This window comes from Citrobacter sp. Igbk 17 (assembly GCF_028069775.1).
GTDB lineage: Bacteria > Pseudomonadota > Gammaproteobacteria > Enterobacterales > Enterobacteriaceae > Citrobacter.
In genome coordinates, this window is record NZ_JANEWI010000038.1 from 1 (window position 1) to 41,557 (window position 41,557).

Annotated in this window: 45 protein-coding genes, 1 pseudogene and 1 other annotated feature; of the genes and pseudogenes, 15 read left to right on the top strand and 31 right to left on the bottom strand. The window is 51.5% G+C overall.

The features are described 5' to 3' along the window. Positions 1-134: 134 nt before the first annotated feature. Together gndA and ugd are read left to right on the top strand one after the other, a co-directional pair. Positions 135-1,541: an NADP-dependent phosphogluconate dehydrogenase gene (gene gndA, locus NNO08_RS18915; RefSeq protein WP_271457320.1), complete on the top strand. Its 1,407-nt coding sequence runs from the start codon at positions 135-137 to the stop codon at positions 1,539-1,541. 234 nt (positions 1,542-1,775) lie between these two features. Further along, positions 1,776-2,942 (top strand): UDP-glucose 6-dehydrogenase, encoded by a 1,167-nt coding sequence (ugd, locus tag NNO08_RS18920; protein ID WP_271457321.1) that lies wholly within the window; start codon positions 1,776-1,778, stop codon positions 2,940-2,942. Between the two features lie 46 nt (positions 2,943-2,988). Here ugd and hisIE read toward each other — a convergent pair whose 3' ends face one another. The 9 genes from hisIE to hisL form a co-directional block, all read right to left on the bottom strand. Next, positions 2,989-3,600 carry a bifunctional phosphoribosyl-AMP cyclohydrolase/phosphoribosyl-ATP diphosphatase HisIE gene (gene hisIE / locus NNO08_RS18925; RefSeq protein ID WP_271455549.1) on the bottom strand — a complete coding sequence of 204 codons (612 nt, stop codon included), beginning with the start codon at positions 3,598-3,600 and terminating at the stop codon, positions 2,989-2,991. Further along, a complete protein-coding gene (gene hisF / locus NNO08_RS18930) occupies positions 3,594-4,370 on the bottom strand; it encodes an imidazole glycerol phosphate synthase subunit HisF (RefSeq protein WP_040231909.1) in 777 nt (258 codons plus the stop codon). The genes hisIE and hisF overlap by 7 nt, the downstream gene beginning before the upstream one ends. Next, on the bottom strand, positions 4,352-5,089 hold the full coding sequence (hisA, locus tag NNO08_RS18935) for a 1-(5-phosphoribosyl)-5-[(5-phosphoribosylamino)methylideneamino]imidazole-4-carboxamide isomerase (protein ID WP_271457322.1): 738 nt from the start codon (positions 5,087-5,089) through the stop codon (positions 4,352-4,354). Before hisA ends, hisF begins: the two co-directional genes overlap by 19 nt. Then, complete coding sequence (hisH, locus tag NNO08_RS18940) at positions 5,089-5,679, bottom strand: imidazole glycerol phosphate synthase subunit HisH (RefSeq protein WP_005128083.1); 591 nt, start codon at positions 5,677-5,679, stop codon at positions 5,089-5,091. The genes hisA and hisH overlap by 1 nt, the downstream gene beginning before the upstream one ends. Further along, a complete protein-coding gene (gene hisB, locus NNO08_RS18945) occupies positions 5,679-6,746 on the bottom strand; it encodes a bifunctional histidinol-phosphatase/imidazoleglycerol-phosphate dehydratase HisB (RefSeq protein WP_271457323.1) in 1,068 nt (355 codons plus the stop codon). The genes hisH and hisB overlap by 1 nt, the downstream gene beginning before the upstream one ends. Further along, positions 6,743-7,822, bottom strand: coding sequence for a histidinol-phosphate transaminase (gene hisC / locus NNO08_RS18950; protein WP_271457324.1), 1,080 nt, complete (start codon positions 7,820-7,822; stop codon positions 6,743-6,745). The genes hisB and hisC overlap by 4 nt, the downstream gene beginning before the upstream one ends. After that, positions 7,819-9,123, bottom strand: a complete 1,305-nt coding sequence (gene hisD / locus NNO08_RS18955) for a histidinol dehydrogenase (protein WP_271457325.1) — start codon at positions 9,121-9,123, stop codon at positions 7,819-7,821. Before hisD ends, hisC begins: the two co-directional genes overlap by 4 nt. A 98-nt stretch (positions 9,124-9,221) precedes the next feature. Next, positions 9,222-10,121 (bottom strand): ATP phosphoribosyltransferase, encoded by a 900-nt coding sequence (gene hisG / locus NNO08_RS18960; RefSeq protein WP_202038942.1) that lies wholly within the window; start codon positions 10,119-10,121, stop codon positions 9,222-9,224. 45 nt (positions 10,122-10,166) lie between these two features. Then, positions 10,167-10,289: a sequence feature (His leader region), on the bottom strand. Beyond that, on the bottom strand, positions 10,265-10,312 hold the full coding sequence (hisL, locus tag NNO08_RS18965) for a his operon leader peptide (RefSeq protein WP_101741515.1): 48 nt from the start codon (positions 10,310-10,312) through the stop codon (positions 10,265-10,267). Its footprint overlaps the feature before it by 25 nt. Positions 10,313-10,486: 174 nt before the next feature. Between hisL and NNO08_RS18970 the strand changes: the two genes are divergently transcribed. From NNO08_RS18970 to tsuB, 6 genes and pseudogenes are all read left to right on the top strand, one after another. After that, on the top strand, positions 10,487-11,311 hold the full coding sequence (locus NNO08_RS18970; protein WP_040231914.1) for an SDR family oxidoreductase: 825 nt from the start codon (positions 10,487-10,489) through the stop codon (positions 11,309-11,311). Between the two features lie 41 nt (positions 11,312-11,352). Then, positions 11,353-12,337, top strand: a pseudogene (locus tag NNO08_RS18975) (LysR substrate-binding domain-containing protein). Positions 12,338-12,499: 162 nt separating this feature from the next. Then, positions 12,500-12,562: a membrane protein YoeI gene (gene yoeI / locus NNO08_RS23235; RefSeq protein WP_101741514.1), complete on the top strand. Its 63-nt coding sequence runs from the start codon at positions 12,500-12,502 to the stop codon at positions 12,560-12,562. Then, positions 12,552-13,913: a putrescine/proton symporter PlaP gene (plaP, locus tag NNO08_RS18980; RefSeq protein ID WP_048218046.1), complete on the top strand. Its 1,362-nt coding sequence runs from the start codon at positions 12,552-12,554 to the stop codon at positions 13,911-13,913. The genes yoeI and plaP overlap by 11 nt, the downstream gene beginning before the upstream one ends. A 177-nt stretch (positions 13,914-14,090) precedes the next feature. Then, positions 14,091-15,149 carry a thiosulfate utilization transporter TsuA/YeeE gene (tsuA, locus tag NNO08_RS18985; protein WP_137382963.1) on the top strand — a complete coding sequence of 353 codons (1,059 nt, stop codon included), beginning with the start codon at positions 14,091-14,093 and terminating at the stop codon, positions 15,147-15,149. A gap of 16 nt (positions 15,150-15,165) precedes the next feature. Beyond that, on the top strand, positions 15,166-15,393 hold the full coding sequence (gene tsuB / locus NNO08_RS18990; protein WP_137383002.1) for a thiosulfate utilization sulfurtransferase TsuB/YeeD: 228 nt from the start codon (positions 15,166-15,168) through the stop codon (positions 15,391-15,393). A gap of 39 nt (positions 15,394-15,432) precedes the next feature. Here tsuB and sbcB read toward each other — a convergent pair whose 3' ends face one another. After that, positions 15,433-16,857: an exodeoxyribonuclease I gene (gene sbcB, locus NNO08_RS18995; protein ID WP_271457326.1), complete on the bottom strand. Its 1,425-nt coding sequence runs from the start codon at positions 16,855-16,857 to the stop codon at positions 15,433-15,435. Positions 16,858-17,254: 397 nt separating this feature from the next. On the opposite strand from sbcB, the gene phsA reads away from it, so the two are divergent. The 7 genes from phsA (at position 17,255) to NNO08_RS19030 (ending at position 24,541) form a co-directional block, all read left to right on the top strand. Then, positions 17,255-19,528, top strand: coding sequence for a thiosulfate reductase PhsA (phsA, locus tag NNO08_RS19000; protein WP_271457327.1), 2,274 nt, complete (start codon positions 17,255-17,257; stop codon positions 19,526-19,528). 14 nt (positions 19,529-19,542) lie between these two features. Beyond that, entirely contained in the window at positions 19,543-20,121 is a 579-nt protein-coding gene (phsB, locus tag NNO08_RS19005) for a thiosulfate reductase electron transport protein PhsB (protein ID WP_271455310.1), read from the top strand. Further along, entirely contained in the window at positions 20,118-20,885 is a 768-nt protein-coding gene (gene phsC, locus NNO08_RS19010; protein WP_271448979.1) for a thiosulfate reductase cytochrome B subunit, read from the top strand. The genes phsB and phsC overlap by 4 nt, the downstream gene beginning before the upstream one ends. A gap of 151 nt (positions 20,886-21,036) precedes the next feature. Next, positions 21,037-22,209 (top strand): serine-type D-Ala-D-Ala carboxypeptidase DacD, encoded by a 1,173-nt coding sequence (dacD, locus tag NNO08_RS19015; protein WP_271457328.1) that lies wholly within the window; start codon positions 21,037-21,039, stop codon positions 22,207-22,209. Positions 22,210-22,333: 124 nt separating this feature from the next. Then, entirely contained in the window at positions 22,334-22,801 is a 468-nt protein-coding gene (gene sbmC / locus NNO08_RS19020; protein WP_005128054.1) for a DNA gyrase inhibitor SbmC, read from the top strand. Between the two features lie 107 nt (positions 22,802-22,908). Then, positions 22,909-23,967 (top strand): FUSC family protein, encoded by a 1,059-nt coding sequence (locus tag NNO08_RS19025; protein ID WP_271457329.1) that lies wholly within the window; start codon positions 22,909-22,911, stop codon positions 23,965-23,967. Between the two features lie 238 nt (positions 23,968-24,205). Beyond that, a complete protein-coding gene (locus NNO08_RS19030) occupies positions 24,206-24,541 on the top strand; it encodes a DUF496 family protein (RefSeq protein WP_005128046.1) in 336 nt (111 codons plus the stop codon). A gap of 39 nt (positions 24,542-24,580) precedes the next feature. On the opposite strand, the gene NNO08_RS19035 is transcribed toward NNO08_RS19030, so the two are convergent. From NNO08_RS19035 to pduA, 21 genes are all read right to left on the bottom strand, one after another. Next, positions 24,581-25,447 carry an L-threonine kinase gene (locus NNO08_RS19035; protein ID WP_137346225.1) on the bottom strand — a complete coding sequence of 289 codons (867 nt, stop codon included), beginning with the start codon at positions 25,445-25,447 and terminating at the stop codon, positions 24,581-24,583. 92 nt (positions 25,448-25,539) lie between these two features. After that, positions 25,540-26,754, bottom strand: coding sequence for an acetate/propionate family kinase (locus NNO08_RS19040; protein ID WP_271457330.1), 1,215 nt, complete (start codon positions 26,752-26,754; stop codon positions 25,540-25,542). Continuing rightward, complete coding sequence (gene pduV / locus NNO08_RS19045; protein ID WP_271457331.1) at positions 26,739-27,191, bottom strand: propanediol utilization protein PduV; 453 nt, start codon at positions 27,189-27,191, stop codon at positions 26,739-26,741. Before pduV ends, NNO08_RS19040 begins: the two co-directional genes overlap by 16 nt. Before the next feature lie 4 nt (positions 27,192-27,195). Then, a complete protein-coding gene (gene pduU, locus NNO08_RS19050) occupies positions 27,196-27,546 on the bottom strand; it encodes a propanediol utilization microcompartment protein PduU (protein WP_048212006.1) in 351 nt (116 codons plus the stop codon). Then, positions 27,546-28,100 (bottom strand): propanediol utilization microcompartment protein PduT, encoded by a 555-nt coding sequence (gene pduT / locus NNO08_RS19055; protein ID WP_040231922.1) that lies wholly within the window; start codon positions 28,098-28,100, stop codon positions 27,546-27,548. Before pduT ends, pduU begins: the two co-directional genes overlap by 1 nt. Before the next feature lie 2 nt (positions 28,101-28,102). Beyond that, complete coding sequence (pduS, locus tag NNO08_RS19060; protein WP_271457332.1) at positions 28,103-29,458, bottom strand: cobalamin reductase PduS; 1,356 nt, start codon at positions 29,456-29,458, stop codon at positions 28,103-28,105. After that, positions 29,455-30,567, bottom strand: a complete 1,113-nt coding sequence (locus NNO08_RS19065) for a 1-propanol dehydrogenase PduQ (RefSeq protein ID WP_271457333.1) — start codon at positions 30,565-30,567, stop codon at positions 29,455-29,457. The genes pduS and NNO08_RS19065 overlap by 4 nt, the downstream gene beginning before the upstream one ends. 10 nt (positions 30,568-30,577) lie before the next feature. Continuing rightward, on the bottom strand, positions 30,578-31,963 hold the full coding sequence (pduP, locus tag NNO08_RS19070; protein ID WP_271457334.1) for a CoA-acylating propionaldehyde dehydrogenase PduP: 1,386 nt from the start codon (positions 31,961-31,963) through the stop codon (positions 30,578-30,580). Beyond that, positions 31,960-32,967 carry a two-domain cob(I)yrinic acid a,c-diamide adenosyltransferase PduO gene (gene pduO / locus NNO08_RS19075; protein WP_271457335.1) on the bottom strand — a complete coding sequence of 336 codons (1,008 nt, stop codon included), beginning with the start codon at positions 32,965-32,967 and terminating at the stop codon, positions 31,960-31,962. Before pduO ends, pduP begins: the two co-directional genes overlap by 4 nt. An 8-nt stretch (positions 32,968-32,975) precedes the next feature. Then, entirely contained in the window at positions 32,976-33,251 is a 276-nt protein-coding gene (locus tag NNO08_RS19080) for a EutN/CcmL family microcompartment protein (protein WP_271442441.1), read from the bottom strand. A 3-nt stretch (positions 33,252-33,254) separates the two neighbouring features. After that, on the bottom strand, positions 33,255-33,746 hold the full coding sequence (gene pduM / locus NNO08_RS19085) for a microcompartment protein PduM (RefSeq protein ID WP_271457336.1): 492 nt from the start codon (positions 33,744-33,746) through the stop codon (positions 33,255-33,257). Next, positions 33,743-34,375 carry a phosphate propanoyltransferase gene (locus NNO08_RS19090; protein WP_271448971.1) on the bottom strand — a complete coding sequence of 211 codons (633 nt, stop codon included), beginning with the start codon at positions 34,373-34,375 and terminating at the stop codon, positions 33,743-33,745. The genes pduM and NNO08_RS19090 overlap by 4 nt, the downstream gene beginning before the upstream one ends. Next, the gene (locus NNO08_RS19095) at positions 34,375-34,845 is read right to left on the bottom strand and encodes a BMC domain-containing protein (protein ID WP_271457337.1); all 471 of its coding nucleotides are present in this window, start codon (positions 34,843-34,845) and stop codon (positions 34,375-34,377) included. Before NNO08_RS19095 ends, NNO08_RS19090 begins: the two co-directional genes overlap by 1 nt. 24 nt (positions 34,846-34,869) lie before the next feature. Beyond that, positions 34,870-35,145, bottom strand: a complete 276-nt coding sequence (gene pduJ, locus NNO08_RS19100; RefSeq protein WP_001057752.1) for a propanediol utilization microcompartment protein PduJ — start codon at positions 35,143-35,145, stop codon at positions 34,870-34,872. Between the two features lie 19 nt (positions 35,146-35,164). Next, on the bottom strand, positions 35,165-35,515 hold the full coding sequence (locus tag NNO08_RS19105; protein WP_271457338.1) for a glycerol dehydratase reactivase beta/small subunit family protein: 351 nt from the start codon (positions 35,513-35,515) through the stop codon (positions 35,165-35,167). After that, positions 35,505-37,337, bottom strand: coding sequence for a diol dehydratase reactivase subunit alpha (locus NNO08_RS19110; protein ID WP_271457339.1), 1,833 nt, complete (start codon positions 37,335-37,337; stop codon positions 35,505-35,507). The genes NNO08_RS19105 and NNO08_RS19110 overlap by 11 nt, the downstream gene beginning before the upstream one ends. 15 nt (positions 37,338-37,352) lie before the next feature. Beyond that, complete coding sequence (gene pduE / locus NNO08_RS19115; protein WP_271448967.1) at positions 37,353-37,871, bottom strand: propanediol dehydratase small subunit PduE; 519 nt, start codon at positions 37,869-37,871, stop codon at positions 37,353-37,355. 14 nt (positions 37,872-37,885) lie between these two features. Then, the gene (gene pduD / locus NNO08_RS19120; protein ID WP_271457340.1) at positions 37,886-38,560 is read right to left on the bottom strand and encodes a propanediol dehydratase medium subunit PduD; all 675 of its coding nucleotides are present in this window, start codon (positions 38,558-38,560) and stop codon (positions 37,886-37,888) included. 10 nt (positions 38,561-38,570) lie between these two features. Beyond that, on the bottom strand, positions 38,571-40,235 hold the full coding sequence (pduC, locus tag NNO08_RS19125; RefSeq protein ID WP_271442449.1) for a propanediol dehydratase large subunit PduC: 1,665 nt from the start codon (positions 40,233-40,235) through the stop codon (positions 38,571-38,573). A gap of 18 nt (positions 40,236-40,253) precedes the next feature. Next, positions 40,254-41,066, bottom strand: coding sequence for a propanediol utilization microcompartment protein PduB (gene pduB, locus NNO08_RS19130; RefSeq protein WP_271457341.1), 813 nt, complete (start codon positions 41,064-41,066; stop codon positions 40,254-40,256). Next, a complete protein-coding gene (pduA, locus tag NNO08_RS19135) occupies positions 41,066-41,347 on the bottom strand; it encodes a propanediol utilization microcompartment protein PduA (protein ID WP_271457342.1) in 282 nt (93 codons plus the stop codon). The genes pduB and pduA overlap by 1 nt, the downstream gene beginning before the upstream one ends. Between the last annotated feature and the right edge of the window lie 210 nt (positions 41,348-41,557).

Here is a 41,557-nt window from a genome sequence, read left to right on the forward strand (position 1 = left end):
ATATAGTATATAATTGTTAGTAGACACGGTTTAGAATTTACTCGTTTGAATTGTAGTCAAGTTTTCGATTAGCAAACTTTGAGAGTATGATCGTCAATTAAAATGATAATGCTCTTAACACCCAGGAGTACATAATGTCTAAGCAACAAATCGGCGTCGTTGGTATGGCTGTGATGGGGCGCAACCTGGCGCTCAACATCGAAAGCCGCGGTTACACCGTGTCCGTTTTCAACCGCTCACGTGAAAAAACGGAAGAGGTTATCGCCGAGAATCCGGGGAAAAAACTGGTTCCTTACTATGCGGTAAAAGAGTTTGTTGAATCCCTTGAAACACCTCGTCGTATCCTGTTAATGGTGAAAGCGGGTGCTGGCACTGATGCAGCTATCGACTCCCTGAAACCTTATCTGGATAAAGGTGACATCATCATTGATGGCGGTAATACGTTCTTCCAGGACACTATCCGTCGTAACCGTGAGCTCTCCGCTGAAGGTTTTAACTTTATCGGAACTGGCGTATCTGGTGGTGAAGAAGGTGCGCTGAAAGGCCCATCCATCATGCCAGGTGGTCAGAAAGAAGCTTACGAACTGGTCGCGCCAATCCTGACCAAAATCGCAGCGGTTGCGGAAGATGGTGAGCCGTGTGTGACGTATATTGGTGCCGACGGTGCAGGCCACTACGTGAAGATGGTGCACAACGGCATTGAATACGGTGACATGCAGCTGATTGCCGAAGCCTATTCATTGTTGAAAGGTGGTCTGAACCTGAGCAACGAAGAACTGGCCAGCACCTTTACCGAGTGGAATAACGGCGAGCTGAGCAGCTATCTGATCGACATCACCAAAGATATCTTCACCAAAAAAGATGAAGATGGTAAATATTTGGTGGATTTCATTCTGGATGAAGCGGCGAACAAAGGTACCGGTAAATGGACCAGCCAAAGCTCTCTGGATCTTGGTGAACCGCTGTCTCTGATCACTGAATCTGTATTTGCACGTTACATCTCTTCGCTGAAAGATCAGCGTGTCGCTGCCTCTAAAGTCCTGTCTGGACCTAAAGCTCAGCTTGCGGGTGATAAGGCAGAATTTATTGAGAAAGTACGTCGTGCACTGTACCTCGGTAAGATCGTTTCTTATGCTCAGGGTTTCTCACAGCTGCGTGCCGCATCCGACGAGCATAACTGGGATCTGAATTACGGCGAGATTGCAAAAATCTTCCGTGCGGGCTGTATTATTCGCGCGCAGTTCCTGCAGAAAATCACCGATGCCTACGCTAAAAATCCGGGTATCGCGAACCTGCTGCTCGACCCGTACTTCAAGAACATTGCCGATGAATACCAACAGGCACTGCGTGATGTCGTAGCGTATGCCGTGCAGAATGGTATCCCGGTTCCGACATTCTCTGCTGCTGTCGCTTATTACGACAGCTATCGTGCAGAAGTATTGCCCGCTAACCTGATTCAGGCCCAGCGTGACTACTTCGGCGCGCATACTTACAAACGTACTGATAAAGAAGGTGTTTTCCATACTGAATGGATGGAATAAGTCTTCTGATAGTCACTGGCCCGGTTCTCTAACCGGGCTTTATTTATCTTAAATCTGATTGATTTACGTTGATTGCTTAATCTTTGCTTAATATTTCTGGCGTACCCTGATAAAGAAAATCTGAATTGTTTTAACCTTCGTTGACACAATATTCAACAAAACGTTAAAACATTATTCTCTTATCAGGATGTACGACATCATGATTAAATATTAAGTTAATACTGAGAGCATGAAATGAAAATTACCATTTCTGGTACCGGATATGTTGGCCTGTCAAATGGTCTTCTTATCGCCCAACATCATCAGGTCATTGCTCTGGACATTGTCCCTTCACGTGTCGAGATGCTAAATAATCGGATATCTCCGATAGTCGATAAAGAAATTGAACAGTATCTACAATCAAGCGATATAAATTTCAAAGCCACGCTGGACAAGTACGACGCCTACCAGAATGCAGATTTTGTTATTATTGCAACGCCTACAGATTACGACCCGAAAACAAACTATTTTGATACCTCCAGCGTTGAATCAGTTATCAGGGATGTGATTGCAATAAATCCTGATGCGCTCATGGTGATTAAATCAACAGTGCCTGTTGGTTTTACTCAGACTATGCGACAGAAGTTTAACTCGGATAATATTATCTTTTCTCCTGAGTTCCTGCGCGAAGGAAAGGCACTGTATGACAACTTATACCCATCACGAATTGTTATCGGTGAACGGTCTGCTCGTGCTGAGCGTTTTGCTGCCTTGTTACAGGAAGGGGCAATAAAGCAGGATATCTCAGTGCTGTTCACTGATTCTACTGAAGCTGAAGCCATTAAGCTTTTTGCAAATACCTATCTGGCAATGCGTGTAGCCTATTTTAACGAACTTGATAGCTATGCAGAAAGCCTGGGGCTTAATGCACGACAGATCATCGAAGGGGTCTGTCTGGACCCGCGCATTGGTAACCATTACAACAACCCTTCATTCGGTTATGGTGGATACTGTCTGCCAAAAGACACGAAGCAATTACTCGCCAACTATCAATCTGTGCCTAATAATATTATTTCAGCCATCGTTGATGCTAACCGTACACGAAAAGATTTTATTGCTGATGCTATTCTTTCGCGTAAACCCAAAGTTGTCGGTATCTATCGCCTGATTATGAAAAGCGGCTCGGATAATTTTAGAGCCTCGTCTATTCAGGGCATCATGAAACGCATTAAAGCGAAAGGTATCCCGGTCATAATTTATGAGCCGGTAATGGCAGAAGAGAGTTTTTTCCATTCACGGGTTGAACGTGATTTGGCTAAATTCAAAAGTGAGGCCGATGTTATTATCTCAAATCGGATGGCTGAAGAACTGTTGGATGTCGCTGATAAAGTGTATACCCGCGATTTATTCGGTAACGATTAAAGGTCCTGCAAAATAAATATACCGGCATGATGCCGGTATCAGTCTATTATTGATGGCGTTTGCGTAAATTCTCAATCACCGTCGTTAGATCGAGATCCTGGTCTTGCAGCAGAACCAGCAGGTGATACATCAGGTCCGATGCCTCATTGGTCAACTCGAAACGGTCATGCACGGTCGCGGCCAGTGCTGTCTCAACACCTTCCTCTCCAACTTTCTGGGCAATTCGCTTCGTACCGCTGGCGTACAATTTTGCGGTATAGGAGCTGGCGGGATCTGCCGTTTTGCGCTCAGCCAGGAGTTGCTCCAGTTGATACAGGAACAACCATTGGTGGCTGGAATCACCAAAACAGCTGCTAGTGCCTTTGTGACAGGTTGGCCCAATCGGGTTAACCAGCGCCAGCAGGGTGTCGTTGTCGCAATCAGCGGAAATGCTGACGACATTAAGAAAATTGCCAGAGGTTTCACCTTTGGTCCACAGGCGCTGTTTAGTACGCGAGAAAAAGGTTACTTTCCCGCTTTCGATCGTTTTATCCAGCGCTTCCGGGTTCATATACCCGAGCATCAACACTTCACCGGAAACCGCATGTTGTACGACGACCGGCATCATTCCATCGGTTTTTTCCCAGTCCAGCTCGCGGCATTGTTGCTTCGTTAACATATCCTGATCTCCACGCCCTGTGTTGCCAGGTACGCTTTTAATTCGCCAATATTGATAATTTGCTTATGGAAAACGGAGGCGGCAAGCGCGCCATCGACATCCGCATCCCTGAAGGCTTCGAGAAAGTGCTCCATCGTTCCGGCACCGCCTGAGGCGATCAGCGGTACGTGGCAAACTTCGCGCACTTTTTTCAATTGCTCAAGATCGTAGCCGTTACGCACGCCGTCCTGGTTCATCATATTAAGAACGATTTCACCGGCGCCCAGTTTTTGCACCTCTGTTACCCAGTCGATCGTTTCCCACTGTGTAACGCGCGTACGGTTTTCATCTCCGGTGTACTGATTGACGTGATACTTCCCGGTTTGTGCATCATGCCAGGTGTCGATACCCACTACGATGCATTGCACGCCAAAGCGATCCGCAAGGCGGGTGATCAACGTTGGGTCAGCCAGAGCAGGGGAGTTGATAGAAATTTTATCTGCGCCGAAAGACAGTATCTTTGCGGCATCCTCGGGTGATTTAATTCCACCGGCGACACAGAACGGAATGTCGATCACTTCTGCCACGCGTGATACCCAGCTTTTGTCCACCACGCGACCATCGCTCGATGCGGTGATATCGTAAAAAACCAGCTCATCTGCGCCTTCATCGGCATAGCGTTTTGCCAGCGGAACGATATCGCCAATAATCTCGTGATTGCGGAACTGAACACCTTTGACAACCTGCCCGTCACGAACATCAAGGCAAGGGATTATGCGTTTTGCCAGCATTGGATGGCCTCCTCAACGGTGAATTTACCTTCCAGCAAAGCACGTCCCACAATGACGCCGCCAACGCCGGTTCCGCGCAGGGCGGCGACATCTTCAATCCCACCAATCCCGCCGGATGACTGAAATGCCACCTGGGGGTATTTCGCACACACTTCTTCGTACAGTGCAACGTTTGAGCCAGCCAGCGTGCCGTCACGGGAGATATCGGTGCACAGCACGTGCTTCAGACCGACGGGTAAATAGGCCTCAACCAGTTCTTCCAGTGAAACGCCGGAGTCTTCCTGCCAGCCGCTGACCGCAACCTGTTTATTCCCGAGCTCGTCAATCCGCACATCCAGCGCCAGCACCAGCGCGTCAGCGCCAAAACGCGTGAACCAGGTTTTAACACGTTCGGGCGATTTTACCGCCGTCGAGCCGATAACCACACGTGCAACGCCCGCATCCAGCAGCGCGGCGACGTCTTCTGCAGTACGTACGCCGCCCCCTACCTGCACCGGTACGTTTACGCCAGCCACCAGTGTTTTAATCAGCGGTATTTGCCGTTTCTGCGGATCTTTTGCACCGGTCAGGTCCACCAGGTGCAGCACCTTTGCGCCTTGTGCGGCATAGCTTTGTAAACGGGGCAGGGGATCGTTACCGTAATCACGCTGCGTTGCGTAATCGCCCTGATGAAGACGCACAACCGTGCCGTCGATTAAATCTAATGCCGGAATTATCATTACATCTCCAGAAAGTTTTTCAGCAACTTCGCGCCAGCGGCACCTGAACGCTCCGGGTGGAACTGCACGCCAAAGAAATTATCCTTTTGTACCGCTGCGGTGAAGGGCTCACCGTAGTTGCATTGCGCGATGGTCCATGGGTTCACCGGCATCGCGTAGCTGTGTACAAAATAGAAATACGCCCCATCCTCAATGCCCTGGAAAAGGCGGTTTCCGGCCTGTGGATAGACACGGTTCCAGCCCATATGTGGCAACGGCAGACCAAAATCGGTCATTTTGGGTACGTCTTGATCAATAATCCCCAGCAGGGAGACTCCGTTGCTTTCTTCACTGCGCCGACCAAGCAGCTGCATACCTAAGCAAATCCCCAGTACAGGTTGTGTGCAGGCTTTAATCAGTTCAATCAGCTCACGCTCGTGTAGCTGATCCATTGCCGCCTGTGCGGTACCAACACCAGGCAGAAACAGTTTATCGGCACGCAGCACAACATCCGCATCGCGGCTAACCACCGGATCATAGCCGTGGCGTGCGACGGCAGATTTCACCGAGTTCAGGTTGGCGCAGCCGGTGTCGAGGATCACCACGTTCATCACAGCACCCCTTTTGAAGAAGGAAGCGTGTTGCCTTCTACGCGAATAGCCTGGCGCAGCGTGCGGCCAAAGGCTTTGAACAGACTTTCCACGCGGTGGTGGTCATTTTTACCTTTGGTTTTAAGGTGTAACGTGACCCCCATGGTGTAAGAGAGCGAACGGAAGAAGTGTTCGATCATCTCCGTACTCAGATCGCCGACGCGCTGATAGGTAAACTCAGCCCGGTACTCCAGGTGTGGACGCCCGGAGATATCCAGGGCGCAGCGTGCGAGGCACTCGTCCATCGGCAGCACAAAACCAAAACGGTTGATGCCTCGTTTATCGCCCAACGCCAGTTTTAAGGCTTCGCCCAGAGCCAGCCCGGTATCCTCAACGGTGTGGTGATCGTCAATATACAGATCGCCTTTGACGGCTATCTCCATGCGAAAACCACCGTGGGTCGAGATTTGATCCAGCATGTGGTCAAAGAAGCCGACCCCGGTATTAATTTTGCTGCGGCCTTCGCGGTCCAGCCAGACTTTAACGTCAATCTGCGTTTCTTTTGTATTACGTTCAACGTGGGCGTAGCGATCCCGTTTGGTTAGCTGCTCACCGATCATTGCCCAGTTCAGCGTGTCGCGGTGATAGCGTAACCCGGTGATGCCCATGTTTTCCGCCAGTTGAATGTCGGTTGCGCGATCGCCGATCACGTAGCTGTTCTCGGTATCCAGCACCTGTTCAATCAGGTATTGCTCGACCAGCTTCACTTTGGGTTTACGACAATCACACGCGTCTGCCGGCAGGTGCGGGCAGATCAGTACTTCATCAAATATAACGCCCTGTGAAGTGAAAATTTGCATCATCAGGTTGTGCGGACCGTCAAAATCCGCCTGCGGGAAGCTCTGTGTTCCCAGTCCATCCTGGTTGGTGATCATCACCAGCTTAAAACCTGCTTTTTGCAGTTTTAGCAAGACCGGGACCACCTCCGGCTCAAAGGCAAGCTTGTCGAAGCGATCAACCTGAAAGTCACTGGGCGGCTCGGAAATCAGGGTTCCATCACGGTCAATAAAAAGATACTTCTGGCTCATACTTGCTCCGCACGTAAGGCGTCAATGACGCGCTGGCTCTCTTCACGGGTTCCGACAGTAATACGCAGGCAGCCGCTCAATGAAGGTTGTTTGTTCTGGTCTCGTAAGATAATGCCCTGATCCCACAAAGATTTAAATACGCTGCTTGATGCGGTGAAGCGCGCCAGAACATAATTGGTTTCAGAGTCGAAAACTTGTTCGACACAGCGGAGGGTTTTCAGGTTATCAACCAGGTACTGACGCTCTTGCAGAATCTGCGCCACGCGCTCGCGCATAGCGGAAATGCCTTGCGGCGTTAGCGCCTGAGCGGCGATATCTGCCACCGGTGTAGAGAGCGGGTAAGGCGCGATCACTTTCAACAACAGGTTGATAACGTCTTCATTAGCTAGCGTAAATCCGCAGCGCAAACCGGCAAGGGCAAACGCCTTAGACAGGGTGCGCAGTACCACCAGGTTTGGGTATTCCGATAGCCAGCCTGCCAGTGTGGCCTGCGGGCAAAACTCGATATACGCTTCATCGGCAACCACGATAGCTTTACCCTGCGTCATGTCGAGCAGTGAACGCAGATCCTGCGGGTTAATTAACTGGCCCGTCGGGTTATTGGGACTGCAAACGTAAACCACTTTCACGCCATCAAGCTTGTCAGCGATACCCTGTAAATCCAGTTGCCAGTCGGCAAGAGTCGGGACGGTGCGACATTCAACGCCAATGGTTTCAGCACTGACGCTATACATGCCATAGGTCGGCGGGCAGTAGAGAATCGCATCTTTACCCGGTTCGCAAAAAGCACGGACCAGCAACTCGATACCTTCATCAGCACCACGGCTGACCAATACCTGCTCTGGCTTAACGCCCGCATACTGCGCGTAGTTCTCGATCACTGCCTTCGGCTGACACTCCGGATAACGGTTCAGTGTTTGCTGAGTCAGTTGGAACTCAACGGCGGTGGGGAACTCATTGGCATTGAGCCAGACGTCGCCATTTCCGCCCAGACGGCGGGCAGACTGATACGGTGTTAGATCACGGACATTTTTACGGGCTAAATCAGTAACGCTGAGAATGTTGTCAGTGCTCATGCTTGCTCCTTCAGGGCGTTAACGCGCAGGGTAACGGCATTTTTGTGGGCTGTCAGTCGTTCAGCGGCGGCCAGCGTTTCGATGGTTGCGGCCAGGGCAGAGAAACCTTGCGGCGATAATTCCTGTACGGTCATCCGCTTCTGGAAATCGGCCAGTCCCAGACTTGAGCAGGTTGCGGTATAGCCGTAGGTAGGTAGCACGTGGTTAGTCCCAGAGGCATAGTCACCGGCAGACTCCGGTGACCAGTCACCGAGAAAGACAGAGCCCGCACTGGTGATGTCATCGACCAGTTCGCGAGCATTGCGGGTCTGAATGATCAGGTGCTCCGGGCCGTACGCATTAGAAATCACTACGCATTGCGCGAGAGAACGGGTGACAATCAGACGACTGGCACTTAACGCCTGCCGCGCGGTTTCAGCGCGTGGCAGCGCGGCAAGCTGGCGTTCGACTGCTTCAGCAACCTGGCTGGCCATACCGGCATCCGGCGTTAGCAGGATCACTTGAGAATCGGGGCCGTGCTCGGCCTGAGAGAGTAAGTCAGAGGCAACGAAATCCGGCGTGGCGCCGCTGTCGGCAATCACCAGCACTTCAGACGGGCCTGCTGGCATGTCGATGGCAGCACCGTCCAGACGCTGACTAACCTGACGCTTGGCTTCGGTCACAAAGGCATTACCGGGACCGAAAATTTTGTCCACTTTCGGCACGGATTCGCTGCCAAATGCCAGCGCGGCAATCGCTTGTGCGCCCCCAACGTTAAACACGTCCTGTACGCCGCAGAGCTGCGCGGCATACAGAATTTCATCGGCGATAGGTGGCGGAGAGCACAACACCACTTTTTTACAGCCGGCAATGCGGGCCGGGGTGGCGAGCATTAACACTGTTGAGAAGAGTGGCGCGGAGCCCCCGGGAATGTACAGTCCAACAGAATTTACCGGGCGGGTAACCTGCTGGCAGCGTACACCGGGCTGCGTTTCAATATCGACGACCGGCAGTTGTTGCGCGTTATGAAACGTCTCAATGTTTTTCACGGCGACAGCCATGGCCTGTTTAAGGTCATTGCCAAGACGTGCGCCGGCGGCGGCGATCTCTTCGGCACTGACTTTCAGCGCATTCACGTTAGTTTTATCAAACTTTGCGCTGTATTCACGTAGTGCTGCGTCACCGCGCGACTTTACGTTATACAGAATTTCGCTCACGGTACGGGTGATGCTATCTGACGCCGAGATTGCCGGGCGCATCAGTAATTCACTTTGCTGCTCTTCAGTACAGCTATTCCAGTCGATGATGGTATTAAAGCTCATAATCGTCTTCCTTTTTTTGCCGGATGGCACGTTGTTTATCCGGCCTACGGGTCTTGTAGGCCCGGCAAGCGAAGCGCCACCGGGCAGCATAAGTGGAATTACTCCATCATCTTCTCAATAGGCAGCACCAGGATGGAACTGGCACCAAGCGCTTTCAGTTTTTCCATCGTTTCCCAGAACAGGGTTTCGCTGCTAACCATGTGCATTGCCACGCGCTGCTGATCGCCGGCCAGTGGCAAAATCGTTGGGCGTTCAGCGCCTGGCAGCAAGGCGATAACGTCGTCCAGACGTTCACTTGGCGCGTGCATCATGATGTATTTAGATTCGCGAGCCTGAATAACCCCCTGAATACGGGTCAGCAGCTTATCAATTAGTTGTTGTTTAGCTGCCGGCATTTCTCCGTCACGCTGAATCAGGCAGGCTTTGGAACGGTAAATGACTTCCACTTCACGCAGGCCGTTGGCTTCAAGCGTTGCACCGGTGGAGACCAGATCGCAGATTGCATCTGCAAGTCCCGCACGGGGAGCAACTTCGACAGACCCATTTAACAAACAAGATTTGAACGAAACCCCTTTCTGGTCGAGATAGCGTTTGAGCAGGTGCGGATAAGAGGTGGCGATACGTTTGCCGTTCAGTGCAGACGGACCGTCCCAGGCTTCGTCAACCGGGGTCGCCAGCGAAAGACGACAGCCGCCGAAGTCCAGACGACGTAACGTAAAGTAACGAGGATCTTCACCCTGTGCCCGGCGATTGAGCAGTTCTTCTTCCAGCACGTTTTCACCGATGATGCCGAGATCAACGACGCCATCCATGACCAGACCCGGGATATCGTCATCGCGTACGCGGAGAATATCGATAGGCATATTCTCTGCCATCGCAATCAGGCGCTGGGTGTGAAGATTAATTTTAATGCCACAGCGGGCCAGCAATTCGCGTGAGTCATCGCTTAAACGGCCTGATTTCTGCATAGCTATGCGTAAGCGGGTGTTGTCTAACATTCTTTATTCCTCGTTATCCTGTCTGAATCGGTTTGGGTCACGCACAAAAAAAAGCCCCCGGAAGAAATCTTCCGGGGGCTTTCTCATACGCTCATGCACCGCTGGAAGATTTAAATGTCTCCCAGCACACATCGCCTGAAAGACTAGTCAGGATGATGGTGATGATGGTGATTAAATTGAGCGCGTGTCATAAATTTTCTCGATGAATGCTTATTCATTTGATGTCTTTTAACCTAAACCACTTTAGCCACGGAAAGCAAGGGCTTTTTTTGATCATTAATTCATTTCATATTGATACTATGAATTGTCAGCCACCGTGGGCTGGCGTAGCCTTGGGTTATAGGCCAAAAGTCAGGAGAAAAGGCATGAAAAAGGTCGCAATTGTCGGATTAGGTTGGTTAGGCATGCCGTTAGCCATGTCTCTGGCAGCCAGGGGCTGGCAGGTTACCGGCAGCAAAACCACATTGGATGGGGTGGAAGCGGCCCGAATGAGCGGTATTGAAAGCTACTCGCTGCGCCTGGAGCCTGAATTGGTCTGTGAACCTGACGATCTCGATGCGCTAATGGATGCGGATGCGCTGGTCATCACCCTACCTGCACGCCGTAGTGGCCCGGGTGAGACGTTTTATTTGCAGGCAATGCAGGAACTGGTCGACAGTGCGCTGGCGTATCGCATTCCACGGATTATTTTTACCAGCTCCACCTCGGTTTATGGTGATGTGCAGGGGACGGTGAAAGAGGGCACACCACGTAATCCGGTCACGGCAAGTGGTCGTGTCCTGAAAGAACTCGAAGACTGGCTGCACAATCTGCCGGGAACGTCGGTGGATATTCTGCGCCTGGCAGGCCTGGTGGGACCGGGCAGACATCCCGGTCGCTTTTTTGCGGGTAAAACTGCACCTGATGGGCAGCATGGCGTCAATCTGGTGCATCTGGATGACGTGGTTTCTGCTATCACGTTGCTGCTACAAGCGCCTAAAGGGGGACACATCTATAATATATGTGCGCCTATGCATCCGGCGCGCAATGTGTTCTACCCTCAGATGGCTCGTCTGTTGGGGATGGAGCCACCGGATTTCCGGGACGGAGTGGATAACGGTAAAGGTAAAGTCATTGATGGCAACCGAATTTGTAATGAGCTTGGGTTTGAGTACCAGTATCCCGATCCGCTGGTGATGCCGATGGAGTGACAGATCAGCAGAGTGTCGCTGTATACCGCCAGGGGGCGAGTATGAAACCACTGCTGGATGTTTTGATCATTCTTGATGCGTTAGAGAAAGAGGGGAGTTTCGCGGCGGCGTCCGCAAAATTGTTTAAGACGCCGTCAGCGCTGAGTTATACCGTCCACAAACTGGAAAGCGATCTCAATATTCAGTTGTTGGATCGCAGTGGACACCGGGCCAAATTTACCCGAACCGGACAGATGCTGCTGGAAAAGGGACGCGAGGTACTACATACCGTGCGCGAACTTGAAAAGCAGGCTATCAAACTGCATGAAGGCTGGGAGAATGAACTGGTTATCGGCGTAGACGATACCTTTCCCTTTTCGCTTCTTGCCCCGCTCATCGAATCTTTCTATCAACACCACAGCGTAACGCGTCTTAAATTTATCAATGTTGTACTGGGCGGCTCCTGGGATGCCCTGATTCAGGGCCGGGCCGATATCATTGTGGGTGCCATGCGTGATCCACCAACAGCGAGTGACTTTGGTTTTGCGCGCCTGGGTGTGCTTGAACAGGCTTTTGTTGTTGCCCCTCATCATCCATTGGCGCAGGAGCCGGAACCGTTGAGTCGCCGGACGATCAAACGTTTTCGCGCCATTGTGGTCGGCGATAATGCGCATCCCGCGAACGTATCGGCTTCTCAGCTTCTCGACGATCAGGAAGCCATCACCGTTTTTGACTTCAAAACCAAACTGGAACTGCAGATAAGTGGTCTGGGATGTGGTTATATTCCGCGCTATCTGGCACAACGATTTCTGGACAGCGGGGCACTGATTGAGAAGAAAGTTGTCGCGCAAATTCTGTTTGAACCCGTGTGGATTGGCTGGAACGAGCAGACCGCGGGATTAGCCAGTGCATGGTGGCGGGATGAAATTTTAGCAAATAGTGCTATCGCGGGGGTCTATGTAAAAACGGTTGTCGATAAATCAATCGGTTAGGAAAAAATATTTTTTGACAAGGCTCTCATTCTCTTGTCATTTCGCCCTAATTTAGTGCACAATGCGCCGCTTGCAAAAAATGAGATTAACCGACGTTTTAATACGCGTCGGTTATTTTTTTGCATCAAACCAATCATTCATAAAAGAGGCCGGGCTTCGTACCGGATAGATACTTACTTAAAAATCGACAGTTGTTGTCGCTGAGGATTAACAAAAAATGGGGCAATTTTTTGCTTACGCGACGGTTTCCGCCGTAATGGAGGATAACCATGTCGCATAACGCTACTCCAAACACCTCTCGCGTGGAATTACGTAAAACGCTTACGCTGGTTCCGGTTGTCATGATGGGCCTTGCCTATATGCAGCCGATGACGCTGTTCGATACATTCGGTATCGTATCAGGAATGACCGATGGTCACGTCCCGACAGCTTACGCCTTTGCACTGATCGCCATCCTTTTTACCGCACTGAGCTACGGTAAACTGGTGCGTCGCTATCCGTCTGCAGGCTCTGCCTACACTTACGCCCAGAAATCCATTAGCCCGACCGTTGGCTTTATGGTGGGTTGGTCATCACTGCTGGACTACCTGTTCGCACCGATGATCAACATTCTGTTGGCGAAAATCTATTTTGAAGCCCTGGTGCCGTCGATACCGTCATGGATGTTCGTGGTAGCACTGGTGGCCTTTATGACAGCTTTTAACCTGCGCAGCCTCAAATCTGTCGCGAACTTCAACACCGTGATCGTGCTGTTGCAGGTTGTGTTGATTGCGGTGATCCTCGGCATGGTCGTTTATGGCGTGTTCGAAGGGGAAGGTGCGGGTACGCTGGTGAGCAGCCGTCCGTTCTGGTCAGGTGACGCGCACGTGATTCCAATGATCACGGGTGCTACTATCCTGTGCTTCTCGTTCACCGGTTTCGACGGTATCAGCAACCTCTCTGAAGAGACCAAGGATGCTGAGCGTGTGATCCCGCGCGCAATTTTCCTGACCGCACTGATTGGTGGCCTGATCTTTATTGTTTCTACCTATCTGTTGCAGCTGTACTTCCCGGATATCTCTCGCTTCAAGGATCCGGATGCTTCACAGCCTGAAATCATGCTGTACGTAGCCGGTAAGTTCTTCCAGGTCGGCGCGCTGATTTTCTCCACCATTACCGTATTGGCATCCGGGATGGCGGCGCATGCAGGCGTAGCGCGTCTGATGTACGTGATGGGGCGCGATGGTGTATTCCCGAAAAGTTTCTTCGGTTATGTGCACCCGAAATGGCGTACTCCGTCCATGAACATCATCCTGGTTGGCGCGATTGCCCTGCTGGCAATCAACTTCGACCTGGTAATGGCGACGGCGCTGATTAACTTTGGTGCGCTGGTGGCGTTTACCTTCGTTAACCTGTCGGTAATCTCCCAGTTCTGGATCCGTGAGAAGCGTAACAAGACGCTGAAAGACCACTTCCAGTATCTGTTCCTGCCAATGTGCGGTGCGCTGACCGTGGGTGCGCTGTGGGTGAACCTGGAAGAGAGCTCTATGGTTCTGGGACTGATCTGGGCTGGTATTGGCCTGATCTACCTGGCTTGTGTGACCAAGAGTTTCCGCAACCCGGTACCGCAGTACGATGAAGATATCGCGTAATCACCTAATCTGATATCGAAAAAACCGGAGACATGTTCTCCGGTTTTTTTATTCCTGTGCTTTATTTCCAGCCAGTATTAATAACCGTTAGTTCTAAATTAGAGAATTTGGTTATTGGTTCTGAACCAGTTAGTCATGAATAATTTCCTGACTAATATACTTCTGGCTAATTAATTTATGTTTTCAATGATCTTAAGCGGGCTCATCTGTGGCGCGCTGCTTGGCTTTGTCATGCAACGTGGGCGATTCTGTCTGACGGGCGGCTTTCGCGATATGTATATTGCGAAAAACAATCGTATGTTCTATGCGCTACTGATAGCCATTTCTGTGCAAAGCGTGGGTGTCTTTGCGCTGATCCAGGCGGGTGTACTCAGCTATGATGCCGGCACCTTCCCATGGCTGGGAACCGTTGTTGGTGGCTATGTCTTTGGTATCGGAATTGTTTATGCGGGCGGGTGTGCTACTGGAACCTGGTATCGTGCAGGAGAAGGGCTTATCGGTAGCTGGATTGCGCTGTTTACCTATATGGTGATGAGTGCGGTGATGCGCTCTACGCATGCGAGTGGGCTGAATCAGGCGCTGAAAACCTACAGTACTGAGCATAACTCCATTGCCGATACGTTGAACCTGTCCGTATGGCCACTGATCGCTATTCTGCTGGCGGTTACATTGTGGGTGGTGGCGAAAGAGCTGAGAAAACCAAAATTGAAAGTCGCTACGCTACCGCCTCGTCGTACCGGCCTTGCGCATATTTTGTTTGAGAAGCGCTGGCATCCATTTGTTACTGCGGTTCTGATCGGGCTGATTGCGCTGTTGGCATGGCCGTTGAGCGAAGCAACCGGACGAATGTTTGGCCTGGGTATCACGTCACCAACCGCCAATATTTTGCAATTCCTTGTCGCAGGCGACAGTAAGTTTATTAACTGGGGAGTGTTCCTGGTGCTGGGCATTTTTCTCGGCTCATTTATTGCAGCGAAAGCCAGTCGCGAATTTCGCGTTCGTGCGGCCGACGCACCCACCACGCTGCGTAGCGGTTTTGGCGGTCTGTTAATGGGCTTTGGTGCCAGCATCGCGGGGGGCTGTTCGATTGGCAACGGTCTGGTTATGACGGCGATGATGACCTGGCAGGGATGGGTTGGCCTGGTCTTTATGATTCTCGGCGTCTGGACTGCGTCATGGATTGTGTATATCAGACCGCAGCGTAAGGCAAAACTAACCGCTGCTGCGGCAAATTAAGCGTAAGGATTTGATGATGGCAATTAAAAAACTGGATGTGGTCACGCAGGTTTGTCCGTTTCCACTGATTGAAGCAAAAGCGGCACTGGCAGAAATGGCAAGTGGTGATGAACTGGTGATCGAGTTTGACTGTACCCAGGCAACTGAGGCAATTCCGCAATGGGCCGCCGAAGAGGGGCACGTGATTACTGATTATCAACAGGTGGGTGACGCCGCCTGGAGCATTACGGTGCAGAAAGCGTAAACACGATCCCTCCGCCGTCTGGCGGAGGGCATTTCATCTTCAGACTATCTCTTGCGCATACTGCCAGAGCGATTTCAGTAGTATCAGCTTCTCTTTGTTGTCAGCGTATTGCTGGCTCAACATCTGCAATTCATTCGCGTAATTTTGCAAAAACTCCGGTGTAAATACCTGACGACGATGATCCAGCCAGCGTTGCTGCTCCCCCTCATCCAGTGTTCCGGGGAAATTGCGTGCGCGATAATTAAACAGCAGTTTTTCAATGCGCTTATCGACGAAAGTGATGTCCAGTGCGGGTAAATTGCGAGGTTCGGTTTCCAGAACGATCTTCATTGCGGCACGGTCAGCATCGCTGAAAAAACCGTTGTATAACTGCGCATCTACGTTGTCCGATGGCGCAAAGGGTTCTGCTTCGGCAAAAATAGCCACCACTTTATCGCGCACCTGCGGGTTTTCACGCAGGACTTTAAGATTATCCAGGCAATGCTGGCGGTTAATACCGAGACGTTCGGCATCTTCCGGACGTAATGTATTAGCCTGTGCCAGAACCGGACATTTGTTGATATGCACCAGTTTAACTGGCACTGCTGCGTTATCTCCCAGATCGGCTTTGGCGGTGTAAAGACGCTCGCGCAGGGTGTCGCTATCCAGTTCAAGCAAGGGAGAGATATCACCGGCTAAGTCGACCATAATAACTGCATTACGATTATCCGGATGCCAGGCGAGCGGGGCAACCCAACTGGTGTTACTTCGCCATGCACCGAACATACCAGATACATGCACTAAGGGCTTCATTTGTGGGACATCAATCAATGCTGCCAGCTTGTGTTTATTACGGTGGCTGTAGAGATAGTCAAACAGACGAGGTTGACGTGACTTTACGAGTTGCGCCATGGCAATCGTGGCATACACGTCTGCCATTGCATCGTGGGCATTAGCATGCTCAATTCCGTTGGCGCGGGTCAGATGCTCAAGGCGAAAACTGGGTAGCCCGTCGTCGTTTTCTGGCCAGTTGATCCCTTCCGGTCGTAGCGCATAGCAGGCGCGCATTACATCCAGCAAATCCCAGCGAGAATTGTCGTTCTGCCAGCTCCAGGCGTAGGGATCATAAAAATTGCGATACAGGATATTACGTGTCACTTCATCATCGAAGCGCACATTGTTATACCCGAGGATACACGTTTTCGGCACGGTAAACAGCGCATGGATGCGGGCAGCAAATGCGGCTTCGTTCTCACCCTTATCACGTGCTTCTTGCGGCGTAATACCGGTTATCAGCACCGCTTCAGGTTGTGGCAGATAGTCGTCGGCGGGCTTGCAGTAAAAGACTTCGGGATCGCCAATGATATTGAAATCGCTATCTGTGCGGATGGCCGCAAACTGCGCGGGTCTGTCCAGTGCCGGATGGGTACCAAAGGTCTCGTAATCGTGGAAGAGAAAACCAGGTTGCTGCTTGCCGTCATTCATTGTTCAGTTATGTCCGGGATCAATTTAGCGCTTATCTAAGAATACCAAAAAATAGCGCGGTAATCAGCAACGGGATTATCAATGCTCGGCGGTGGCCGCAATAAAATTGCGGTAAACGTGATTAAAATAAAACGAATTAATAGATTTGGAGTTTTAATGATATTTCATGAAATAAGGTCACGTTATCGTGTAAGTTTATAAATAAGCTGATTGATAACTATTATTGTTATTTTTACGTTTGCCAGTGCGTTCTGGAAACTTTAAAACTCTTTTATAAACAATAGGTTCTATTCTTGCCGGTTAACGAAATTTCATTGTAATGAAATGTGAGTAAGGTTAAAAATTAATAATTTAAAGGCCATATAATCATTGGATATATCTAATAACAGGAGGTTATATGGGCATTAGTCGGCGTAATTTTTTGCGGGGCGTGGGTATTGGCTGCTCGGCCTGTGCAATAGGCAGTTTCCCACCTGGCGCACTGGCGCGAAATTCGCCAGCGAGTATTAAAGGGAAAACATCCCTGACGCCAAGTCTGTGTGAAATGTGTTCCTTTCGCTGTCCAATTCAGGCTCAGGTGATTAATAATAAAACAGTTTTTATCCAGGGAAACCCTAATGCCCCTCAGCAAGGCACGCGCGTTTGTGCTCGCGGGGGCAGCGGTGTTAGCCTGGTAAACGACCCGCACCGGATTGTGAAACCGATGAAACGCACCGGGCCGCGTGGCAGTGGCGAATGGCAGGTCATTAGCTGGCAACAGGCGTATCAAGAAATTGCCGAAAAGATGACAGCAATAAAAAATCAATACGGGCCGCAGGGCGTTGTCTTCTCCTCTAAATCCGGTTCGCTTTCCAGCCATTTATTTCATTTGGCGACGGCTTTTGGCTCACCAAATACCTTCACGCACGCTTCAACTTGCCCAGCAGGTAAAGCCATTGCCGCCAAAGTGATGATGGGTGGGGATTTAGCAATGGATATCGCCAATACCCGCTACATGGTCTCTTTTGGACATAACCTCTATGAAGGGATTGAGGTTGCCGATACACATGAACTGATGACCGCACAAGAGAAGGGCGCGAAGATGGTCAGCTTCGACCCCCGACTGTCGGTATTTTCCAGTAAGGCGGATGAATGGCATGCGATTAAACCGGGGGGAGACTTACCGGTGCTGATGGCGATGTGCCACGTCATGATTACTGAAAAATTGTATGACGCGGGATTCGTTGAACGCTATACAACAGGTTTTGACCAACTGGCAGAGGCGGTACAAGAGGCCACGCCGGAATGGGCACAAAAGTTGGCCGACGTGCCTGCAGATGTTATTACCCGGGTGACTCGTGAAATGGCGGCCTGCGCACCCCATGCTATTGTCAGTCCTGGTCACCGTGCGACCTTTTCGCAGGAAGAGATCGACATGCGGCGCATGATTTTCACCCTCAACGTGCTGCTGGGAAATATTGAGCGCGAAGGCGGCATGTACCAGAAAAAAGCCGCTGCAACCTACAATAAGCTGGCGGGAGAGAAGGTGGCTCCGGTGCTGGCGAAACCGGATGCCAAACTCCCTAAGCCAACGGCGCAGCGTATTGACCTGGTCGCGCCACAATTCAAATACATCGCTGCGGGTGGTGGGGTGGTGCAGAGCATTATCGATGCTGTGTCAAACCAGACGCCTTATCCGGTGAAAGGATGGATTATGTCCCGGCATAACCCTTTTCAAACTGTGACCTGTCGGCCGGATCTGGTCAAAACCGTTGAGCAGTTGGATCTGGTGGTAAGCTGCGATGTCTATTTAAGCGAAAGCGCGGCCTATGCCGATTACTTGCTACCTGAATGCACCTACCTCGAACGCGATGAAGAAGTCTCTGATATGTCGGGGCTGAATCCGGCCTATGCGCTGCGCCAGCAGGTTGTCGAGCCTATTGGTGATGCGCGCCCAAGCTGGCAAATCTGGAAAGAGCTGGGCGAGCAACTGGGTCTTGGGCAGTACTATCCGTGGCAAGATATGCAAGTACGCCAGCTGTATCAGCTCAATGGTGACCATGCGTTATCTGCTGAACTGCGCCAGAAAGGGTATCGGGAGTGGGGCGTTCCACTGTTGCTGCGCGAACCTGAATCGGTACGCCAGTTTACTGCGCAGTATCCGGGAGCAGTGGCCGTTGACAATGACGGTACGTATGGCGAACAACTGCGCTTCAAATCCCCATCCGGAAAAATCGAACTTTATTCTGAAGAACTGGAAACACTCCTGCCGGGCTATGGTATTCCTCGTGCACGCAATTTTGCGCTCAAGGCCGACAATGAACTCTATTTCATTCAAGGCAAAGTCGCGGTTCACACCAATGGCGCGACGCAATATGTTCCATTACTCAGCGAGCTGATGTGGGATAACGCGGTGTGGATCCACCCGAAAACGGCTGGAGAAAAAGGGATTAAAAGCGGCGATGACATCTGGCTTGAAAATGCGACGGGTAAGGAGAAAGGCAAAGCGCTGGTCACTGCTGGTATTCGACCCGATACGCTGTTCGTCTATATGGGATTCGGCGCCAAGGCCGGCGCAAAAACCGCAGCGACAACGCATGGGATCCACTGTGGCAACTTGCTTCCACATGTGACCAGTCCGGTATCCGGCACGGTGGTCCACACCGCTGGCGTTACGCTTCGTCGGGCATGAGAAAGGAGAACATCATGAATCAGTCAACAAATCCGTATGTCATGCTGCATGACGAGAAACGCTGTATTGGTTGTCAGGCGTGCACGGTTGCCTGCAAAGTCCTGAATGACGTGCCAGAAGGTTTTAGCCGGCTGCAGGTGCAGATCCGCTCACCGGAAAATGAACCTGAGGTGCTGTCTCACTTCCAGTTTGTCCGCGTCTCCTGCCAGCACTGTGAAGATGCGCCTTGTGTCAGCGTCTGCCCGACTGGCGCTTCGTTTCGGGACGAAAACGGCATTGTGCAGGTGGACAAGTCACGCTGTATTGGCTGTGATTATTGCGTTGCCGCCTGTCCGTTCCATGTGCGCTACCTGAACCCACAAACAGGAATTGCAGATAAATGTAACTTTTGCGCGGATACCCGTCTGGACGCTGGACAATCGCCTGCCTGTGTTTCCGTATGCCCTACGGATGCGCTGAGGTTTGGTCGCCGTGATGACCCTGAAATTCAGCACTGGATTCACCAAAAAGAGGTTTACCGTCAGCAGGATACGCGTAGCGGTGCAGTAAGCATTTTCCGGCGTAAAGAGATTCATCAGGAGGGAAAAGTATGAATTCTATCTGGGGAGCAGAGCTTAACTATGCGCCAGACTACTGGCCGCTGTGGCTCATTTATGCAGGTGTAGTCATTCTGTTGATGATTGCCGGTTTGGTGATACATGCACTGCTGCGTCGAATGCTGGCACCCAAAACGGCTGCTGGAGAAGAGCACCGTGACTACCTTTACTCATTGGCTGTCCGCCGTTGGCACTGGGGAAATGCGCTGCTTTTTATTCTGCTTCTGCTAAGCGGTTTGTTCGGCCATTTTTCTATCGGACCGGTAGCTCTGATGGTGCAGGTGCACACCTGGTGTGGATTCGCATTACTGGCTTTCTGGATTGGCTTCGTCATGATCAATGCCACCAGCGGCAACGGTTGCCACTATCGTGTGCAATTCAGCGGGCTGATAAAGCGTTGTCTGCTGCAAACGCGTTTTTATCTGTATGGGATAATGAAAGGTGAGGCACATCCGTTTGCGGCAACAGCGGAGAATAAATTTAACCCCCTGCAACAGTTAGCCTATCTGGCCATCATGTATGCGTTGGTTCCGCTGTTAATCATTACCGGGTTGCTCTGTCTTTACCCGCAGATTATCGGCGCCGGGCCGGTGGTACTGGTGCTGCATATGGTGTTGGCGATTGTTGGCATTCTGTTCATTTGTGCACATATTTACCTGTGCACATTGGGTGACACGCCGGGGCAAATCTTTCGCAGCATGATTGACGGCTATCACCGTCATCGCAGCCATCATGCAGAAACCGCATCACATAAAGGCTAATCCTGCGCGTATTTTGCAGGGGAAGCCCGTCTGACATTCTTTCTTTAACAGCAAGAAAATGTGCCTTATGTCACATTTTCTTGCAATTTATCCATGTTTGTTCGGCAGAACTTCCGTAAAAAGAACGGCTATTTCTCCTGGTTATGAGGACATGCTGTTGAAACGCCGTTTGTTTATTGCCGCTTCGCTATTCGCGATAAGTTTTTCGTCCGCTCATGCGACTGATGTCGCCAGTTTTGCACCCCGGCCTCCTGCCATCAATGCTGGCGCGTGGGTGCTTATGGACTACACCACGGGCCAAATCCTGACTGCCGGTAATGAACACCAGCAACGCAACCCCGCCAGCCTGACCAAGTTAATGACCGGCTATGTTGTCGATCGTGCGATTGATAGCCATCGCATTAGCCCAACGGATATCGTCACTGTCGGACGTGACGCATGGGCGAAAGATAATCCGGTGTTTGTCGGCTCATCATTAATGTTCCTGAAAGAAGGCGATCGCGTTTCAGTACGTGATTTAAGCCGTGGCTTAATTGTTGATTCCGGCAATGATGCATGCGTGGCGCTGGCTGATTACATCGCGGGTGGACAGCCACAGTTTGTCGCGATGATGAACAGTTATGTTGAGAAGCTGAAGCTTAAAGATACACATTTCGAAACGGTGCATGGGCTGGACGCGCCAGGCCAGCATAGCTCGGCCTACGATCTGGCCGTGTTGTCCCGGGCGATTATTCACGGGGAACCTGAGTTCTATCACATGTACAGTGAGAAGAGTCTTACCTGGAACGGTATCACGCAGCAAAACCGTAACGGACTGCTGTGGGATAAAACGATGAACATCGATGGCCTGAAGACCGGGCACACATCCGGGGCAGGATTTAACCTGATTGCCTCCGCAGTTGATGGACAGCGTCGCTTGATTGCCGTGGTCATGGGCGCCGAGAGCGCGAAAGGACGCGAGGATCAGGCACGCAAACTGCTGCAGTGGGGGCAACAAAATTTTGATACGGTGCAGGTGTTGCGTAGCGGTAAGCAAGTCGGCGTCGAACGAATCTGGTATGGCGATAAAGAAAACATTAGCCTCGGCACCGAGCAGGATTTCTGGATGGCGCTACCTAAGGCTGAAGTCCAGAATATCAAAGCAAAATATGTTCTTGATAAGAAAGAACTGGTAGCGCCTATTGCCGCGCATCAACGCGTGGGGGAAATTGAACTCTATGACAGGGATAAGCTGGTGGCGCATTGGCCACTGGTCACCCTGGAATCGGTCAGTAAAGGCGGCGTATTTTCGCGTCTGAGCGATTACTTCCACCATAAGGTGTAATTTTTCACCCATGCTACTGACTGGCAAGAGTGCGAAACTGCTCACATAATAATCACTATTTCCTTGTGGCCGTAATACACAAAAATTACACTGTATATAAATACAGTGTAATGACGGAGGTTATATGGAGTACGAGATAAAGCAGGTCGATAAACGCAGGATTGCCGGTTTTCACATGGTTGGACCGTGGGAGCAAACGGTAAAGCAGGGTTTTGAGCAGTTAGTCATGTGGGTGGATGACAAGCAGATAGTGCCGCTGGAATGGATCGCCGTTTATTACGACAACCCGGATGTTGTGCCTGCTGACAAACTGCGCTGCGATACTGTGGTTTCCGTCGCAGAGAATTTCGAGATCCCAGAGAACAGCGAAGGAGTGATACTGACTGAACTGGCCGGTGGTGAGTATGCTATTGCTGTTGCTCGTGTTGAAAATCATGACTTTGCGACGCCATGGTATCAATTTTTTAATCTTCTGCTGCAGGACGCAACATACCAGATAGCAGCCAAACCCTGTTTTGAGATTTATATGAATAATGGCATGGAAGACGGTTACTGGGACATCGAAATGTATGTGCCAGTACAGCCGAAGTAGCTGTTTTTTGCGTAAATCAGGGTGAAAGTCCTGCTGATAACGGTGATGTTTTCACTAAAAAAGCAGGTACAATTCTGTTCTTTGCTATTCCCTGACGGAGTGGATGAGTGCGTGCCGATAAGTCGCTGAGTCCTTTTGAAATTCGTTTGTATCGTCATTATCGCGTGGTGCACGGTATTCGCATTGCGCTGGCGTTTCTTCTTACTTTTCTGTTGGTTCGCCTGCTGGATATTCCTGAAGGTACATGGCCTCTGATCACGCTGGTGGTGATTATGGGGCCCATTTCATTCTGGGGTAACGTCGTCCCAAGAGCGCTTGAACGCATTGGCGGGACGATTCTGGGCTCAGTACTTGGGCTGGTTGCTCTGCGTCTCGAACTCCTGTCACTTCCGCTTATGCTGATATGGTGCGCAGTGGCGATGTTTCTCTGCGGCTGGCTGGCATTAGGTAAAAAACCCTATCAGGCATTGCTGATTGGCATAACGCTTGCCGTCGTCGTCGGGGCTCCCGCGGGTGACATGAATACAGCGTTGTGGCGCGGTGGCGACGTGATTTTGGGATCGTTACTGGCGATGCTGTTTACCGGTATCTGGCCGCAGCGGGCATTTATTCACTGGCGTATTCAACTGGCGCATTGTGTCACGGGGTATAACCGGGTGTATCAGGCTGCGTTGTCACCTAACTTGCTCGAACAGCCCCGACTGGAGAAGCATTTACAACAACTACTGAGTGACGTTGTCAAAATGCGTGGACTAATTGTTCCTGCCAGTAAAGAGACCCACATCCAAAAATCAATCTTTGAAGCTATTCAGACGGTTAACCGCAATCTGGTGTGCATGCTTGAGCTGCAGATCAACGCGCTGTGGGCGACGCGTACCAGCCACTTTGTGATGCTGAACGCGCATACCCTGCGTGAAACTCAGCTCAGAACGCAACAGGCGCTACTGACGATCGCTCATGCGCTTTATGAAGGCAATCCACAGCCGATACTCGCCAATACGGAAAAACTCAACGACACCGTGGAGGAGTTGCGCCAACTCATCGCTGAGCATAAAGGCGATAATGTTGCTGAAACACCTATTCACGGCTATGTCTGGTTGAATATGGAGATGGCACGGCAACTGGAATTGCTCTCACATTTAATTTGTCGCGCGCTGCGCAAATAAAGAGCAGATGAGGGGATTGGTTCTACTGCTGCTTCGATTCAGCAAAGATTAAGGGTATGATATTGAAAAAGGCTAAAACCATTGGTAACTGCAATGGCTTTACCCTCGATAATTCAGGTTTCAGCCATGCATTATCAATGCAGATGCAACTTGAAGTATGGCGGGCATGAAAGTAATGTTGACCCACTTTAGCCGTTGTTTTAACGAATCCGAATCTCACATTATCAGGGGTGTAAAAATGGAAACTACCAAGCCTTCTTTCCAGGACGTGCTGGAATTTGTTCGTCTGTTCCGTCGTAAAAACAAACTGCAACGTGAAATCCAGGACGTTGAGAAAAAGATCCGTGACAACCAGAAACGCGTCCTGCTGCTGGACAACCTGAGCGACTACATCAAGCCGGGCATGAGCGTTGATGCTATCCAGGGCATCATCGCCAGCATGAAAAGCGACTATGAAGATCGTGTAGATGATTACATCATCAAAAATGCAGAGATCTCTAAAGAGCGTCGTGATATCTCTAAAAAGCTGAAAGCCATGGGTGAAGTGAAAAACGGCGAAGCGAAAGCAGAGTAACGTTTTATGGCAGTAGGGGGCACTGCTAAGCAGTGGCCCCTACTGTAGTTTTACCCCACCTGTTACCATCCGCAGTAAATGCTGCTCAGGCCAGTGAGTTGTCAGTTTTTTCTGTGCCAGCATCCATTTGATGTAATCAACATCATGACGTTTTCTGTCCAGCATCAGACCCACCACGCTGCCGCTGTGCGCAACATTCACCCCGTATAAATCACATTCTTCTACCAGCGCCAATAGCGAATCGAAATCTGGTTTTGGCAACAACATTTGGCTGGCGATTGCGCTAAGCGTGGCCGCCTCTCCCATTCGATAGGGATTTTGACTAATACAGGCTTCCTGTACTTTTTCCCATGCGCGTTTAAGCGCGGGAGCACCTGCCTGTAGCCCGGGCTGGCGGGGAATGCGGTGATAATCCGCGGTACGTAGTGTTTCCGGGCTTTCCAGAACCAACAGGTCAAGCTGGGGCTGCGCTTCACAGGGAATTTGCGTAGAGGCGTCGTTATGATCGAAAAGGGTTAACTGATGGAAAACGGTGCTGTCGGTAGGTTCAAGAGAAACGCAAAGCTGCGCCAGTGTAGGTTCATCTAGCTGATGACCCAGAAAATGAGCGGTGGCAAGCGCGGTGGCGGCAATATCCGCGGTGCTACTGGCCATTCCTTTCGCAATGGGAATCGTTGACTGGATATCTATTCGAATATCCTGACTGATATGCGCCGGGTAGTGCCAGTGCTGCAATAACCGGTCAACCATCGCTCGCGACAGTGGCCGTTCATCCACCTGTGGTGAACCAGAGCTGACCTCGACGGTGCTATACCATTCAACCGGGCAGGAGACTAGTTTCTCACTGCCCAGAATCCAGCCCTGGATAAGTTCTCCGCACGATGCGGGACATTGCGCAACAGCCACGTCTTCACCTTTGTGATCAGCAATCCTCGGCGCATAGTGTCATGGCGATCGCGCTATTACCATGATTTGCCGCAATTTGCGGTGCGGCAGGATTAAGCAGGAATGCCCAATGTCACAGTTTCTGATATCGCTATACGCATAACATCCTGCGCGATCATCAACTCTTCATTGGTATTTATAACGGCCACTTTGACCAGCGCAGTTTCAGTTTGAATAAAGGTTGCGTTGCGCTGATTTTTTTCATCATCAACGGCCAGACCTAAGAAATTCAGATTGTGGCAAATCGCAGCGCGTGCTCGGGCTGAGTTTTCACCAATTCCACCCGTAAATACCAAAGCATCTAGGCCGCCCATCTGCATAATATAACTGCCTATTGTGGCGCGAATTCGTTCTGCAAACAGCGTAAGTGCGAGTGCAGCCTGTGAGTTGCCTTCATCTGCGGCGCGTTCAACATCACGATAGTCTGATGAGATACCGGAAACCCCAAGTAATCCCGACTCATTGTTAAGGAGTTGGTTAAGTTGCTGCGGTGTTTTGCCTTCACGCAGGGCAATCCACGGCAAAATAGACGGGTCAATATCTCCGCTGCGCGTACCCATCATCACGCCAGACTGTGGTGTAAAACCCATCGAGGTATTCACCGATTTTCCACCCTTGATGGCACAGATGCTGCTGCCATTACCAAGATGACAACATACGACGCGCAGTGCGCTGAGCGGGACACCCAGCTTTTCAGCCAACGCGGTACTGACGTATTTGTGGCTGGTACCATGAAAACCGTAACGCCGAATTCCTAGCTCTGAGTAATAGCGCCAGGGCAGAGGATAAATAAAAGAAGGCTCAGTCAGCGTCTGATGAAAAGCAGTGTCAAAAACTGCAACGGCAGGGGCTTCGGGTAATAACTGACGAAAAACGGCGATCCCCAGCGCATTAACCGGGTTATGCAGTGGCGCCAGTTCTGCAAGGCGTTCTATTTCGGCCAGTGTTTCATCGTTGACGAGGGCGGAGTCTTTAAAAGACTCACCACCATGTGCGACGCGATGACCGACGCCATCGATCTCTTCCAGACTCTTGATGATGTTCAGGCTAAGCAGTTTTTCCAGTAACAGCGTTACTGCTTCACGGTGATCGGCAACGGGTAACGTCTCCTGCCATTTCTGTACGGGTGTTTTAAGCGTGACCTGCGCGTCAGACATCCCGATACGTTCAATCAGTCCCTGGCAGATCATTTCACCCTGCGGCATCGCCAGTAACTGAAACTTAAGTGAAGAGCTACCCGCGTTTATGGCCATTATTTTATGAGACATGACGGTTCCTTTGCATTCAGAAAAATGAACATCTCATCGACCCCGGTATTTTCCAGCGCGCTGGTGATAAACACGTTCTGCGCTCCTGCCTGCACCAACCAGCTTTCTACGAGTGAAATCCTCTGAGGGTTAGCTAAATCGGCTTTGGTAACGAGGCCGATAACAGGTCTGTTCATTGGGCCAGTAAAGCCGGGAGAAAAAGGTGACCATGGGGCGTCGGCATTCAGTACCAGAGCGATAATGTCGGCTTCGCAGGCGCTGGCCAGTAACGCACTGTACAGGCAGCGGTTCTCAAGATATTCACCCGGCGTGTCTATTGTCGTTGGCGACCAGACAATCGCCTGAGTTTTCTGGTAATGAAGTGCTTCTCCGCGCAGGCATTGTGTGAGCGAGGTTTTACCGCACTGGCTGGGGCCAATTAGCATGATGCGTTTCATGTGGTTACGTCCGGGTAATAGGGCACGCAGTAAAACGCATCATTTCGCCAAGCGTTCTGGTTACCTGTTTCAGCGCGTACTCAACGGCTGAAACATCACCCGTCAGTACGACTGCACCGGTAAAACGATCGAGAAATCCGATCTCTACCGCACCAGATTTCGTGGCAATATCACAGGCGATAATTGAGGCTTCACTGGGCGTAATGGTTAAAATACCAATGGCCGAGACTGAATCCTGCAACCCCAACTTTTTGAATAAATCCTTACCTGGATTAGCAATAAGGTGCGCCAGCGTGACCTGCTTGCCGGGTACGTATTCCTGGATCATGCGATCCGTCGGCGGTTGTCTGTCCATTATCCCTCCACTATTTGCCGCCACATGCTTTCATGCGGGCGTGGTATGACGGAGCGATAAACCAGCAGACCTTTTTCCCCGGCGCTTTCGCTGGCGACTGTCACGGCGTTATTGACATCGGAAACATCGCCCGCGACAACCATGTAGCATTTACCACCAATACCGAATGCCATATGTACCCGTACCAGCGTGACATTGGACGCTTTAACTGCACGATCGGCGGCACAGATACAAGCCGCTACGCTCCAGGTTTCAACAATCCCGACGGCCTGATGCTTATCCACACTGTTAAGACCGCTAATTGCCGGGAGAACGCTGGCATGAATGTTTGGGAGCACCAGACTGTCGACGAGCATATCGCCAGCAAGAGACGTCCCTGTTGCAATGGCCTGCTGCACTGCGCCTACGTCACCCCCGAGCATCAGTAAAAACTTTCCAGGGCAGATGGTTTTGCTGACCAGCAAATTCACATTCGCGCTTTTTAGCATCGCATCACCGGCTTCCATCCCTTTGGCGATGCTGGTGAGTTCTAAAATCCCTATAGCCTGAGACATGATTAACCTCTTATTACCGTGATGGATTGCCCGGTTATCTCGCTGACAAGACCGTCAATACTGGCGTGGACAGGTGCGCCTAACGCGCCCTCGGGTACATCAGCAACACATTGGCCGCGAACTACACGTTCACCTTTTTGCACGCAGGGGATAGCACTGGCGCCAATATGCTGGCGTAACAGTAGTGTTGTTTCGTCTGTGGTGTAATCTGCCTCAGACAAGGGCGCGTCGCGGTACCAATCGCTGAGGCCAAGTTTGGTGATAAGTCGTTTAACCGGAATCAAACGGTACTTCGCCATTTCGTCTTCAGGATTTAGTGGTCCCTCATAACGATGGTTAAGCGCCCGTAGTTCACGTTTGAGCATACGGTTGATACGCATCGGTGAAATGCCCACCGGACAAGCCACACTTTCACAGACATTGCATTCTGAACAGGTCAGGGCAGTGAGCAGCAACTGCGGTGTGGCTGCCTGTTGGTAGTTCACTGCGCGAACCAGCAGATGCGGTGATAGTTCATGACCGATTAGGTGTCTTGGGCATAAATCAGTGCACAGACGACATTGCTCGCAAACGGTTTTTGCAACCGCAAGCACGGTGCGTTCGTCCTGAATTCGTCGTTGAATCAGCGCATGGGATTTGGGCAATACCAGTAGCCCCCCGGTGGTCTTGCTCACGGGAGTATCGAGCGAAGTAATCAGGCCACCCATCATCGGACCGCCGTTGATAAAACCAGGATCGTCAACGGTGGCGCCACCCGCCAGTGCCAGGACTTCGCGTAAAGACATACCGATGGGAACACTCAGCGTTAACGGTCTGGCGACCGCACCGTTGACGGTTAGCGTGCGACGGGTAACGGGGTACTGCTGTTCAACCGCTCTGGCGATATTGAGCACGGTCTGGACGTTATTGACCACCACGCCTACGCTAACGGGCAGCGCGGCTGGAGGAACCCGTCGTCCCGTTGCCATCCAGATGGTCAGCACCTCGTCACCGGCCGGATACACATCGGGTAAAATATGTAACCTGATGTTGGTCGGTAAAAGTGGTGTTAACGCATTGATGGCCTTTTGATATTTTTCTTTGAGGGCAATAATGCCTGTATTGGCCCCTGTTGCTGTCATGGCATACTGAACGCCACGTATCAGCCTCGCCGCTTGCACCGCCATTAATTGTTGATCGACTTTCAGCATTGGCTCGCATTCTGCGGCGTTCACCAGAAACGTATCAACCTGCGCCTGGAGTTTAACGTGTGCAGGAAACCCTGCACCACCGGCCCCAACCACGCCTGCTGCACGCACGCGATCGCGTATCGTTTGTGCGTCATAAAGAACATGTTCTGCCGTCATGGCTGTATTCATAATAATTCCTCAAGCAGTTCCTGAATGGCACTGGCATCGGCTACGCGGGGATTGGTTTGCAACGTGACATCAGCCAGCGCGGCCTGAACCATCGCCGGTATACGTTGCGACCAGGTATGCTTCTCGTCTTTCAGTGCATCAATAAATGCCGGTACTGCGCACTGTTTTTTGAGTTGTTCAATATGATGAATAAGTGCATTGAGTGCCGCCGTATCATTCGCACTATCCGGGCATAAATGGCAGGCTTTCGCAAAACGGGCGTAGCGCTTTGCCGCCCGTGGGTCGCGTGCATTAAACTGAATGACACAAGTGAGTAACAGTGCGTTAGCCAGCCCATGGGGTAAGTGAAACTGACCACCGAGCTGATGGGCAATAGCGTGATTGATGCCCAGCCCCGCCTGGCTAAATGCCATCCCTGCCAATGTAGATGCATTGTGCATTTTCCCCCGAGTTGCCAGGCAATCGCCTTTGCTAACCGCAACAGGTAGGTACTGGAAGACAATTTGCGCGGCTTTTTCCGCCAGCGCATCCGTGAAGTCACTGGCTTTTATCGATACATAGGCTTCCAGCGCATGTGTCAGGACATCCATACCGGTATTCGCAGTAATGGCAGGAGGGACGCTGACAACCAGCGTAGGATCAAGAATGGCCATGTCAGGGTAAAGGGCGTTATTAAATAGTGGATATTTAATACCTTTCTCCGGATCGCTGATCACGCAGGCGCTGGTTACTTCCGAGCCTGTACCGCTGGTGGTGGGAATGGCCACACAGGTTTCAATTTCAATACCAAACTGACGGCTGAACCAGACGATAGCTTTGGCGGCGTCAAGTGCGGAGCCACCACCAAAGCCAATCACCACATCCGGTTGCAGGGACTGCATTTGTGCAATCCCCTGGACTACCGTACCAATGGTTGGGTCGGGGGTGATATCACTGAAAATGCTGATGCGATTATCCGCGGGCAGCGTATTTTGCAGCTTTTCAATCAGGGGAGAACGTGCGAGAAAACCGTCGCAGATAATCCAGATATGTTTATTGGAGAAACGCTTAAGCACATCCAGACTTCCCTGGCCGCTGAACAATCGTGTTTGCAGTGAAAAGCTATTCATAACGGCCTCATTAGCGAATAGAAAAACCGTTGGTGAGCACGCAACGACGAGAGCGTGCGAAAGTTCGCGCTGACGTTGTGCCTTCACCGGTGGGAGTAGCAATAGTAAAGGTGGTAAAGCCTTCACCACCGACACCAATACCGGCGTAAGAGGGGCCATTTTTCACAAAGATAGAGGTCTGAAGGGTGCGGGCAGCAAGATTCAGACGTGACACGTTTTGTGAATGCATGATGGCAGTGTGATGCAGTCCCTCTTCAACTTTCAGTGCCAACGCCAGTGCACTGTCAAAATCCTTTACGCTCACGATGGGCAGCATTGGCATCAACTGTTCGCTGGTGACCCATGGATCGTCAGCATTGACGATGCCAATCAACAGGCGAGGTGTTTTTGCCGGAACCGGTATGTCCGCAGCTTCAAGCAGGGCTGCTGGACTCTTTCCAACCAGTTTTTTATTGGCTATGCCTTCAGGCAGACAGGCGGTGCGCAGTTTGTTGATGTCTTCGTTGTGCAGAAGTAACGCGCCAAAAGACTGCATTTGTTGGACCAGTCGTTCAGCAACAGCATCGACAACAATCAGGCTTTTCTCAGCAATACAGGGCAGGTTGTAATCAAACGATGCACCGTTGATGATATCTTCAGCTGCTTTAACCAGGTCAGCAGTTTCATCCACAATACAGGGCGGGTTTCCTGCTCCAGCACCAATAACTTTCTTCCCGCTTTTCATACCCATAGCAACAATGCCAGGGCCGCCGGTAATCGCCAGAACTGCGATTTTAGGGTGAGCCATCATCTGCTGGGTAGCTTCAAAAGTAGGTTCTGTGACCGTGACGACAAGATTCCGGATCCCGCAGCAGCGGAAGGCAATATCTTCAATCATGGCAATCAGTTTCAGTGATACCACTTTTGCGCCAGGGTGCGGGCTGAAGTAAACACTGTTTCCCGCGGCCAGCATACTGATGCTGTTATTGATGATGGTTTCCGTGGGGTTTGTACTTGGCGCAACGGAGCCAATCACCCCAAATGGAGAATACTCAAACAACACCATGCCACCGTCACCGGTAAGTGCAGTGGTGGTGAGGTCTTCGATGCCTGGGGTGTTGTCGAGTGCGGCTTTATTTTTAAGAAACTTATCCTCTTTGTTACCCATACCCGTTTCTGTTGCGCTTTCAGCGGCCAAAGAAGCCAGATGAGGCGTCAGCTCTTCCCGCAGGGCGCTAATGATGGCGCTGCGGGTTTTTAGCGGACATTGCTGGTAACGCAAAAAAGCCTGATGAGCGGCATCGATCGCTTCACCGACGCACGGAAAAATTCCGTTACCCTTAACGTCTGTTTTTGCCGGGGCGAGTTGCTCAGTCAAAATGTTGCGGATAAGGGTTTCAAGTTCTGAAGTATTCATTGATGTGTTCTCACGTTAATCGCCGCAATGGCCGTTTCTGCAATGTCCATATCCTGCTCAACGCTTCCTCCGCTGATGCCAAGACCCCCAAGGAGTAAACCTTCGCGCCATAATGCGTAGCCGCCTCCAAAGGTGACGATTTTTCCCTGCATATGGCTTTCCAGACCGTAAAGTGCGGCGCCCGGCTGAACCGCGGACGTCAGTTCGTGCGTGGCAGTTTTCATTGCGACGGCGGTCCAGGCTTTTTTTGGTGCCAGCTCACTACTGACGAGCAAGGCATCTGGCATGCGCCATGTCACTGTAGGCGTACCATTGGTATCCACTATGCTGACAACAACAGGGACCTGGAGCTCTTCAGCGCGCGTTACTGCCGCGCGTGTCAATTGATGGAGTTCGTGAAAAGACAAAGACATAGTCGACTCCCTGGTGACTGCTGTGCGAGTGGCCGCAAGATAGCGCTCCGCCACTTTCTGGATAATGTCGTTTTGATGGGCGTCATGATCTTCTGCGCGTGCAAGCGCATATAAACAGTCAGACAGGCGGTTGATATAACGCATCAGTACGTGTCTGACGGAGATTTCGCTGGAGAGCTCGACCAGTCGCCTCTCTGCGCGGCGAGCCAGCGTGCGGGCAAAGTGCAGACGACTGGCGGCTTCGCTGCGGCCAGGTAAAATAAAGCTGCGCAGGGGCGGCATTCTTACCATTGCGGTATCAATGGCGGCTTCCAGCGCCGCAATTTCTTCCGAACTGATGTAGCGCTGATCGGGAGTGGGCTGTTCGCTCTCGCTGGCCAGTTCGGCACTGAACCAAAACAACTGCAATTGAATATCTTCAAGTAAGAGACGATGTTGCTGACTTTTTACCGCGCAGGCACACAGGCTCAATGCAGCATTGAGTTCATCCAACGTACCGTAGGCCTCAACGCGCGGATGTGATTTACTCACGCGTTGTCCGGTAAAAAGCGCTGTTGTGCCAGCGTCGCCAGTGCGGGTATAAATCGCCATAGATCCTCCTAACGAGAAAGCGTGTCGACGATGCCGACGATCGCCAAATCGATGGCCTCATTAGGGCCGGAAAAAACATGCCTGGCGCTGGAGCCGCTACTGAGTAACACCAATTCGCCAGTCCCTGCACCGACTGAGTCAACCGCGACTTCATCTCCGGTAGCGGGGGAGGCGGGGAGCTCTCCGTCAGTGCTTACCCGGCGTACCAGCAACAGTTTTTTCCCCACCAGCGATGGTGATTTTTGCGTAGAAACCACAACACCTGTAACCCTTGCCAGATACATGGTTCACTCCTGCTTAATTAATTGAATATTTCGCGCACTAACGGCTTCCCGGGCCAGTGCCGTCACGACACAGCGACGACGCAGCACCAGGATGCCACTGTTAAGTTTGACCACATCGGCATAACTTAAGAGCGTTCCAGGATGCAGCATGACGATGTGCCCCTGTTCATTACTGAACTCCAGCGGCAGCCGTGCGAGCTTTTTCACGGGGAGTGCCGGTAGCAGCCGATGCTGTAGAGAGATTTTTACGCGTAGCCCGCATGCCAGCGCCTCGTGGATTGTTACCACCGCGACACTGGACGGACTGCAATCGGCAATTTTCTCCAGTAAAGGCAGGTCTGCCTGCAGGAGGTGTAGTGACGAGTACTGACAACATAATGTCCGGGAATCGATTTCCCGTAACTGTGCGACGCTCAGCGTGATGGTACTTTCCGCGCGTTTTTTGAGCCGGGAAACAACTTCCTCAATGATGCGTTGCAGCAGTTCGTTGTTCATCGTGGGGTCACCAATGTGGCAAATGCCTGCGGATTATCAGCGCCTGCGGCATTGGCTTCGTCTGTATCGATATGCATCTCAAGGCGCATATCCGGTGAAACGCGTACGGCGACATTATCGAAAATCAGTCGGCGTTCATCGCCATTGATAGCCACGGAGACTTTATCTCCATGAGATACGCGCAGTATCAGCGCATCCAGCGGCGACATATGGATATGTCGCTGAGCAACTATAACCCCGGAGGGTAAGTCCAGTTCAGCAAAGGGGCTGATAAGACGAATGCCAGGCGTTCCCTGAATATTACCGGACATGCGTAGCGGTGCTGCGATGCCTAATGTGCGGGCGTCGGTACGCGATATCTCCACTTGGCTAGTACTCCGCAGTGGACCAAGCAGACGCACATTCTTTAACTGACCTTTCGGTCCGACCAGTGTGACGGTCTGGTCTGCGGCATATTGTCCGGGCTGCAACAGGCCCTTTTTCTCGCTAATCGGCTGATTAGGGAACAGCCGAGTGTAGTCCTCGGCGCAAAGATGGATGTGGCGGTTCGAAATCCCGAGAGGAATAGGGCGTTCACGCATTTCATCCAGTACTTTACTGACCGTTGTTTCCAGTTGCTGTTTATCCATTACGCTTCACCTCGTTTGCCTGAATGCAGGCAGAGAGCGCGTGGCTCGCCTTTCTGGCGAGGGCAGGCAGGGTCAAGACACAGATTGCAGCTAATCAACTCTGCCTGTTGCGCTGCTCCAGGTAATGCAATTTCTGTAGCCATCTCTTCTTGCTCTTGCGATACATCAGGTATCGCTGTTGGCGTTGGCGCTGGCTGCACGGGCACACTGTGGGAAAGAATGCCTTCTCCGGGTCTGGAAATGACCCTGTGTGCGACCAGTCCATTTTGCCGTTCTGCTAAACTGGCACCGGTGGATATAGCCGCCTGAACGGAGGCCACATCCCCGATGATTTTGATCACCGTCCAGCCTGAACCGTTGGTTTTTTCGAGGCCCACCAGCGTGATGGAAGCGGCTTTCGCCATGACGTCCGCGCAACTGATGGCTAATGCCAGACCACTAACTTCAAGTAATCCCAGTGATTGCTTCACGCTGTGCTCCTTGTTTACGGCGATTTATGCGGATTTAGGTAAAATGGCTTCAACGTCGCTGTGTGGACGTGGAATAACGTGACAGGATTTCACCTCTCCAACAGCACTCGCTGCTGCGCTTCCTGCATCTACGGCTGCTTTTACGGCGCCGACATCTCCGCGGACCATCACGGTGATAAGTCCTGAGCCAATTTTTTCGTAGCCAACCAACTGCACATTTGCGGATTTCACCATGGCATCAGCGGCTTCAATAGCGCCGACGAGCCCTTTTGTTTCAACCAGTCCCAGTGCGTTATTCATACTGCTTTTCTCCTGTGGATTATGAGTGGCAGTCCCGGAAGGGGATGCCTTTTACCAGTCGCGCAGCGTTATTACCAATGCTCCGGCGAGCGTGGCTATTTTGTTGATATATCAGCGTAAAAAGTGGCGCTGAGGTGGGTAGATTCTTATAGTGCACAACCAGCTTTTCCCGGCTGCATCCAATGCCGACCAGCAACGGTGACTGACAGGCGGCCAGCCATGCGTTGTGGATAATGTCAGTCGAGTGGGTCTGTTGAATCACGAAGGGGATACCTTCTTCTTCAATGCCCAGCAGAACGTCATTCCAGATGTTTGCGCAGTCACCCATGGCGAAGATCACAATAGCGGGTACAGTGAGGTTACTTTCCATGAGCGAATGCCTTGTACCAGGAGAGAATTAACCCCGTCGCAACTGCGTTGCGCGGACCTTCCGTGCCCCGAATATTGCCGCGACCCGCGACCAGGCGATAATGAGCCAGCGCATCAGTAACCAGTTGCGGAACTTCGAAGTCCAGCGAGGAACCTCCAACCAAAACGACGAAGGGGATGTCCCGAATATTCCCGGTCGGGCTAACCTGTCGCAGCGCCCTCAGCGCGTTGGTAACAAAAACACGCTCTTTAGCGCTGCGACGAATAGCACGCACTTTTTCCAACGCCAGATCGCCGGGCAGTGGCACCAGTTCATCAGGTTTTACAACGCATACGCGAGCGAAAACGGCAGGAGGGAGAGGCGTAGGGAAGAACTGAACGCTGCCATCTTCGTGACGCAGGTGGAACAAGCTCTCTACTTTCGCCAGCGGGTACTTCTTGATCTCTTCCGCCAAATAGCGGTCATCCAGACCCAGTTCACGGGCAATAATCATCGTGACCATATCGCCTGCGCCCGCCAGGTGTGTGGCAATAATGTCGCCCTTAGGATTAATGATAGAGGCGTCAGTAGACCCGGCCCCAAGATCCAGAATAGCCAGTGGACGTGTGGTACCCGGTGTGGTTAAGGCGCCCAGAATAGCGGCTTCGGCTTCAGCACCACCAACCTGCACATCAATGTTGAGTTTTTGCGTGATTTCCTGGGCAATCATCGCCATTTGCAGACGATCTGATTTCACCATAGAAGCAATACCAACGGCCTGTTCCAGTGAAAACTCGCCGGCAAGTCCCCCGGTCACGCTGACTGGAACTGAAGTATCAACGGCCAACAGATCCTGAATAAAGATTTCATGGCTGGGTTTGTTGGTTAATTCAGCCATTGTCTGGCGAACGTGCTCCAGCATGCCGCCAATATTGGTTCCCGCCTCTCCGGTGACGTTATCCAGCTTCGGGCATTCACCAACCGCTTTCATAATCGCGTCTGCACCTGCTGCGACATCGACGCGTACGGTTCGTCCCTGCGATTGCAGTTCCAGGTTCCCGGCAGGGATTGCACGAGCCTTCACATCACCTGATGGCGTTTTCACCACTACCGCAGAGCGGTTGCCAATCAGCGCGCGGGCCATCGGGACAATGTTTTTGGTCTCTTCTGCGCTAAGGCTAAAAACAGTCGCGATTCCGTACGGGTTAGAAAGGGTTTCGATAACCTTGCCTGGAACAGCGACCTCAATAGCGGCCAGCATGCCCAGCGGGATACGATCGATATGGCGGACCTCATCAACGATGGGCAGAGGCGTATTCAGCCGGTTGCTAACCAGCACACCGTCGTCCTGTTGCAAAATAACGCCAGTCAACTGGTATCCGGCGCGTGCGGAAGCATTAATCATCGTGGCGACATCGGCAAAATCGAAAGCCGATGAAACGACCAGGATATAAGGCGTATCCGCCGGACGGCTCAGGAGCTCTTCCGGCGTAATGGTTACACCAACGCCTAACCCGACACCGCCAGGCGTTTTGGGGTTGTGACCGATCATGGTGGATTCTGTGATGATGGTTTCGGTGATGGTTTCCATCGCCACGTCACCGATAACCGGTGTGGCTTCGTTAATACGGATGAGCGAAATATCGCTGACATTAATGCCGGCATTTTTTGCCGCCTGTGCAAGTGCCTCCTGAATACCAAACACATTACGCAATGTGCCTTTAATTCCGGTGGTTTCCGCCAGTGCGCTGCCGGAAATACTTAGCACGCCAGTCTCATCCAGGGTTGCCAGTGCAACTTCCGTTGATGAGTTGCCTATATCAATGCCAGCTATATATAGCATCGTTTCACCCTGATGTTAGTCGTCGCCTTTAAGTTTCTTGCGCTCTACATACAGCGCTGCTGCTTCACGAACGAACGCGGCACAGATCTTCGCCTGATAGCGACTCTCCAGATCGTCGGCGATGGCCATCAACTCGTCTTTCGTTGAACGATAAGGCCGTAACGCGTTGTAGATCTCAAGAATGCGGTCGTCAGGTACAGCAGTCAGTTCGGCTGCACGTTCGAAGTTCATCGCCAGTCTGTCACGGCCGGCGTCTTTGGCGATGTCCGCCTGAATACGCAGCGTTTCAGGTGTGATACGCATATCCTGCGCGGTCACTTTATTGCTCAGAACATTTTCGAGCGTGAAGTCATCCAACGTTTTGTTGGTTGCGGTTTTGACCCACTCAGGATGTTTATTCGCCAGCGGGTAATCCGTGACTTTTGCGGTATGTGCTGAAGCTGCTGCCGTAACGGGAGAGGTTGTTTCTCCTTGCAGGCTGTTCATCCGGCTCAACACATCCCGAACCATCGATTCAATTGCGTCGGTATTCATGGAGTTATCCTTTATCAAAGCGCCACGCGCAGTTCCTGCGGGTTTTTGCCCGTTACGACGTATTTGGTCTCTTTAATGTGCAAAATGGCTGATTTCGCCTGATACTTCGGACGCGCCATTTGGTCATTTAGCGTCGGTACCGGTTGCGGAGACTCACGCTTGGCGTAACGCGCGGCGTTCTTACCAATCTGACGGTAGGTTTCCAGCGTCAGCAGCGGTGCCTGTGGGAACAACTCCAGGTTAGAAAGCGGCGGTAACCCTTGCTGGTGGATAACCGTGGTGCCTTTGGACTGAATGCCAATTGAGATTCCGGAACCACTCAGGCGGTTACCTTCCACAGCCACAAACGCAACATCGGAAGATTTAAAGCAACGGATTACGCGTGCTTTAATTCCCTCTTCTTCAATACCAGCTATCACTTCGCGCAAAATATTTTTGTGCGGAATACCGACGATATTGACGGTTTGTGAGAGTCCAAACGCCGGACCTACGGCAATAATGACTTCGTCCTGCTGCTGACCTTGTTTGGCTTCGCCAATTTCGGTCAGAAAACTGTCACCCTGTACCGTTGCAGCCTGTGGTGCGCTGGTCGCGGCCGCTGCGCGAAAAGAAACAGGTTTATCGCTGGTCTGCATTTCAGCCAGCACATCCTCAATTATCTGACGCAGCAGTTTTTCATTGATTTCCATTGTTCACCCCTTAGCCAAGCTCGTTGGGATCAAGTGCGCCAGGGATGTTTTTAATTTCTTCCCAGCGTTCGCCTTGCAGGCGATAACCTGTTGCCGGACCGGCATAATCGTTGACGTCATTCACTGCGGAAAGCACTTGTCCGTCGCCGACGATAATGGCGGAGGTATGCAGATAGTCTCCGGTTAACTTGGCTTTTTGGATGTTGAGCATGTCTTGAGCAACATCGGTAAACCCACCCTGAGCAAGGGCTTTCACCACTTCCAGGCCGTTACGGTTTTTATTGATGATCTCTTGCGCAAATTTGATGTCTTCAACGATGTTACGCTCTGGCATATCTTTTGAACCGTGGGCGTAGGTTGCGGCCTCGACTTCTTCGTCGGTGATTGGCGGTAATCCCATCCCGGCGAATACGGCCTGCAGTGCGCGAGCCGCTTTATTGCGAATGGCGATAACGTCTTCTTCACGCACCGGACGCAAACCACCGTCGACTTTCAGATCGCGCTGGATGACGTTGTAATCGTCAAAATCTTCGGCATCCTCGTTGGAACCGGCGAACATGTTGTCGTAGTTCGGAACAGCGGAATAACCAGATGAAATGAAATCTGTACCCGGCAAGAATTGCATCAGCAGACGAGCAGTACGACGCATATCGGAGTGGGTGAAGGTCTGGTCGTTACTGGAGGCGCATTCCAGATCCAGTGACGAGCAGATCAGGTTTTCCGCCAGTACCGCGCGAATGCCTGATGGCACGGCAGACGGTACGCCGATGCAGCTTACGGAACCGTTTTGCAAACCCTGAACGCCAGCCGCTTTGGTGATGTAAATGCAGCGTGCTTCCAGATAAAGCATCGATTTGCCTTCGGCGTAGCCCATCTGAACTTCTGAACCGGAGCCAGAAGTGAAGCGCATTTTCAGGCCACGTGAGGCGTAAGAAGAGGCTAAGAAGCCTTTCGACCATGGCGTATCGTCACCATCGGTGAAGACTGGTTCGGTGCCGTAAACGGAAATGGTTTCGGCGTAGCAGGTGTGGCCCAACATACCGAGCTTCAGCTCGGTGGCTTCTTCCAGGGAGCACTGCGTCAGTACGCCCGGACGACCAACCTGAGAGCCAACCAATAGCGCGATGGCGTTGAACGGCGCATAGCGTGCTACCGCAACCGTGGTTTCTTGTTCGTCAAACCCACGCCATGCGCCTTCGGCGGCATCGGCAGCAATCTGTACCGGGTTGTCTTTAACGTTAGTCACGTGCGCTTGTTGAGAAGGGGTTCGGCGGGCACGCATTTTCTGCATTGCCATCATCATCTCAACGACGTTCATGTGCGAAACCACTTCCACAATTTTCGCTGGCGTCATTGCAGTGGTCAGAGGAACAATGTCCATACGCTTGACGTTAGGGTCGCAAAGCATATTGGCGAGTTTAACCGAGTCCATCGCCATCACCTCTTCAGCGCGGGCCAGGTTAATGCCGTAGCGCGCGATGAAGTGGTCAATCAGATCAAATTCACTGACGGATTTGCCGTCCAGTTCAGTGACGATACCGTTGACGATTTTAATCGACGGCTTAGGGTCGTTCGGGCTTTCCATCGCAATGAAGCCTTCTTCGATCCACTCCTTAACGAAGCCGTCCTGATTCACAGGGCGTTTCGCCAGTGCTTCAAATCTTTTCGATCTCATGAATCAGCCTCACTGATATCAGATATAGGACGGACGGTCGTTTTTGGGTTCTGAGCCCAGGGTCGCCAGCACGGTTTTACCGATCTCACGGGCTGAGATAACGGCCTGACGTACAGCCCCAGAGTCACCGGAAATGACCAGAATGGCTTCGTTGCTGAAACTGGTGCCATGAGCGGGAGAACTGTAGGCCACCACTTCAACATTGGCGGATTTCAGCGCCGTATCGGCCATCAGTACACCAACGGAGGCAGGGGCACCGACGATAACGCCACAGGCACGACCAATTGGTGCTCCGAAGGCTTTTTCCAGCGCGTAGCTGGCGCGCGCCGTGTATTGCATTTCGATGTGTCCGGCTTCGTTGGCATATATATCGCCAAAGGTGCGATCCAGTTCTTTCAGCGCAACTTCAATCCCGCGTTTCACGTCAGAAACGTCGTTACCGCCTAAGATAATCAGCGAGCCGTGACCTGCGCCGCCTTTGGTATCACGAGGAAGTTCAATGCTGACGACTTCAGTATTTGTGGCTTTTACCGCTTCATCGGCGGCCATGATGTGTGGGCCTGCGCCTGTGCGCGCGCCGAGGATACCGATGGAGCGATAGCGCTTTTCAAGCTTCATCGCATCCAGTAAGGCACTGTCTACGTTGGCGATTACCAGACCGACGGTGTCGCCAATCGCAGTACCGACAAACTCCGTTAAACTGCAGCTCTTCTCTGCCATAGCCGTTTCTCGTGTTGGGTGAGTATTTTCAGGGATAGCCTGTTGTTCTGGCGTTGCCACACGAGCAATCACCTGCGCCATGATCTGTTCAACCAGCTCATTGCTGCTCATTAGCTAATTCCCTTCGGTAAGATTTTTTCGACATCGGTGTGAGGGCGTGGGATCACATGTACGGCTTTCACGTCTCCCACGTTGCGTGCGGCGGCGGCACCGGCATCTGTTGCTGCTTTAACCGCGCCGACATCACCGCGAACAATGACTGTTACCAGCCCTGAACCAATTTTTTCGTAGCCGACCAGCATCACATTGGCTGATTTCACCATTGCGTCTGCGGCCTCTATGGCTGCAGTTAAGCCTTTGGTTTCTACCATTCCTAACGCTTCTTGTTGCATAAAGACCTCGCCTGGGTTGTCCCGATTTTCATGACTATAAAAAGAAGCGAGGAAAAAGAATGGCTGACTTGAAAGTGTGAGTGAAAAAATAGTGAGGATATGGTGATATAAAATTGCTGAGAATTGTTGTAATTCATTGTTTTTAAATGATTTATTGAATGTTGTTAATATGACAAATTAGTTATGTTAATTCCATATTTACACTTTTTG

What these genes read in the sequence shown, in the direction of transcription:
- gndA (WP_271457320.1), top strand. Translation starts at nt 135, where the DNA reads ATGTCTAAGCAACAAATCGGCGTCGTTGGTATGGCTGTGATGGGGCGC.
- ugd (WP_271457321.1), top strand. Translation starts at nt 1,776, where the DNA reads ATGAAAATTACCATTTCTGGTACCGGATATGTTGGCCTGTCAAATGGT.
- hisIE (WP_271455549.1), bottom strand. Translation starts at nt 3,600, where the DNA reads ATGTTAACGAAGCAACAATGCCGCGAGCTGGACTGGGAAAAAACCGAT.
- hisF (WP_040231909.1), bottom strand. Translation starts at nt 4,370, where the DNA reads ATGCTGGCAAAACGCATAATCCCTTGCCTTGATGTTCGTGACGGGCAG.
- hisA (WP_271457322.1), bottom strand. Translation starts at nt 5,089, where the DNA reads ATGATAATTCCGGCATTAGATTTAATCGACGGCACGGTTGTGCGTCTT.
- hisH (WP_005128083.1), bottom strand. Translation starts at nt 5,679, where the DNA reads ATGAACGTGGTGATCCTCGACACCGGCTGCGCCAACCTGAACTCGGTG.
- hisB (WP_271457323.1), bottom strand. Translation starts at nt 6,746, where the DNA reads ATGAGCCAGAAGTATCTTTTTATTGACCGTGATGGAACCCTGATTTCC.
- hisC (WP_271457324.1), bottom strand. Translation starts at nt 7,822, where the DNA reads ATGAGCACTGACAACATTCTCAGCGTTACTGATTTAGCCCGTAAAAAT.
- hisD (WP_271457325.1), bottom strand. Translation starts at nt 9,123, where the DNA reads ATGAGCTTTAATACCATCATCGACTGGAATAGCTGTACTGAAGAGCAG.
- hisG (WP_202038942.1), bottom strand. Translation starts at nt 10,121, where the DNA reads ATGTTAGACAACACCCGCTTACGCATAGCTATGCAGAAATCAGGCCGT.
- NNO08_RS18970 (WP_040231914.1), top strand. Translation starts at nt 10,487, where the DNA reads ATGAAAAAGGTCGCAATTGTCGGATTAGGTTGGTTAGGCATGCCGTTA.
- plaP (WP_048218046.1), top strand. Translation starts at nt 12,552, where the DNA reads ATGTCGCATAACGCTACTCCAAACACCTCTCGCGTGGAATTACGTAAA.
- tsuA (WP_137382963.1), top strand. Translation starts at nt 14,091, where the DNA reads ATGTTTTCAATGATCTTAAGCGGGCTCATCTGTGGCGCGCTGCTTGGC.
- tsuB (WP_137383002.1), top strand. Translation starts at nt 15,166, where the DNA reads ATGGCAATTAAAAAACTGGATGTGGTCACGCAGGTTTGTCCGTTTCCA.
- sbcB (WP_271457326.1), bottom strand. Translation starts at nt 16,857, where the DNA reads ATGAATGACGGCAAGCAGCAACCTGGTTTTCTCTTCCACGATTACGAG.
- phsA (WP_271457327.1), top strand. Translation starts at nt 17,255, where the DNA reads ATGGGCATTAGTCGGCGTAATTTTTTGCGGGGCGTGGGTATTGGCTGC.
- phsB (WP_271455310.1), top strand. Translation starts at nt 19,543, where the DNA reads ATGAATCAGTCAACAAATCCGTATGTCATGCTGCATGACGAGAAACGC.
- phsC (WP_271448979.1), top strand. Translation starts at nt 20,118, where the DNA reads ATGAATTCTATCTGGGGAGCAGAGCTTAACTATGCGCCAGACTACTGG.
- dacD (WP_271457328.1), top strand. Translation starts at nt 21,037, where the DNA reads ATGCTGTTGAAACGCCGTTTGTTTATTGCCGCTTCGCTATTCGCGATA.
- sbmC (WP_005128054.1), top strand. Translation starts at nt 22,334, where the DNA reads ATGGAGTACGAGATAAAGCAGGTCGATAAACGCAGGATTGCCGGTTTT.
- NNO08_RS19030 (WP_005128046.1), top strand. Translation starts at nt 24,206, where the DNA reads ATGGAAACTACCAAGCCTTCTTTCCAGGACGTGCTGGAATTTGTTCGT.
- NNO08_RS19040 (WP_271457330.1), bottom strand. Translation starts at nt 26,754, where the DNA reads ATGTCTCATAAAATAATGGCCATAAACGCGGGTAGCTCTTCACTTAAG.
- pduV (WP_271457331.1), bottom strand. Translation starts at nt 27,191, where the DNA reads ATGAAACGCATCATGCTAATTGGCCCCAGCCAGTGCGGTAAAACCTCG.
- pduU (WP_048212006.1), bottom strand. Translation starts at nt 27,546, where the DNA reads ATGGACAGACAACCGCCGACGGATCGCATGATCCAGGAATACGTACCC.
- pduT (WP_040231922.1), bottom strand. Translation starts at nt 28,100, where the DNA reads ATGTCTCAGGCTATAGGGATTTTAGAACTCACCAGCATCGCCAAAGGG.
- pduS (WP_271457332.1), bottom strand. Translation starts at nt 29,458, where the DNA reads ATGAATACAGCCATGACGGCAGAACATGTTCTTTATGACGCACAAACG.
- NNO08_RS19065 (WP_271457333.1), bottom strand. Translation starts at nt 30,567, where the DNA reads ATGAATAGCTTTTCACTGCAAACACGATTGTTCAGCGGCCAGGGAAGT.
- pduP (WP_271457334.1), bottom strand. Translation starts at nt 31,963, where the DNA reads ATGAATACTTCAGAACTTGAAACCCTTATCCGCAACATTTTGACTGAG.
- pduO (WP_271457335.1), bottom strand. Translation starts at nt 32,967, where the DNA reads ATGGCGATTTATACCCGCACTGGCGACGCTGGCACAACAGCGCTTTTT.
- NNO08_RS19080 (WP_271442441.1), bottom strand. Translation starts at nt 33,251, where the DNA reads ATGTATCTGGCAAGGGTTACAGGTGTTGTGGTTTCTACGCAAAAATCA.
- pduM (WP_271457336.1), bottom strand. Translation starts at nt 33,746, where the DNA reads ATGAACAACGAACTGCTGCAACGCATCATTGAGGAAGTTGTTTCCCGG.
- NNO08_RS19090 (WP_271448971.1), bottom strand. Translation starts at nt 34,375, where the DNA reads ATGGATAAACAGCAACTGGAAACAACGGTCAGTAAAGTACTGGATGAA.
- pduJ (WP_001057752.1), bottom strand. Translation starts at nt 35,145, where the DNA reads ATGAATAACGCACTGGGACTGGTTGAAACAAAAGGGCTCGTCGGCGCT.
- NNO08_RS19105 (WP_271457338.1), bottom strand. Translation starts at nt 35,515, where the DNA reads ATGGAAAGTAACCTCACTGTACCCGCTATTGTGATCTTCGCCATGGGT.
- NNO08_RS19110 (WP_271457339.1), bottom strand. Translation starts at nt 37,337, where the DNA reads ATGCTATATATAGCTGGCATTGATATAGGCAACTCATCAACGGAAGTT.
- pduE (WP_271448967.1), bottom strand. Translation starts at nt 37,871, where the DNA reads ATGAATACCGACGCAATTGAATCGATGGTTCGGGATGTGTTGAGCCGG.
- pduD (WP_271457340.1), bottom strand. Translation starts at nt 38,560, where the DNA reads ATGGAAATCAATGAAAAACTGCTGCGTCAGATAATTGAGGATGTGCTG.
- pduC (WP_271442449.1), bottom strand. Translation starts at nt 40,235, where the DNA reads ATGAGATCGAAAAGATTTGAAGCACTGGCGAAACGCCCTGTGAATCAG.
- pduB (WP_271457341.1), bottom strand. Translation starts at nt 41,066, where the DNA reads ATGAGCAGCAATGAGCTGGTTGAACAGATCATGGCGCAGGTGATTGCT.
- pduA (WP_271457342.1), bottom strand. Translation starts at nt 41,347, where the DNA reads ATGCAACAAGAAGCGTTAGGAATGGTAGAAACCAAAGGCTTAACTGCA.